We start from the raw sequence: 57,671 nt of genomic DNA, 5'->3' as shown, positions 1-57,671 counted from the left end.
GCGACAACAACATCGGCAAGGGCATCTACACCCACTTCCTCGATGACGAGGGCATGGTGCGAGCCGATCTGACCATCTTCCGCATGGCCGACCGCTGCCGCGTCGTTGATGGGGCCGATGCCGGCCCGCGCGACATGCACTACGTCCGGCGCGTCGCGGAGGACAAGGGCTTCGACGTCACCGTTACCGATGTCAGCGAGAAATACACCACCATCGGGATCTGGGGCCCCAATGCCCGCGAGAACCTGAAAAAGGCAGTGTCCGACCCGTCTGCGCTCGATCCGGAAAACTTCCCATTCGCCGCGCTGCGCGAAATCGAAATTGCCGGTAAGAAGGTGATGGCGCTGCGGCTCTCTTATGTTGGCGAGCAGGGCTGGGAGCTTCATATGAAGTATGAAGACGGCCTCGCGGTGTGGGACTCGCTGCGCGATCTTGGCATCATGGCCGTCGGCATCGAGACCTACGCCAACTCCCGCCGGATGGAAAAGTCGCTCCGCCTCCAGAACGCCGACTTGCTTACCCAGTATAACCTTTACGAAGGCGATCTTGCCCGTCCGAAGGTCAAGGAAGCCGATTTCCGCGGCAAGGCAAAGCATTTGGAATACCGGGCCCGCGATCATCAGCCGGCAATGCTCTGCACACTTGTCATGACCGAGAACACTGACATCACCGGTATCAAGCGCTATCCGGTCGGGATCCTGCCGGTTCTTGATCCCGAAACCGGCGAAACGCTGGTCGATGAGCTTGGCCGCCGGTCCTACACGACGTCCATTGCCTACGGCCCGACCATCGGCAAGAACATCGCGCTCGCCTATTTGCCTCATGAATATGCTCAGGTCGGCAGGAAATTGAATGTCGAGTACTTTGCCGAGACCTACCCGGTCGAAGTGGCAGGTGTCGGCTATGCCCCGCTCTACGATCCGGAGAACGCAAAACCGCGGAGCTAAGTTGCGCAAACTTGCGGTGCCGCTCCGGCCGTTAGCCGGGGCTGTGCATCTCCTGTCCCGGATCACGCCGGACTGGCGAGATAGGCTCCGCGCCCCGTCAGCCCGGACTTGATCCGGGCAATCCAAACCGTTCCGGATCCGCGAAGGGAGTGGTCTGGGGTGGATTACCGGACTGGGCCCGGCCATGAACTGGCAAGATAGGACACGACAAAACCCGCGTGGACATCCGCGCGGGTTCTGTTATGGCAGACACAACAAGAACCAACGCAGTGGCTGGCTGCGGAACAAGGCACCTGGATATGTCAAAATTTGAAGATCTTCTGGCCCGCAAAGGGGCGCTGCTCGCCGATGGCGCAACAGGAACCAACCTTTTCGACATGGGGCTTATCTCTGGTGATGCGCCCGAGCTCTGGAACACGGACGAGCCGGAGAAAATCAAGGCCCTTCACAAGTCCTTTGTCGACTCAGGGTCCGATATCATCCTGACCAACACGTTTGGCTGCAACCGGCACCGGTTGAAACTGCACGCGGCCGAGGGCCGGGTGAAGGAATTGAACATTGCCGGGGTACAGCTTGCAAAAGACGTGATTGCCGAGTCTGGCCGCGATGTTCTGATTGGCGGATCGATTGGCCCGACCGGTGAATTGTTTCAGCCCCTTGGCGCACTGTCCTATGAAGAGGGCGTTGAAGCCTTCAGGGAGCAGATTGAAGGTCTTGTTGAGGGCGGCGCCGATATTCTCTGGGTTGAAACAATGTCCGCTGTCGAAGAAATGAAGGCTGCGGCGGAAGCGGCTCAGGGCTTTGACTTGCCGCTTGTGATCACGGCGAGCTTTGACACGGCCGGCAAAACGATGATGGGCCTGAGCCCGAAAGGGCTTGGCGATCTGCAGGGCCAATTTGCCTGCACGCCCGCTGCGATCGGCTCAAATTGCGGTGTTGGCGCCTCCGATCTGCTGGCCGCAATCATGGAGATTACCGAGGCCTATCCGGAAGCTGTCGTGGTGGCAAAGGCAAATTGCGGCATTCCGCAGATCCAGGGCGATGAGGTCGTTTACACCGGAACGCCGGAATTGATGGCGGATTATGCGCGTCTGGCGCTCGATGCCGGGGCGCGGATCGTCGGCGGCTGCTGCGGGACGTCACCTACCCATTTGAAAGCCATGCGCTTGGCTATTGATGACTACAAAAAAGGTGTCCGCCCGACTTTGGATCAGGTTCTCTCCGAGATTGGACCCCTCGTGTCGCCGCCAAACAAGGAGGCAGATGCCGCGCGGGAAGCAGAAAATGCATCTGCTGGATCGGGCCGCCGCCGGGGACGCCGCCGCGGATAAGCGAAATCCGCGCCTAAACTTAGGTTCATACCAGCGTTTTTGCAGACATCGCGTGTCGAAAGCGGCTTGGATGCTTCTTGCGCCGCTCTCATCTGTCCTCTACGGCATGCGGGCAAGACTGTTTCGGTCCGCTGCCAATTTGATAGAGTGAACGGATGTTGTGATGCGCCTGCCTGGACTGATCCTGATTGTTCTTGCGACCCTAGTACCGGTTATCTGGTTCGCGCCACTGGCAGGAGAGCGGGACGCGGTTGCCCTGTTTAGCCAGTATTTGGGCGCATCCGCTCTCATCCTGATGGGAATAAATCAGTTCCTGGCAACCCGTGTTGCCGGGATTGAGACCATTTTCGGCAGCCTCGACCGCATTTACATCCTGCACAAATGGCTTGGGGTGGTGGCGTTGGTTGCAATGGGGCTGCACGACATCATTGATGCGGAAATGAACGGTCTGCGCGGTGGACCTTTGTCAGGGATTGCAGAAGACATCGGGGAAGTATCGCTCTACGGCCTGCTGATCCTGATACTGGCATCGGTGATCACCTTCATACCCTATCACCTATGGAAATGGAGCCATCGCCTGATCGGGGTATTTTTCCTGATGGGTGCGTTCCATTACTTCTTCATTGAGAAACCATTCTCCAATTTTGAGCCCCTCGGTCTCTATATCTCGGCGTTTTGTATCCTCGGAATTGTGTCTTATGTCTGGATGTCTTTGCTGCGGCCGATGACGCCCCGTGGCCATGTCTACGAAGTGGATCTTGTCCGCCGTGTGGGCGGTTTGACCGAACTTGTTTTGCTGCCCAAAGGACGCGGCATGAAACACAAGCCCGGTCAGTTTGCGTTCCTGTCGATTAATGACGGCGCGCTTGGTGAGGAACATCCTTTCACATTGAGCGGTGCCCCGGCGCAGGACCGGTCCCTCCGGTTTTCCATCAAGGATCTTGGAGACTATACGAAGCGGCTTCACAAGACTGTCGAGCCCGGGATGGAGGCGCTGGTCTGCGGCCCCTATGGACACTTTTCAATGCCCAAGGGCCGGGACCCGCAAATCTGGATCGGGGCGGGTGTTGGGATTACACCATTTCTGGCTTTCGCAGAAAGCCTTCGAACAGCGGACGCTGGACCGGTCAAACTCTACTATTGTGTGCGTGAGCAGGACGATGTTCCCTATGCGGTGGAGCTGGAAAATATCGCCGAGGCCGTCCCGAACCTGGAGTTGGTCATTGTGAACTCGGCCGAGGGGATTCGGCTTACTGCGGATCGAATTGCAGGCGACTTGGACGGAGATCTGTCGACCGCGCATGTCTTTTTCTGTGGGCCGGTGGCCATGCGCAAGGCGCTCAAAACAGACCTTGTGCTGAAGGGAATGCGGGCTTCGCGGTTTCACTTCGAGGAATTCGAAATGCGAACCGGAATTGGTCTACGCGTTTTGGCTGCCTGGTTGTGGGATCGCGGTGTCTACGAGTTGGAAAAACGGAACTCGGCCCTCCGGCAACCTGCCGAGTAGCGGCAGCAGATCGCGTTCATTGGCGGCGCATCAGTAAAAATGCTTGCATCGTGCTTGTTTTGACCTTTACGTAAAAGAAAGTCGGAAAAAGCGTGCAAGGGAGGGGATTTGATGCAGGCGGTTATGACACCGGAAGAGGTGACGAAGCTTCTCGATGCGGTCTTCCCGCAAATGCATGCGGGCGGCCGGGCCTATTCGATTGACGGCATTACCGACGGCCAGGCTGTCGTGCGCCTCACCGCGACGGACGTGCATTTGCGGCCCGGCGGCACGGTATCGGGCCCATCCATGATGACCCTGGCGGATTATGCCGCTTATGTCGTGATCCTCGCTCATATCGGCCCGGAAGCCCTGGCCGTAACCACTAATCTCAATATCAATTTTCTGCGCAAGCCCGGCCCCGGCGATCTGCTCGGCTCCTGCCGCCTCCTGAAACTGGGCAAACGGCTGGCAGTGGTCGAGTGCGGAATTGCCGGGGAGGGCGAGGACGACCTGGTTGCGCATGCGACGGCGACCTATTCCCTTCCACCGCGTTGAGGCAGAAGCTCTACCATTTTGATTGAATGTCGGAGGGTGCAGTGAGCGAATATCAACTGATAGATTTCACATGGCAGGAATATAAAACTATTCTTGAAATCTATGAGGGGTTTAATTCTCAATATCTGACTATAAAGGGCTGGTCTGTCACAGTGTGCCTGGCTGCCATTTTCGCAGCTTATTCGAAACCAGTCGCGCGCAATGGCCGGATCGCTTTGATAGTTGCTTCCTTGGGGGCGTTCTCATTCTTTCTCGCAGAAGTTTCCATACGTACCTTTCAAAAGGCCTATCTCTTCCATTTGAAAAGCCTTGAAGCCTTAATGGTTGAACGAGGCCATGGCGATTTGTTTCAAGCGATGACCGGATGGGAACTAGGCTATTTCGGGGAGATAAAGCGGGCAGAAAGCGCATGTTTTTCCCTGGATAATCCGTTATTCGGCTTACCATTGAAGTACGAAAGCTACATTTGTGCGGCAACCGATCTTCATGTGTTGCTTCCACATTTTCTGATCATAGGGTTAGGTTTGGTTCTTGCCTACAAGTGGCCGCCAACGGAGCTTCAAAACAGAAATCATAGGTGGCGCCCGCGGCAGTAACGGGCGGCGGTGCCGTTTTCGCGCCTAGGCGCTATGTTGCTCCGTTTCCTGCTTGAACATTCCCTCAAGCTCCTTGCCGTATTCGACAACGCGGCCACGGCCTTGGCGCTTGGCTGCATAAACGGCAAGGTCTGCGCGATGCAAGGCTGTTTTCTGGTCGTCACCGGAACCGGCAAGATAGGCGCCGACACTCAAGGACGGCACATAACTCTGCCCCGCGTGTGTGCAGGGCGTCTTTGCGCCCTCCATCACGCGGTTAAAGAGCGTGCGAAAATCATCTGATGAGATGTCCCGGCACAGGATAACGAACTCGTCGCCGCCATAGCGCGCCACCGTATCGCTTCCCTCGCGGATGCTTGCTTGGAGAATACCGGCAATGTGTTGCAGCAGCTTGTCGCCGCAGGCATGGCCATATTGGTCGTTTACCTGTTTGAAGTGATCCACGTCCACAAACAGGATCCCGAGACCGGATCTTTTGCGGCGGTCATCCGCAAACACTTGGTCGAGCATCTGGGTGACCGTGTTGCGGTTAAGGACGCCGGTCAACTGGTCATAGCGGGTCAGTTCCAGCATGCGCTTGTCGTTTTGCATCAATTGCTGGGTCCGGCGGACGAACGCGGTTATGGGAAGGAGAAGGACCAGAACGGTTCCAAAGACAAGATAAAGGCTCACCTGCTGAAAGGTGGTTTCGAGCGCCTCTTCAAAAGCGGACGCGTCAACATAAAGCTCGATTGTGCCGACTTTGTCACCTGCAGAGGTAATCGCGGGGATATAGGCCTCGATGTAGGTTTCGGGCGTAGCCGGGTCCGAGGTCACATATTCATCATTGTCATCATGATGCACGATGATCACAGGCATACCGGTTTCGAACGCCTGTATCGCCAGCGCGTTCGTATGTCCACTCACGTCTCCCGGCCGGTCCAGGCTGACATTTGAGAGGAAAGTCTGTTTGCCTGTCTCGTTAAAGAGTTCGAACCGGATGATGTTGACCAGCGCAAAGGAATCTTCCAGGCGGCTTATATCATCCATGTTGCCCTGACCGGTCTGGATCAGGTCAATGGCCGAAGGGGTCGTCTCAAGGAAGTTCTGAACCCAGGCCTTTGCGCGCGTTTCGGCGTTGCGCTTGATCGCCGCCTGCACTTGCCAATCGATCAGTGTATCAAGTGCAATCCAGACAATTCCGACAAGCGCAAGGGTCCCGGCTGCCGCGGACAGCACCGAGTAGCGATGCCGGTCGAAAAACTGTCTCCAACCCATGCGTTCTCCCTGAAATCCTTGAAAAAAATACGCACACCCGCTTAAGGGGGCGTTAAGCAGGCAGCCACCGGTTTGGCTTGCTGGGCGGCTTAGACTGGAATTCAGGACATCGGCGCTACAGAATTGCCCGGAAAATAGCGGTAATATGATACCGTTTTTTTAAGCGATTGAAAAATATAATGAATTAATGGCATGAGCTGAAAAACCGGTATTGACGTTCGTTTGCGTCCGACGTATAAGCTGCGCCGAACGAATTTGAGGTCCGTTCGCTGGCATCAAAAGCCGCGCGGGCCTTTTCTTTAACAGACCAATCATGGATCAAACTCATGAAGACCTTCTCTGCCAAGCCGGCTGAGGTCGAGAAAAAGTGGATCTTGATCGACGCAGAAGGCATGGTCGTCGGCCGTTTGGCTGCTTTCATCGCCAACCACCTGCGCGGCAAGCATCTGCCGACCTACACGCCTCACGTTGATACCGGTGACAATGTCGTCGTAATCAATGCCGACAAAGTCGTGTTCACCGGCCGCAAATACGACAACAAGAAATACTACTGGCACACCGGTCATCCGGGCGGCATCAAGGAGCGCACCGCGCGTGCGATCATGGAAGGCCGTTTCCCGGAGCGCGTCCTGCAAAAGGCCGTTCAGCGCATGATGCCGGGTGGTCCGCTGTCCAACAAGCAGCTGTCCAACCTGAAAGTCTACGCTGGTCCGACCCACCCGCATGAAGCTCAGTCCCCGGAACTGGTGGACGTAAAGGGCCTCAACGCAAAAAATGACGGCAAGAGGGCTTAACGATGGCTGAGCTGCAATCCCTAGAAGACCTGGGCGGCGCGGTCGACACCGCAGCCCCCGAAGCGCCGGTCCACGTTCAGAAGCTGGACGCACATGGCCGCGCATACGCAACTGGTAAACGGAAAGACGCAATTGCCCGCGTCTGGATCAAGCCGGGCACCGGCAAGATCACCGTCAACGGCAAGGACTTCACCGCGTATTTCGCGCGTCCGGTTCTGCAGATGATCCTGAGGCAGCCGCTGATGATCACCGAGCGTGACGGCCAGTTTGATATTGTCGCAACCGTTTCCGGTGGCGGTCTGTCCGGCCAGGCAGGTGCTGTGCGCCACGGCCTGTCCAAGGCTCTGACCCACTACGAGCCGGAGCTGCGCGGCGTTCTGAAGAAGAACGGTTTCATCACCCGCGACAGCCGTGTTGTTGAACGTAAGAAGTTCGGCCGCGCGAAAGCCCGCCGGTCCTTCCAGTTCTCCAAGCGTTAATCGCCGGACCGACTGGTTTCAAATTACAAAAACCCGCTGGGGCTCCCCAGCGGGTTTTTTGTTTTTGCCGGATGCTGTAGACAGAACGCCTTTCCGGCATCCTGAGTCTGTCGATTTGCGCCCGGCTGGGCAATCCAGGAAATCCCGGCCATCTGGTCTCAAAAGATGGCATTAACGCCGCACCCCGCGTGAAAGAAGTTTTTATGTCCCAAGCCAAGTTCGTAACCGGCAACCTGTTCCGTCATGTGACCGTCATGTCGCTGACGTCGTCGGTTGGGCTGATGGCGATTTTCGCGGTCGATTTTGTCGACATGATCTTCATTTCCATGCTGGGCAAGGAAGAGCTGGCGGCAGCTGTCGGATATGCAGGCGCCATTTTGTTTTTCACAACGTCCTTCAACATCGGTGTCGCCATTGCCGCCGGGGCGCTGGTCGCCCGTGGGCTGGGGGCTGGCGATAAGTCAGAGGCCCGGCAAAAAGCGTCGAACGCCCTTGCCTGGGGAACCGTGTTCTGCGGTGTCTTTGCCGTTGCTGTCTGGTCCGGGCTGGACACGTTGGTGGCGCTTATCGGTGCCAAAGGGGCCACCAAGGATCTTGCAGTCCATTACCTGGCAATCATTGTTCCAACCCTGCCGTTGCTGCTGATGGGCATGGCGGGCGGGGCGATCCTGCGCGCTCATGGGGATGCGCGCCGCGCCATGACCTGCACGATTGTGGCGGGCGTCGTAAATGCTGTCCTAGATCCGATTCTCATCTTTGGCCTGGATCTGGAGCTGACCGGCGCGGCACTTGCGAGTGCAGCCTCACGAGTGGCTTTGGCGGTGTTCGCGCTCTGGCCAATCTTCAAGTTTCACGGCGGGTTGAGCCTGCCGAAACTGCCGGACCTGACGGCGGACCTTCCACCAATTGCGGCAATCGCATTTCCCGCGATCCTGACCCAGCTTGCGACCCCGGTCGGCCAGGCATTCGTTACCCGGTCTATGGCCGAATATGGCGAGGAGGCGGTTGCCGGCATGGCGGTGGTCGCCCGCATGACACCGCTGGCCTTTGCGACGATCTTTGCCCTTTCCGGCGCCGTCGGCCCGATTGTGGGGCAGAATTACGGGGCAGGCGCCTATGGCCGGGTCCGCACCACCTTGCGCGATGCCTTGTTGTTTACCGCACTCGTGGTCACCTTTGCGGCTCTGGTTCTGTTTGTGTTGCGGGCGCCGATTGCGGCTTTGTTCAACGCCAGCGGTTTGTCCCTGACCCTGATCTATCTCTTTTGCGGTCCGTTGGCGCTCGCCTTCTTCTTCAATGGGATGCTCTTTGTCTCCAATGCGTTTTTCAACAATCTCGGCCGGCCGTTCTATTCGACCTGGATGAATTGGGGACGCCATACACTGGGCACAATCCCGTTCGTTATCCTGGGCGGATGGCTTTATGGCGCGCCGGGTGTCTTGATCGGGCAGGCAGCCGGGGGTGTCCTGTTTGGTATTGGTGCCGTCCTGCTGGTGCGCCTTGTCATCAAGGATGTCGAGACCGGCAAGGGGGAAGCTGCGGCCCCGGGCATATTCCAGCGCCAGGCCCGCCAGGTGATCCTGTTCTTCAACCGGCGGTAACCGAAATCCGGTGCTCTGCTGCCCGCGCATTGTTTGCGCTGCTATGACCTCGAATGCTGTTTTGGCAGGTTCATGCAGCAGAAGCCGCTGAACTACCGTGTCAACCAGCCCGTTTTTGGGGAACACCGGAGACATAAGTCTGTTTGATGGCGCGGTCGTCGCCCAAGGTCTGCAGTAGGAAAAGTTCTTCCGCAAGGCTTTGCGCCGTCTCCATCCGCAACGCCATTTCGGGCGTTGCCGCAGCATCGAGCACAATGACATCGGCATCGGTGCCTTCCTCAAGCGTCCCGATCCGGTCTTCAAGCCCGAGCGCTTCGGCGTTACCGCGTGTGGCCCAGTAGAAACTGGTCAGCGGGTGCATGCGTTGGCGCTGAAGCTGGAGGATCTTGTAGCCCTCATCCAGGGTCCGCAGCAGGGAGTAGCTCGTGCCGCCGCCCACATCGGTGGCGATCGCCGTCCTGACGCCGTGCGTCTCCAGCCGGGCCTTGTCATATAGCCCGCTGCCCAGAAACAGGTTGGATGTCGGACAGAAAACGGCAACAGACCCGGTTTCTTTCATGACCGCGAGCTCCCGGTCATTCATATGAATACAGTGTCCGAGCAACGTCTTTTTGCCAAGCAAGCCGAAGCTTTCATAAACCCCAAGATAGTCATCCGCGTCCGGATAGAGCTCTTTTGTGAAGGCGATCTCGTTGTGGTTTTCGTTGATATGCGTTTGCAGATGGCACTGTGGATGCTCCCGAAGCAATGCACCCGCCGCTTCCAACTGCGCAGGCGTCGACGTGATCGCAAACCGCGGCGTGATCACATAGTAGGCGCGGCCGGTTCCATGCCACTTGCCGATCAGGGCCTTGCTGTCGTCATAGGAAGATTGTGCCGTATCGCACAACGCATCCGGTGCGTTCCGGTCCATCATGGTCTTGCCGCCCAGCATTAGCATGTTCCGGCGGGCTGCTTCCTCGAAATAGGCATCGACCGAATTCGGATGGCTCGAACAATAGGCAACGGCTGTCGTTGTGCCGTGGGCGGTCAGCGCATCATAGAACCCCTTTGCGATGCGCGTGCCATGTGCCTTGTCTTCGAATTTTTGTTCCGCCGGGAAAGTGTAGTCGTTCAGCCAATCGAGCAGCTGATCGGCCCAGGACGCAATGACCTGGACTTGCGGAAAATGAATGTGGGTGTCGATCAGACCGGGCAGGATCAGATGAGGCCGGTGATCCTGAATAGGCGCGTCCGGTGCCAGGGCGGCGACATCTGAAAACCGGCCCCGCTTGAGGATACGGCCCTTTTCGATCAGCAAGGCCCCATCAGTCTCATACTGATAGGCTTGCGTGTCCTCTAAATGGTCCGGGGCTCGGTGAAAACTCAGCAGCCTGCCGCGCAGGATTGTTTTGGTGTTGTCTGCCACCGTCGGTCTTCCTGATAAAAAGGGGTGAGCGCAAATCAGCCCTTCGTTCTACCGTTCACGGCAAGAGCGAACAACGGGGTATTTTTGCCAAAATCGAAAAGGTGCTGAGGCCCCGCCGAAAGGGCTCCTCGGCTCAAACCGAGGTGCTCAACCCGGGAAGGCTGACAAGGGCCAAAAGGAGCATGCTTGCGGAAAGGGCGAACCCAGCGCGGATTTGGGTGGGCCGGTTCAACCAGGCAAGTGCGGAAAGTGCTGCGATCAGCAGGACGCTGACACCCGAGATTGGCAAAGGAATTCCGAAGACAGACGCTGTTTGCAGCGTGCTAAGGAAATGATCCAAATCCTGGTAAACAACGCCGATCATGGCTGCAGATGTGAAGAGGATCGCCAGCAGAATGTAGCCGGTGAAGACCCCATAGACAGGATCATCTGTCGTCCCGTGTGCCGACACCGACGTTTTGCCGGGCAGGGGAGTGACGTCGAACTGTGATGGACCGTGTCTTTGCATAGCGGCGCAACCATACAATCAGAGCGCTAACTTTCCGTGAAGACCGCTTTGGCCATGATACGGTTTTCACGGCGCCGGACCTCTTTGACCCTGACATGGCGTGTCTGAAGAGCTCTTGAGCCAGTCCGCTGAACAGGGTTAAGTGCAGCAAACAACCGAGATGGGGATTCTCAATGTCCGACTTGCCACGCCAGACCGACAATGCATTTCTCGGAGAAAAGCTGAAAAGTGGCTCGCATGAACCGACTTATGCAGGGGCCCTGTCGTTCATGCGCAGGCGTTACAGCCGGGATCTTGACGGTGTGGATCTGGCGGTCTGGGGCATTCCCTTCGACGCATCTGTTTCCAATCGGCCGGGTGCCCGGTTTGGACCACAAGGCGTCCGCCGGGCATCGGCGATTTTCGATGGCGATCCGCAATACCCGTTTCAAGCAGATCCGTTTGAAACCCTGGCCTGTGTGGATTACGGCGACTGCGTCTTCGATTATGGCCGGAACGCCGATATTCCAGGGCATATTGAAGCGCAGGCACGGACTATTCTGGACGCCGGCGCGCATCTTTTTTCAATCGGTGGGGATCACTTCGTCACCTATCCGCTTTTGAAGGCCCATGTCGCCAAACATGGGCCGCTCGCCCTGGTCCAGTTTGATGCGCATCAGGATACCTGGGACGACAAGGGCGACCGGATTGACCATGGCACATTTGTTGGCCGCGCCGTGCGGGAGGGATTGATAGATCCGGATAAGTCTATCCAGATCGGCATCCGCACACATGCGCCGGAGACATGCGGTCTGGAAATTCTCTATGGGGAAGAAGTTGAGTTGTTAGGCGTCAACGGTGTCGTTGAGCTGATCAAGGACCGGGTGGGCGATGCAAAGGCCTACATGACATTCGACATTGATTGCCTCGATCCTGCCTTTGCGCCTGGAACTGGTACGCCGGTTGCCGGAGGCCTGACCACCCGCGAGGCGATGATGATCCTGCGCCGGATTGGCGACCTTGACTTTGTCGGCGGCGATGTCGTGGAAGTAGCCCCCGCTTATGACCATGCGGACATCACGTCAATCGCCGGGGCAAGCGTTGCGATGACCTATATCTGCGCTCTGGCTGAAAAACGGGCAGGGTAGCCGGTTGAGGGCATTTGGATCTGACAAGCCGGTGCCTGCTCAAGCACCGCGCCCCAGCTCAAGCCGTTGATGGTTTTCCGGCGAGTTTGGGTGAGGCCTTGTTGTCATTGCCAGCCTCAGCATCCCAGAAGCTGTAAAGAGGATGCTGTGTCTTCATCGCGCGGTAGAGTGCACGCTGGGTCCGCATACATGCGATCTGGGCCGTGTAGGCAACGGCGAGGCCGGTAACCGACACGATCATGGAGGCGTAGAACGCACCGATAATCGCGGCAATAAGGCCGGAAAACGAGACGATGAACCCTATGGTGAGTTGGCGGTTCATCTCGGGAGGAACGGGGATCAGCAACCGGTTCAGCCATATCCGCTCACCATAGCCGATCTGTTTGGTTGCCAAAATGAACCGGGATCTTTTTGGAAGCAAGCGCGCCGCCGCCATCAGGAGTGCGATGCTGGCGCCCAAAACAAAGAGGGCAGCCCCGAGACCCGCAAGATGGCTGGCCCAAATCGCCGAGGTGAGTAACAAGGCGAGCGTAAACCGGAAGAAAACAGCCAACGGCCCAGACGGTTTCGCCCTCAATGCGGGCGAGACCAGTTGTAGATGCCTATGGCTGAGCGCGCCGTTCGGGCTTTCGCCGCTGGAGCGCGCGTATCTTGGCTGGGCAGTCAGCATGTACCGGTGAACCAATTGATCATAATCGAATTATACCCAAGGTCGCCCCGGCTTGGCAAATGCGATGACGCCGTCTCGTCAAAATCCGCCGCGGATTATTTGGGGACTGGATGGTTTGGTCAAATGGTCAGCTAAGGTCTGGAAGAGCCTGAGACGAGGCGCTCGGCAGACGCTGGGTCTATCAATATTCATGAATGTTTGATTAAAATTACCGGCTATGCTCTCGTGGGTGGTCTTCACTGTTTTTTAGACAGAAACTGGGACAAGAGACTATCCTCTGGGACGCTCTAGGCAAAAAGGATGTTCAGGAAAAAGCATGGCCGACAAGCCGCATAACAAGGACGCCAGGGAGGCGGAAGCGTTCCCCTCAATTGCAGAGGCTTTGTCCCGGCTTAAGGGTGGTTTGAGGCTGAGCGACGCAGAGAAACTGGAGCTGACCGGCGAATGGCTTCAAACCTTGGTCAATCAGGCTTCCGACTACATCTTCGTGAAGGACCGGGATTCCAAGTTTGTCATTGCGAATACAAAGGTCGCGTTTGATCTGGGCCGGAAGGATGTTGTCGAGCTTCAGGGTATGTCGGATCTGGACCTTCACCTGCCTGAAATCGGAGAGTCTCTCTTCGCCATTGAACAACAGATCATGGAAAGCAAATCGCCCATGATCGACTTCGAAGAATGCATCTTGCTGCCGACGCATGAGCGCAGATGGTTTTCTTCCTCCAAATATCCGATCTTCGATGATGCGGGGAACGTCGTCGGTTTGATAGGAATAGCGCGGGATATTACCCAGCGCAAACAAGCGGAGCTGCTGCAAAAAGGCCAGAATGAGGTCTTGCACCAGATTGTTGAGGGTATTTCGCTCACACAGGTGCTCGAGAAGCTTATCCTCACCATTGAAGATCAGCTGAACGGGATCAGCGGATCAGTGATGCTTGTCGACGAGACCGGAGAACATATGCTGTCCGGGGCGGCACCAAGTCTCCCAAAAAGCTACCTTGAGCAAGTTGACGGCATCGAAATCGGGCCTGAAGTCGGTTCCTGCGGAACGGCCATCTACTCGGGCAAGGTGGTCATTGTGGCCGATATTTTCGACAGTCCACTTTGGAGCCCTTATCTCGGCATCATGGAACAGTATGACATGCGGTCGTGCTGGTCGGTGCCTTTCTTCGGCAAGGATGGCAGGGTCCTCGGCACTTTCGGGTTCTACACCCAGAGCGTCAGGTCGCCAAGTGACGACGAGCTAAAGGTGGCGGTGGAAGCGGCCCAGTTGGCCTCAATCGCCGTTGAACGGGATCAGGCGGAAAATCGTATCCGGTATTTGGCGCATCATGATGCTTTGACCGGACTGCCGAACCGCCAGGAATTCAAAAACAAATTGGAACAGAAAGTCGCTGTCAGCCAGAAAACCGGCGAACCTGTCGCTGTGGTATTTGTCGATCTCGACAATTTCAAGATTGTTAATGACAGTTTTGGCCACGCGGTCGGCGACCAGGTGCTGACCATCGTCGCAGACCGGATCATGAAGGCGCATAACTACGCCCATGAGGCCGTCCGTTTTGGAGGCGATGAATTCGTCTTGATCGTCAGTGGCCAGTCCGCGCATGCTCCTGAACTCACGGAGTTCATGGACCATCTGCGCAGCGAAGTAACGAAAACGATCTCCATTGACGGCTTTTCTTTTCATGTCACGTGCAGCATCGGTGCGGCCATCTATCCAGAGGCGGCAGACGATGCGGCGGAACTCCTTCGTAATGCGGATTCGGCGATGTTTGCTGCGAAGGCCGCGGGCCGGGACCAGTGTGTCATTCATGAGGGCGCGGTCATAAGCGTTCCCGTGAACCGGCTTACGCTCGTGGAAGAGATGCGCAGGGCCGTCGACAATGGCGGTTTTTTTCTTGAGTACCAGCCGCAATATGATCTCCATAGCGGACGGATTGTCGGCGCCGAAGCGCTTCTGCGCTGGAACAACGAACGTCTTGGCCGGATGATGCCGGGTGACTTTATTGAGCTTGCCGAAGAGACCGGTGTTATTGTACCGATTGGCCGTTGGGTGCTGAACGAGGCGTGCCGGCAGAACAAGGTCTGGCAGGACGCCGGACTGTCGCCCATTACGGTTGGTGTCAACGTGTCCGCGCGCCAGTTCAGGGATGTTTCCCTGATTTCAGATGTGTGTGCAGCACTTGATTCCAGCAAGCTGCCTGCAAAGTTCCTGGAGCTTGAAGTTACGGAAAGCATGCTGATCCATAATGCGGCCCAGGCGGTCCAGCTGATGGGCGAATTCCGGCGGATCGGGGTGAAGCTTGCGATTGACGACTTCGGGACGGGCTATTCCAGTTTGATCGCGCTCAAGAGTTTTCCGCTAACGCGTCTTAAAATCGACAGAAGCTTTATCCGGGACCTCGATTATGATGAAAGTGACCGCTGTATCGCACGGGCAATCATCTCTCTTGGCCGCGAGCTCGGCTTGAATGTCGTCGCAGAGGGCGTTGAAACGGCAAAACAGCAGGCTTTCCTGATCAGCTGCCGCTGTGAGACCGTTCAGGGCTTCCACTTCGGCCGCCCGATGTCCGCGGACAAGTTCGGGAAACTCCTGGGTATGACCCTGACACCTCTGAATGCGCATTTTGCGTCATAGGCATAGCGTGCCGCCGGTCCGGGCCAGGTCGTTCCGTTCGCGGCTCCGGCACCGGACGTGATCGTTTTGATCTACTCTACACCTTCGTCATAACGTAGGAGCCCGGAGCGTCCTCAAGGATTTTCATCCGGTTTGCGCCTGGCTTGCGCGCTTTCACCTCCGCCCTGTCATTTTTGCGGATCCACGCGTCCCAGTAGGGCCACCAGGAGCCGGGATGTTCCTCGGAATTCTTGAGCCAGTTCTCCAGCGCGCCTTTGGGTTCCGCCCCGGTCCAGAACTGGTACTTGTTCTTTGCAGGTGGATTGACCACCCCGGCAATGTGGCCTGATCCGGAGAGTACATATTCAACCGGTCCGCCAAAGCAGCCGGAGCCCAGGAAAACGGACTTGGGCGGTGCGATGTGATCTTCCCGGGTCGCCAGATTGAAAATCGGGATTGTGACCTTCGACAGGTCGAGTGTTTCACCCCCGACAACCATCTCGCCTTTCGACAGCTTGTTGTCCAGGTAGCAGTTGCGCAGATAGAAGGAGTGGTTGGCTGCCGGCATCCGCGTGGAGTCAGAATTCCAGTAGAGAAGGTCGAAGGGGAAAGGCTCTTGGCCTTTCAGGTAGTTGTTGACTACATAGGACCAGATCAGGTCGTTGGACCGCAGCATGTTAAAGGCCGACGACATCTTGGATCCGTCCAGATAGCCGTGTTCCGCCATGCGCTTTTCAAGCAGCGAGATCTGGTCTTCATCGACAAACACCTTCAAATCGCCCGCGAATGTGAAATCGACCTGGGTGGTAAAGAAGGTCGCGCTCTTGATCCGCTCGTCGTTGGTCTGCGCCATGTAGGCGAGGGTGACCGCAAGCAGGGTTCCGCCGACGCAATAACCGATTGCGTTGACCTCTTCCTGCCGGGTCGCGCGCTTGATTACATCTAGCGTGTTGAGAATGCCTTCGCGCATGTAGTGCTCAAAGCTCTTTTGCGCCTGGCGTTCATCCGGATTCACCCAGGAAATCACAAAAACCGTGTGGCCCTGATCCACGGCCCATTTGATGTAGGATTTTTCGGGATTGAGATCGAGAATGTAGAATTTGTTGATCCAGGGCGGGACAACCAGCAGAGGCCGTTTCAAGACGGTCTCCGTTGTGGGCGTATACTGGATCACCTGACACACGTCGTTCTGCGCAATCACCTTGCCGGGCGTGTTGCCGAGATTTTCGCCAAGCTTGAATTTGCTGGGGTCCGTCTGGCGGATCTTCAATTCGCCCTTGCCGGACTTGAGATCCTCCACAAGGTGCTGCATCCCCTTGACCAGGTTTTCGCCGTTGCTTTCCATCGTGAGGCGCAGCAACTCTGGATTGGTCAGGACGAAATTCGAGGGGGAGACGGCGTTTGCGATTTGAGTCACATAAAACTCGGCCTTGTGCCGCGTATGTTCGTCCAATCCCTGGGCGTCGTGGACCATGTCCTCGGCCCATTTGCTCGTGATCAGATAGAGCTGCCGGATGAAGTCGAAGAATTGATTGTCTTCCCAGTCCGGGTCCTTGAAACGCTTGTCTGTGCTCGGTGTCTCAACGGCGGGTGCATGCGGCTCGCCCATCATTCTCTTCAGTGATGAGTTCCAAAGGTCGATGTACCCAAGTCCAGAGCCGTCCCTGAGCTTCGATGGCACGCTGCGGATCGGAGGCCCAATACTCGCCGACCTGCGCGAGTGTCTTGACGACACCGGTGAGCTCATCGGTAGAATCATGGGTGATTTTACCTTGCTCCCGCGGCTCGATATAGGCCGCCATTGCCTTCCCGGCCTGTTCCAGCGTTTTGGCAAGATTTTGTGCAAATGCTTCTGGATTGTTGATGATGTATTGCAACATGGGATGCTGGCGGTCATCAGCCATTGGCAAGGGTCCCCTCCGACGTCCGTTGTCCAGCCGTCCTTTAGTGTGCGGCCGGTACATGGTCTCAACATACTATCTTGTTCAATTTGCGATAGTATTTGGACCTATCAGCTATTTATGACACAACGATTTGGCCGCGTCGAATGGAATTGAGATGCGGATAAACCTCCAGGCAAGCATAGACAGATAGGCCCAAAGCATGGATCCTGCAGGAAATTATGGGGGGAAACCGTGGCGGCAGCTGCCATTCAGAAAACCATCGTTCCGCTTTTGCTTATGGCCAGTGCCGCAGGCTGCGCGGTCGGTCCCGGAACGCCTTTGGTCGATGCCATGAAGGCGGACCGGACGCCGGGATACACAAATGTCCAGCCGCCCAAGGGCTATGGCGTGCCAGCCTATCAGCTGGAATCCCACGGACTGATCAACCCGAAGGAACGGGCAGAGACGGCCGCATATCTGGAGCGCATCAGTCAGTACTGAGCGGATCCAGCACCAATAGCTAGGTATTTATAACACGAATAAAGCGTTTTTTTACAGCTTCTGGTTACTTTAAGGCGATTGAAGCTGGAATGGATTTCCCTATGACCCTTGATGCGCCGACGCTTTTTACCAGCGTGACGATCACCCAGATTGCTGGTGCGGCCATCATGTTATGTGCAGCACTGATCTGGCGCTATCATAGCAAGTCCAGCGTCTCGAGCCTCTTCACCTGGTCTGCCGGGTTGATTCTTCTGGGCAGCGGCGCGGTTCTTTTGGGCTTGCGCGGACAGGTCCCGGACGCCTACAGCCTCGTCTTGGCAAATACGCTGTTCATTGCCGGGGCGTTGATGCGTGCGTCGGCCATGCGGATGTTTTTCGGTCTGACGCCCTTTTGGGCTTTGATCGTGCTGCCTGCCTTGGGTTGGCTGGCCCTATGCCTTTTTTACCCGCCGTTCCTGTCCGATCTCGTCATGCGCGTGAACTATGTTCAATTCTGGGTCATCCTGAGCGGCCTCATGATCGCCCATGTCGGGTTTTTCCGGAACCGCGAGAAACTGGTGACCGGGCGAGCCCTTGGTGTCATCGCCGTTTTCGAGGCGAGCGGCTACATCTGGTATGTGGTCAACCATAATGTCGGACAATACGGCGAGTATCAAAAATCCTTTTCAGAACCCTTCATGGCAGCATCGCTCCTGATCGTTTTGACCGCGCTTGTGCTGATGATTGCTCTAGTGATTGCGGCTGTCGTGGAAAGGTCGCTGAACGGATTCAAGGAACAGGCTGACACTGATGCCTTAACAGGCCTTGCCAACAGGCGGGCATTTTATCGTGACGCAAGGGCATCCATCGCGGCGATGGACGATGACGGCCGGGCGACATACAGCATCATCATGCTGGATCTCGATTGCTTCAAGTCGGTCAATGACCGGTTTAGTCATGCCATGGGGGACAACGTCCTCCAGCTGTTTTCACGGGTAACGCGGAATACGATACCTGATGGGGCTGTGGCCGGACGGTTGGGCGGCGAGGAATTTGCCATCTTTATGCCCGGTGCAGACCGGGAGTTCGCTCATTTGACCGCGCAGCGCATTTGCCGGCAGTTTTCGACCCGCTGCCAGGAGGCCTCCAGTGGCCGGATGATCGTGTCCGCAAGTGCAGGTGTCGTCACAGCCCGCAAACCGCAGCCTTTTGAACGGGTGTTGGAGGCGGCGGACCGCGGCGTCTACAAAGCCAAACGCAAGGGGCGGGCCCAGATCGTTGTGATGGATCTAACCAAATCCGGTGCCCTGAAATGGCTTGCGGATGAAGACCTCTTCTCGACGCTGAAACGCAAGGCCGCTTGAACCAAGTACGGTTCCCGGCTCTTTTCATGAAGACAGACAAGCCGCGTACGTCCAGCGGGAGAGGTTTGCTCACCTTATCGACGTGATCCGGAGTCTCGCGGGTAGAATTGTTTCCGCAATTGCTGAGACACCATTGTTTTCCGGACCCAGTGGCTGGTTCATCGCCCTCACGTTTCGCTTTAAATTGATTTAGGTCCGGGATGTGGATATCGGTTCTCCATTTTGGCGCAAATTTAGGTGGCTAGACGTATTAAAGACGGGTGCGCAATTCGTTTGCCCCTGCTAAAAGGGCCCGGAAAACGCGCCGCGCCTGGCAGTTTCCCATATCTAGACGCATTACAAGGATCCTTTCCCATGGAGGAATTCCACAAAATCAAGCGGCTGCCGCCGTATGTGTTTGAGCAGGTCAACCGGCTGAAGGCGAAGGCGCGGGCGAATGGCGCGGACATTATTGATTTGGGCATGGGGAATCCTGATCTGCCGACACCGCAGCACATTGTCGACAAGCTGACTGAGGTGGTCCAAGACCCCAGAACGCACCGGTACTCTGCGTCAAAGGGTATACAAGGGCTCAGGAAGGCGCAGGCCGCATATTAGGACGCCGGTTCGGGGTCAAGCTCGACCCCGATACACAGGTCATCGCGACCCTTGGCTCCAAGGAAGGCTTTGCCAACATGGCTCAGGCGATTTCGGCGCCTGGCGACGTCATTTTGAGCCCAAATCCGAGCTATCCCATTCACACCTTTGGGTTCTTGATGGCAGGTGCCTCGATCCGGAACATTCCCGCCGAACCCGGACCGCAGTTCTTCGATGCGCTAGAACGGGCCGTGATCCACTCCGTGCCACGTCCGATCGCCATCATCTTGTGTTATCCGGCCAATCCCACGGCCTATTGCGCGGATCTTGATTTCTACAAGGACGTTGTCGCGTTTGCGCGCAAACACAACATCTTCATTCTGTCTGATCTTGCGTATTCTGAGATCTATTTCGGCTCAACGCCGCCGCCATCGGTTCTTCAAGTTCCCGGTGCGATGGATGTGACTGTCGAGTTCACATCGCTTTCCAAGACGTTCTCCATGCCGGGATGGCGCATGGGTTTTGCGGTTGGCAATGAACGGTTGGTTGCGGCCCTGTCGCGCGTCAAATCCTATCTGGATTACGGGGCCTTCACGCCGATCCAGGTTGCGGCAACGGCCGCCTTGAACGGTCCGTCAGATTGCATTGACCAGACCCGCGCGGTCTACAAGAAACGGCGGGATGTCGTTGTCGACAGCTTTGGCCGGGCAGGGTGGACTGTTCCGGCACCGGAAGCGAGCATGTTCTGCTGGGCTCCGATCCCGGACCGGTTCAAGGGCATTGGCAGCCTGGAATATTCGAAACTTCTTCTGGAACATGCCGAGGTTGCGGTCGCGCCGGGGATCGGTTTCGGCGAACATGGCGACGAATATGTGCGCATAGGACTGGTGGAAAACGAACAAAGGCTGCGCCAAGCGGCCAGAAACATTCGCCGTTTCCTTGAAAGTGCGGACCAAAAGCTGCACAACGTGGTCCCGCTCTCGACGACCAGATAACAAACTGGATGACTTCCCGCATGGTTGAAGCCTTGAAAATCGGCGTAGCCGGCCTCGGTACGGTCGGCGCATCTCTTGTGCAGCTGTTGAAAAAACACCAATCGCAAATCGCGCTCAAGACAGGCAAGACAGTTGAAGTCCGTGCCGTCAGTGCGCGGGACCGGTCCAAGGACCGCGGCTTCGACACATCTTCCTTTGAATGGTTTGATGATCCTGTCGAAATGGCGAAAAAAGCTGATATCGACATTTTCGTTGAGCTGATCGGCGGCGATAACGGCCCGGCTGAAGCAAGTGTGCGGACCGCCTTGCAGAGGGGACTGCATGTTGTCACCGCGAACAAGGCCCTGCTGGCCAAACACGGCGTGGATCTTGCTGTTTTGGCCGAAACCAATCAGGTCAGCCTGAATTATGAAGCAGCGGTTGCCGGTGGCATTCCGATTGTTAAGGCGCTGCGGGAGTCGATGGCCGGCAATGAAATCAGCCGCGTCTACGGGATCTTGAACGGCACCTGCAATTACATTCTCACCCGGATGGAAACCGATGGATTGAGCTTTGAGGATTGCCTGGCCGATGCTCAGCGTCTGGGATACGCGGAGGCCGACCCGACATTTGATATTGAGGGCAATGATACGGCCCACAAACTGGCCATCCTGACCAGTCTGGCCTTTGGTAACAAGATCTCAAGCGATGATATCTATCTGGAAGGGATCACATCGATCACGACGGCGGATATCAAGGCCGCCGATGAGCTTGGTTACCGCATCAAGCTTCTCGGTGTCGCTCAAAGAACAGATACCGGAATTGAGCAGCGCGTCCATCCGACCATGGTGCCCAAAGCATCGGCAATTGCCCGGATCGACGGCGTTCTGAATGCTGTCGCCGTCGACGGCGACTTTGTCGGTGAAGTTATCCTGGTCGGGCCGGGTGCGGGCGGCAATGCGACCGCATCATCGGTTGTTGCGGACATTGCAGATATCGCGCGCGGCGATGCCGGGCCTGCGCTCGGAATGCCAGCGGCCGTATTGGCGGACTATAAGCGGGCGCGGATGCGGCTTCACGAAGGCGGCTACTACATCCGCCTGTCTGTTCTGGACCGTCCAGGAGCGTTCGCGGAGATTGCCCGGTCCATGGGCGAAGCCGAGATTTCGCTGGAATCCATTGTCCAGAAGCGGAATCCGTCAAAAGGCACGGAAACACCGGGCGGACCGGACCAGCCTCAACCTGTCATCTTGATCACGTATGAAACGACCGAAGTTGCGATCAAGCAGGCGCTCGAGACGATCATGTCCAAAGGGGTCGTGGCCGAGCCGCCGAAGATGATACGCATTGAGAAATTGAAGTAAAAAATATCCACCCTGGCGTCTTGGGGGAAAGAGTGGAGATGTTGATGTCTGATACCGAAAACCAGCCGGCAAGCGGTTTGGACCGGATTTTGACCCTGGAGTTGGCCCGTGTTGCCGAACGCGCCGCGGTCTCGGCTGCGCGCCTGCGCGGTCACGGCGACGAAATGGCAGCGGATCAGGCGGCTGTGGACGCCATGCGCCGGGAACTCAACCGTTTGCCAATCGACGGAACCGTGGTGATCGGTGAAGGCGAGCGCGATGAAGCGCCAATGCTCTATATCGGCGAGAATGTCGGGACCAAGCAGGGCCCGAAAGTCGACATTGCCCTGGATCCGCTGGAAGGCACCACAATCTGCGCCAAGAACCTGCCGAATTCCCTTGCCGTCATCGCGCTGGCCCCAGAAGGGGATCTTCTCAACGCGCCGGACAGCTACATGGACAAGATCGCGATTGGTCCGGGTTACAAGGAAGGGACCATCGATCTGGACGCACCGATTGCCGACAACATTGCAGCGGTCGCGAAGGAAAAAGGCGTCAAGGTCAATGAAGTCACGGCCTGTGTTCTTGACCGGCCGCGCCACGCCCGCCTGATCGAGGAAATCCGCGCGACAGGCGCTGCGATCCGTTTGATCGGGGACGGCGATGTCGCCGGGATCATTCACACGACCGACCCGGATGAAACCGGGATTGATATCTATGCCGGTATCGGAGGGGCGCCGGAGGGAGTCTTGGCTGCGGCAGCGCTGCGCTGTATCGGCGGCCAGATGGAGACCCGTCTTGTGATCACGCGCGACGAACAGGTTGAGCGGGCCCATCGCATGGGGATCGAAGACGTCAAAAAGAAATACACACTCGAGGAAATGGCCGGTCCGGATGTGCTGTTTGCCGCAACCGGTGTGACCGATGGCAATTTCCTGCAAGGTGTCCGGTTCGGGCGCACAAACATCACAACCCACACGGTTGTCATGCGCTCATCCACCGGAACTGTCCGCTATATCAAGGCACAGCACACGGATCTGGAAAAATTCCATCTCGACTAAGACGGTAAGGAATGCTCTTGGAGCCTGAGGACCCGGACCAGGGGCGGCTCGTTCTTAGCGTTGCCCGGTCCGCGAATGACAACGCCTGGCGGGAGCGCCTGAGCGCCGCGCAGACACGCGCTGCGCTGGCGATTGCGCAACAGCTCGGCATTCCGGATGTTTTAGCCCGCGTGATGGCCGCACGGGGCGTAACCCCTGACCAAGCCGAAGCCTTTCTCGATCCGTCCTTGAAGGGCTTGATGCCCGATCCGTCCTCACTCGTGGACATGGATGCAGCTGTTTCGCGTGTTGCCGATGCGGTCCAGACCGGAAAGCAGATTGCGATCTTCGGCGACTATGACGTCGACGGGGCGACGTCTTCCGCTGTTTTGGCAAGATACCTGCAAGCCTTGGGGCTTAGCCCGGCTGTGCATATTCCAGACAGGATTATCGAGGGCTATGGCCCGAATGGCCCGGCGATTGAAGCTTTGCGCCAGGGCGGTGCGGAGCTTCTGATTACGCTGGATTGCGGCAGCACATCCTTTGAAGCCTTTGAAACCGCACGCAAGCTCGCCCTTGATGTCGTGGTGATCGATCACCATCAGGTTGGCGAAACCCTTCCGGATGTTCAGGCCCTGGTCAATCCGAACCGGCAGGATGACTTGTCGGGCCAGGGGCATCTGGCTGCGGTGGGGGTTACCTTCTTGTTTCTCGTGGGGCTCAATAGGGAATTGAGGTCGCGCGGGGCATTTGAGGGCAGGGCGCAGCCGGATCTTATGGCACTGCTTGATCTCGTCGCCCTTGGGACGGTCTGTGACGTCGTTCCGCTGCAAGGCTTGAACCGGGCCTATGTGTCGCGCGGCCTTGCGGTTATGCATCAGCGCCGGAATTTCGGACTGACCGCCTTGTCGGACGCCGCCCGCGTTTCGGGAAAGCCGGTTCCCTATCATCTCGGGTTCCTGCTGGGGCCGCGGATCAATGCGGGCGGACGTATCGGAGATGCAGCCCTCGGTGCCCGGTTGCTCATGACGCAGGATCCTCAGGAAGCGCGGATGCTGGCCGAACGGCTGGATCAGCTCAATTCTGAACGCCAAGCCATGGAAGCGGTCATGCTGGAACAGGCCGGTGCCGAAGCGGCGATGGCAATCAAGGACCGGGATCCGGCGGTTCTTTTGACAGGATCTGAGGACTGGCATCCGGGGATTGTCGGGCTGATCGCGTCCCGTTTGAAGGAAAACCACCGTCGGCCAGCCTTTGCTGTCGCCTTCGATCCCATGGGCAAGGGAACCGGATCCGGGCGCTCGATTGCCGGGGTCGATTTGGGCAAGGCGGTGCGGCAGGCTGTCGACTTGGGTCTTTTAGAAAAAGGCGGCGGCCACGCCATGGCAGCCGGGCTGACGGTCATGCGGGACAAGCTGGACGCACTGGAAAGGTACTTCAACGAGACCTTGAAGGATGATGTTGAGGCGGCAACAGCGCATCGGGATCTGAAGATCGATGCGGCCTTAACGGCAACCGGCGCTACACTGGACCTCATGGATCAGCTGGAAAAGGCAGGGCCATACGGCGCAGGCCAGCCCGAACCTGTCTTTGCCTTTCCCGCGCACCGTATCTCCTTTGCAGATGTCGTTGGCAAAGGGCATGTCCGGGCAACAATTGCAGCGGGCGATGGATCGGCCCTCAAAGCGATTTGTTTCAAAGCTGAAGACAAGCCGGTTGGCAAGATGCTGCTGGAGGGGCGGGGCCGCACACTGCATGTGGCCGGATCGCTCTCGATTGACACCTGGCAAGGCACGCCCAAGGTGCAGCTGCGCATTCTCGACATTGCCGACCCCCAGAAGCAGGGCCAAATGCACCGCCCATTCGGGCATTAACTCTCCGCTAACGCTGTTCGCCTAGCGTCTCCTCACGAAGAATCGTGAAGGAACCGGCATGTCCGCTCAGAATGAGCTAACGCCCTATTTTGCTGAGATCGAGCTCCGCACGGACCGTGCCCTTAAAGGCATCCGTGAAATCCGCCGCTCACCGAAATTCCATTCGTTTCCAAAAGAGCCGAACACCTTTGCCATCCGAACCGGCGGTGTAATCGCTTTTGTCTTCTTTCTTGCTTTGTTTCTTGGATGAGTAGGCAATAACGCCCTGCAGAGACCTTGATTGCGGCTAACGCTTGCTCTTACTTGAGCATCGCCAGTCAATCAGGTTCGTCTATTCATGCAAGATTATCCAATCGCACTCTGGTCGTTTCATCTCGGCCGGGCGCCCGTCTCGGTGGGAGCCCTCGCGTCAGACATTGAAACCCGTCTCAAGCAGGCCGCTGACGATGGAACGAAGCTCCTCATTCTGCCTGAATATGTCTGCGAGACCTGTCTGGCGTTCAAGCCAGAAGATCTAAGGCCGGATCAGGAAATGGCGTTCTTGGCCGATACCGGCGAGGCGCTCTGGCCACTGCTCAGAGCCTTGCCGCAAAGATACGGTGTGTCCTTGCTGGCAGGCACCTGGCCCGTCCGCACACCGTTCGGGTTCACGAACACGGCTGTGCTGTTTACCGCAGATGGGCGGGAGATCCGGCAGGACAAGCTGTGCCTGACGCCTTTCGAGCAGGATCCTGATGTCTGGCATTTGATCCCCGGGACGGAGCTGAACATTTTTGAGCTTGATGGGCTCAAGATGGCGATCCTGATCTGTCTGGATATCGAAATGCCCGCCCTGAGCTGCGTTCTGGCACGGCATGAAATCGATCTGATTCTTGTGCCGTCCATGACCGAAATGCTCTCCGGGTACAGCCGTGTCTTTGGATGTGCAAAAGCCCGGGCCGTGGAGTTGATGTGCGCGGTCGCGGTGTGCGGAGTTGTGGGGACATCCAAGGGCACCACACAGAACGATACAAATATCTCGGGTGCTGCGCTTTACCTGCCGTGCGAAGAAGCGTTCGGCTACACGGGCATTGGTGCGGAGCGGGCACCAACTGATGGTCAAGATGGTCAGGAGCCGGATCTGACAGTGCGGGTGCCGGTCCAGCAAATGAGAGACCTGCGTTCCGGGAAGGCCGAGGTCTGGCCGGGCGCATGGTCCGCAGATCATGTGTCGGTGCGTGGTCCGTCCAATTGATACACATCTATGCGGCAAAGTGTGCGCACAATGTGCGCTTTTTGCTGGACTTGACCCAGCGATAGGCATATACGCGTACCAACTTCGAAAAGGTTTGATTCATGGCGATGGCCAGTGCCATAAAGGCGTTTGACGCCTCGCTGCGGGAATTTGCCGGTTTGTTTATAAAACCGGCGCGCCTGCAGATCGCTGCGCTATGTTTTCGTCCCGGTGAAGACGAGCCGGAGGTCCTGCTTGTTTCATCGCGCGATACCGGGCGCTGGATCTTGCCGAAAGGTTGGCCCGAGAAAGGTCAGCCGGCCTTTGAAACGGCGTTGACCGAAGCCAGGGAAGAGGCAGGTGTCTTAGGCACGGCAACCCCAAAGGCCCTTGGGTCCTTCCGGTCTTTCAAGGGGCTTTCAAGTGGATTGAGACTCCGGACAAATGTCCTAGTGTTCAAGGTTCGCTTCGATGAACAATTGCAGGAGTTCAAGGAGGCGGGACAACGCAAATGCGTCTGGCTCCCCTTGTCTCAGGCCGCTGCCATGGCGGATGAACCGGCACTGGGACGGTTTCTGCTGCGGTACAGGTCAGATCTGATCTGACATCTCCACAAACTGCTGGGTCATGACGTCACGGCCGCGCCGTGCGGACCGGTCCGGTTGTCACGAAAACAAATACGGCATCTGGTTGAATGGCGATTGCCATCCACCGCTAGGGAAGTGCGAAAGGCTAAGTGCTGATAAACAACGATTTGACCTCAAAGGGTCTGGACAAGGATCTCGACCGGGTCGGATATCTCAGTGATGCTGCAGATGCCATGAGCCGGCGCTTCTTCGCGCCCGGTGTGGCCGTGCTGTTTCTGGCGCTCTGCGCAATTGTTGCCGCGTTCCATATCAGCTCTTCGAATGTTTCCTCGACCTTTCTTGTGGTGACCGCCGCCATCATCGGCGGTTACATGGCGATGAACATCGGTGCCAATGATGTTGCCAACAATGTTGGCCCGGCGGTAGGCGCACGGGTTATGAGCCTGACCACCGCAATTTTGATTGCGGCCGTTTGCGAAAGCGCGGGCGCGCTTATTGCGGGCAGCAACGTTGTTTCGACCATATCCGGCGATATCCTGTCCCCGTCAGATGTACCGGATCCAGCAATGTTCACGAAAGCGATGCTAACCGCCATGGTGGGAGCCGCGCTCTGGATCAACTTCTCGACTTGGATCGGTGCACCTGTTTCAACAACGCACTCGATTGTCGGCGGTGTGGTCGGAGCCGGTATCGCGGCCAGCAGTTTCAACGCAATTGATTGGACAACGGTTTCGGCAATCGCTCTGTCCTGGATGCTGTCGCCATTAATCGCTGGCATGATAGGTGCCGTTCTGATTGCCTTCGTGAACAGCAAGATACTTTATGCATCCGACCAAATTGCCGGTGCCCGTGTGTGGCTTCCGATCCTGCTTGGTCTTCTGGCCGGAGTGTTTTCCGCATTCTTGATGACCAAGGGTGTGAATCGCTTCGCTGTCCTGCCGGTCTGGCTCGTGGGCGTAGCGGCTTGCACGGCCTTTTTGCTCGTCTGGCACGGTTACCGGACAGTCGTAGACCGGCAAGTGTCCGGTCTGGAAACAGACAAGTTGCCGCTGCGCGCGCTTTTCTCGATCCCTCTCATTTGCACATCGGCGCTCCTGTCGTTCGCCCATGGCGCAAATGACGTTGCCAATGCCATTGGCCCGCTTGCCGCCATTGTCCAAAATCAGGCAAACGGCGTTCTTAACGACGCAATTTGGCAGGCCTACGGCCTCTATCCGGAGGTTCCGGTTTGGGTCAGCATGGTTGGGGCTTTCGGTATTTCCGCTGGGCTGTTGCTGTTTGGGCGGCGGCTCATCCGGGTTGTCGGCAAGCAGATTACCAAGCTCAATCCCATCCGCGCCTTTTGTGTGACCCTTGCAACGGCCGGTACGGTTTTGGCGGCATCCGCCATTGGATATCCGGTCTCCTCGACACACACAGCCGTTGGCGCGATCTTCGGCGTTGGGCTTTTCCGTGAATGGTACCGCAGCCGGTACAGTCCTGAAGACGGGGCCATGAAAAGGCGGTCGAAGCGTCTGAGCCGGGAGGAACGTCGGCATCGCTTGCTCGTGCGCCGGTCCAATCTGGTCATGATCATCGCCGCTTGGGCCATCACTTTGCCCGCGTCAGCGACTTTAAGCGCCGTTCTGTTTCATTTTCTCAGTTATGTGATCGGCCTATAACACTGCGCGGCCGGAACACACCTGTCATCCGGTCAGGTGAGCCGTGTGATCCAGAGTGAGTTCCGCCCAAACAGGAAGATGATCCGATGCGATCCGCGCAGTCCGGGACTTGTGGACACCGGCCCGTTTTACGAGAAATTCCGGACTTGTGATGATCCGGTCGAGACTGCCCACCGGCATGGGACTGGGGAAACTCCGGCCGGGCGTGGTCACTTCGTAGCGGTCTTCCAGCATTTTGAGGCTTTTTGCCGAGTCCCGCCATTCGTTCAAATCGCCGATGAGGATCGTTGGAAGATAGTCAACGTGTTCGTGCAACTGGTGCATGAGCGAGGCAATCTGCTTTTTCCGGAAGTGGCCAACCAGGCTGAGATGCATGGCTGTAACGCGGATTTTTACACCGCCCACATCCAGATCGACGGCGACTGCGCCTCTCGGTTCGAGCGTCGGAAGTTCGATCCGACGGTGAGCCAGAATTGAAAACGACTTGCGCACCAATATGGCGTTCCCATGCCACCCGAGACTGTTCGGATTGGTCGCAAAGGGGACGGGCTGGTAATCCGTGGCGGAAACGAGGCTTTCGCGGTCCAATGTGCTGTTCCGGGGCCCAAAGCGCTTGTCGGCTTCTTGCAGCGCCAGCACGTCACATTCCAGTTCGCGGATCACGGACAAGGTCCGTTCCGGACGCCGCCTTGCGTCGACACCGATAGACTTTTGAATGTTGTACGACCCGATTTTCAGCATGAAGGTCTCATACCAGCGTTCCGGACCCCCGTCATCGTCTTCCGAAAGCTCCTATCTAGCACTCTCAAATCAAGAGCAATTTCTCCCGCTCAGACAGAACCGGCGCGTTTCTGTCTGAGTGGGAATTTGCTCTAAGCCACTTTGTATTGATCCACTTTTTGAGTGGCGCGTTTTAGGGCCGACAAACAAGCCGGATCGAGACTGCTGCCGGTGTCACTTTCCAGAATTCCAAGCGCCTTTGCGAGCGGCATAGGGCCGCGGTACGGGCGCTCCGCCGTCAATGCATCGAATATGTCCGCCATCGTGACAATGCGCGTTTCCATGGGAAGGCGGCTTGCGGTCAAACCGTCCGGGTAACCGCGGCCGTCCAGCTTCTCGTGATGACCCCGGCCAATGGATGCGAGATCACTGAATGCATCGATCCGGCATAAAATTTCATGCGAGTAGACAGGGTGCAGGCGCACCGAATCCCATTCGTCTTCGTCCAGTTTGCCCGGCTTGTCGAGGATGGAGTTACTCACACCGAGTTTTCCAATGTCGTGCAAAAGAGCGGCTCTGCGGAGAAGTTGCCGGTCATAATCGGAGTAGCCGATCTCTTCGGCAATCATGTCGGTGTAGAGCATCACACGTTCACTGTGACCGGCCGTGAACGGGCTCTTGGAATCGATCACAGACGCAAACCCATGTGCAATGTCGTCTAGCAGCGCATCATCTGCAAAACGAACATTTTGCGCAGGTTCCAGACCATAGACGATGGTCTCCAGATTGTCGGAGTGAAGCGTGGTCCAGAAATCGGGAGATGCGGTAACGGTTTTAGCGGCAGCCACAAGATCAGGGTCAAACCACGAGCCTGACCGGTTTTGCAACTCGGATAATGCCGCTTCTTTGCCCGAGTTGATCTGAAACACATCCAGGACCTGCGCCATCAGCGCGATTTGGGAAAAGACCGGGATTTTGCTGCCTTGGAGCCTGTCCGGACGGCCGGAACCATCCCAATGTTCGTCCAGGCTATAGATCCCTTTGACGACTGGATCGGGAAAATGCATCTGGCTCGCGATGTCAGCCCCGCGCTGGCATCGCGTTTCGATCATCTCGTCGACGATGTCTCCGCCGTTTTGAAAGATATTGACGATGGCCCGGACGCGTTCAGCAAAACCATGCTTCAAGCCGGTATGGGACAAAACGAACCGCAGCGCTGCCGGGAGGCTGTCATTGATTGTCTTGTAGTCCCGTTTGAACGCGAGATCGTCGGTCAGATAGAGTTCGCAGATCCTGGCGGCATTGCTGGAACAGCCGAGATCCTTCAACAGAAGTGTGTAGTAGAGATCGCCCAGCTCTGTGTCGGAGAGGCCTGTTTGGCGGCCAATATGGATCCCGATCCAACAACACCGCACGCAATGGCCGCGCGGCTGTCCTTCTGTGATATCGAGCGCATGACTGAGAGCACCGAGCAGTTCGGCGAGCCGCAAGTCCTGTCCTATGCCTGCCACCAAAAGAAAACCCCGCAGTTCTTCGAACCGCGAGGATCTCTCAAGTTTGTTAAGATGAGGTTTGATTGCCGGATAACTCACACTCGAGATTGGAATCCAGCATCTCCTTCACCCGGCAGACGCTTTAGGCCGCTTCCAGCTCCTGCGCGGATTGCATCAGCAAGCCGCTCACGTAATCCATGAAAGAGACCCAGGCCTCGATGACGAATGTGTCATCGCCGGTGCGCCAGACCAATACCGGAGCCTTGTGGAAGATCGTCCTCGTAACGGTTCCAACCGGAAAGGCATCGAGCGAGAAATCGATGAAAATACCGGTCCGCAGGAGCCATTCGGCCTTTTCGCCGCTTACGATGATTGCCTCAGAGCGGTCCGAGACATCGACAAGGGAATGCGGTTGACCGGACAGCTTTGCCTCAATGGCATCGAAGACAGCGCTCAGCTCTTCTTCTGGGGCAAGGAGGGTCCACTCGTCCGGGCCCATCCAAAGCGCCGCGCGTTTATCGGAAACACTTGAGCCAAGCGGGGTGACGGGAAGGGCCGCCCCGAACGCGTCCCCGGCATCTTTCACCGATTGATTACGTAGCCGCAGCGACAAGCGCGTCAGCGGCGCGGCCTTCAGGATCGAGACCGAGGGTTGGGACAGAAGCGGGTTTTCACCGGCATCCGGAGTGATCAAGTCGCTGGCCAAAAGATCAGACATTGAGCCGCGCTCCTTCTTTGTCATAGAAGACCGGTGATGTTACCTCGACCTCGATGCTCCCATCAGGCATGGGCACATAGAGGGTCTTGCCTTCAAGCGCCTGTCCGTTTTTCACGATGGCCAGGGCAATGTTCCGGTCCAGGGCAGGGCTGTAGTAGGATGAGGTGACGTGACCCTCCGCAGGCGTCCCGGTTTTGGGCGCGCCTCTTGAAGTGATCTGGGCGCCTTCCTCGAGTTTGACCTTCGGATCCTTGGTCAGCAGCCCGACCAGCTGCTTGCGCCCTTCGGCAACAAGATCTGGACGTTCAAGGCCGCGTTTGCCAACGAAGTCGTGCTTTTTCTTGCCAATGGCCCAACTCATGCCGGCGTCATGCGGCGTGACCGTCCCATCGGTATCCTGACCGACAATGATGAAGCCTTTTTCAGCCCGCAACACGTGCATGGTTTCCGTGCCGTATGGGACACCGTTGTGCTTCTCGATTTCCTTGGCGAGCGTTTCCCACATCATCTTGCCGTGGCGCTTGGGCACGTTGATTTCAAAGCCGAGTTCCCCTGTGAAAGAGATGCGGAACAGACGGCATGGCACACCGGCAAAGGTGCACTCGCGCACGCTCATATGCGGCAACTTTTCGGCCGATAGGTCAATACCCTCAATGAAAGGAGCAATGACCTCACGGGCTTTGGGGCCCTGGACCGCGGCAACCGCGTATTGTTCCGTCGTTGAGGTGATCCACACATCAAGATCCGGCCATTCGGTCTGCAGATAGTCTTCCATGGTGGCGAAGACATTCGGCGCCCCACCGGTCGTCGTCGTGATATGGAACCGGTCTTCGGCCAACCGGCCCATGACACCGTCATCCACGATGAAGCCAGCATCGTTCAGCAGCAGGCCATACCGGCACCGGCCCGGGGCCAGTTTCTTCCAGGGGTTGGTATACATCCGCTCCAGGAATTCAGCCGCATCCGGCCCGACCACTTCGATCTTGCCAAGGGTCGATGCGTCGAACAGGCCGACTGTCTCACGGACCATCTTGCATTCCCGGGCAACGGCCGCGTGCATGTCTTCGCCGGATTTGGGGAAGTACCATGTCCGCTTCCACTGGCCGACATCCTCAAAAACGCCGCCATTTTCAACCGCCCACTCATGCGATGGCGTTTTACGGACGGGATCAAAGAAGTCGCCGCGGGACACCCCTGCGAACAAGCCGAAACTTGTCGGCGTGTAGGGCAGGCGGAATGTCGTCAAGCCGACCTGTGTTACTGGGCGTTCCAGGGCGCCGGAGGCGATCTGCAAGGCGTTCATGTTCGATAAGCGTCCCTGGTCGGTTGCCATGCCCGTCGTTGTGTAGCGCTTGATGTGCTCGATCGATTGCATGCCCTCGCGCACGGCCAGTTTCACGTCTTTCGCGGTCACATCGTTTTGGTAGTCGACGAAGGCCTTGACGCGCGCCGGGTTCCGGTCATGCGGGATGGCGCCGAGCGTTCCACCACTGCCAGCTTCGCCGCCGGATGCGACCGCGCGGGTCACAGCGGCGGATTTCCCGGTTGCCGCCTTGGCAGCTTGTTCACCGGCTGCATAGCCATCTTCCAGGGTCGCTTGAAGACCATAAAGACCCTTCGCGCCGCCCACAGACCGTTCCTTTTGGACCGAAACACCCGGAACGTAAGCGCCTTTGTCCTGATCCCACACGACCTTGCCGCGGGATTGTGAGTAAAGGCTGACGGTCGGGGTCCATCCGCCGGACATCAAGAGCGCATCACAGTCGATTTGGCCGCCCGAGGCAACCTGACCGGATGTCATCAGGCGCCCGATCAACGCGGCCTTGATGCGCTTGCGCCCGAGCGTACCGGTCACGACACAGCCAGCTTCAACTCGGATGCCCCGTGCCTTTGCGATGGAAACAAGACTTTCCGGCGGTGTTTCGCGCATATCACAGATCGCAGCCACTTCAACGCCATGATCATTCAGATCAAAAGCGGCCTGCCAGGCGCTGTCGCAAGCGGTCGCAACGACGACCTTGTGGCCAACCTTGACGCCATACCGGTTGAGATAGGTCCGGCCGGCATCGGCCAGAAGAATGCCCGGCCGGTCGTTTTCCGGAAAGACCATCGGCCGTTCGATTGCGCCCGATGCAATGACCACCTCTTTCGCCCGCACCTGCCACAGCCGCTCGCGCGGAAGCTTCGGATCGGGATCGGACATGTGTTCCGTGACGCGTTCGGCCAGCGCAATGTAGTTATGCGCAAAATACCCGAAGGCGGTTGTGCGGTTTAACAGCGTGACATTGTCCATCGCGCTGAGCTTGGCGATGGTCCCGGAGACCCAATCCCCGGCTGCCTTGCCGTCAATTGTTGCATTTGCCTCGGACAGAAGCGAACCGCCGAACTGGGCCTGTTCGTCGCACAAGATAACTTTGGCACCCGTTTCCGCCGCCGCCAAAGCCGCTGCAAGACCAGCTGGGCCGGATCCGGCGATCAGAACATCGCAGTGTTCATAGATATTGCCGTAGCTATCATGATCGGGATTTTTCGGGGGTCTTCCAAGGCCTGCAGCAGCTCTGATGATCGGCTCGTAGACCCGGTCCCAGAAAGACTTCGGCCACATGAAAGTCTTGTAGTAGAACCCGGCCGGGAACAACGGTGACAGGAGGTCGTTGACCGCGCCTACGTCGAAACTCAGAGACGGAAACCGGTTTTGCGAGATGGCTTCCAGGCCCTGGTAGAGCTCGACCTGGGTAGCGCGCAGGTTGGGGGTCTGGTCGCCTTTGCGGTAGATGCCGACCAGCGCATTCGGCTCTTCCGAACCGGCGGTCACGATGCCTCTTGGGCGGTGATACTTGAAAGACCGTCCGACGAGGTGCACACCATTGGCAAGCAATGCCGAGGCGAGGGTGTCGCCTTTGTGACCTTGCATTTGTTCGCCATCGAACATGAAGGTCAGCTGGTCGCCGCGGTCAATCCGGCCGCCTTTTTCTGTGCGGAATGGCTGGCTCATTTGCCGGCCTCCTTTGCCAATGTGTCAAGATCCGGCATGGGTTCGCCAGCCTTGTAAAACGCCAGAAAGTCGTCGCTGACCGTGTGGCGGACAGCATTGAAGAACCGCCCGCAGCCGTGAATGTGGCGCCAGCGTTCGGCGTAAACACCTTTGGTGTTGTCGCGAAGATAAAGATATTCCACCCAGTCTTCGTCACTGACAGTGTCTGGATCTGCGGGCCGCGCAATATGCGCCTGTCCGCGGCAGGAAAACTCGGTTTCCGGGCGTTCGACCTGGCAGTAAGGGCAGTAGACCAACAACATGTTTAAACTCTTCCTTAGTGTGCCACGGCGGCAGCAGCCGCTTCGTCGATCAGGCGGCCGGTCTTAAACCGGTCAATCGTGAAGGGCGCATTGATCCGGTGCGGTTCGTCCTTGGCGATGGTGTGCGCGAAGACATGGCCCGAGCCGGGGGTCGCCTTGAAGCCGCCGGTGCCCCATCCGCAGTTTACATAGAGGCCCTGAACGGGTGTCTTCGACAAGATCGGCGACCGGTCGGGCGTGACGTCTACGATACCGCCCCAGTTCCGCAGCATGCGCATGCGCCGGAAGTGCGGGAAGAGTTCACAAATCGCATCAATCGTGTGGTTGGTGATATGGATGCCGCCAACCTGACTGTACGAAATGAACTGGTCGGTTCCAGCGCCAATCACGAGCTCGCCCTTGTCGGACTGCGAAATGTAGGCGTGGATCGTGTTGGACATGACCACACATGGGAAGGCCGGCTTGACCGGTTCGGACACCAGTGCCTGAAGCGGGTAGGATTCCAGCGGCATGCGCACGCCCGCCATATCCATGACCGTTGTCGTATTGCCGGCGGCCACGACACCCACTTTTTTGGCCTTGATGAAGCCCTTTGCGGTATCGACGCCCTCGACGGCACCGTCAGCGCCGCGCCGTATTCCGGTTACCAAACAATTCTGGATGATATCGACGCCCATATCATCGGCGCCGCGGGCGTAACCCCAGGCAACGGCATCGTGGCGGGCGGTGCCGCCGACCCGTTGCAGGGCAGCGCCCATCACCGGGTAGCGGATATCCTTCTTAATATTAAGGGGCGGGCAGTAGTCCTTGGCCTGCTCGGGCGTCAACCACTCGTTCTGAACACCGGCAAGACGGTTGGCGTGAATATGGCGCTGAGCGACTTGAACATCATGGACCGTGTGCGCAAGCATCATGACCCCGCGCGCGGAGTACATCACGTTGTAGTTCAGCTCTTGGCTGAGCCCCTGCCACAGACCGATGGCATGATTGTACAGCGCAGCGCTTTCTTCCCAAAGATAGTTGGAGCGCACAATGGTCGTGTTTCGGCCCGTGTTGCCGCCGCCAAGCCAGCCCTTTTCCAGAACGGCCACATTGCGGATGCCGTGCTCTTTGGCCAGGTAATAAGCCGTGGCAAGACCATGGCCACCGGCCCCGATGATGACCACGTCATACTCAGCCTTCGGTTCTGGCGCCCGCCACTGGCGGCCCCAGTTCTTGTGCGCGGAAAAGGCGTTTTTGGCCAATTCCAGGAAGGAATATCGCTTCATAAGTGAGCGGCTCCGCACGGTTCGAGGCGATTTGTTGTCACTTCAGAAATGACACGCCTGTTTCTTGTTTCGAAAAGCTGGATGCGGACGTATTTCGCCCCCAATCCCTCGGGCGGCATATTCGCGCCTGCACCCAAACTTTCATATCAGGTTTCAGTCGCCCGATAGCTTGATTGCGACATAGGTGTCGGGTCTCTCCCGGCTGATACAGATCGTATTGCGGATCGGTGCCGAAAAACCAACAATTTCAATCAGGCGCCGGGGTAAAAGCGATCTGGAATTTTTAAGTCTAGTTCCGCAATCCCGACAGTGAATGCCGCATCGGTTCTTGCATTCGCCGTCATGAAGGGTAACTCTCCCCCGCAACATTATTGAGGGAGACCGACCATGGAAGTTCGTGCTGCAGTCGCTATTGGCGCCGGGAAGCCGCTCGAGGTAACCACTGTCAATCTGGAAGGCCCGCGCGCTTTTGAGGTTCTGGTTGAAGTAAAGGCGACAGGCATCTGTCATACAGATGAATTCACTTTGTCAGGTGCGGATCCTGAAGGCCTGTTTCCGGCCATCCTCGGTCACGAGGGCGCCGGTGTCGTGGTGGAAGTCGGCAAGGGCGTTACCAGCCTGAAGCCGGGTGATCACGTCATTCCGCTCTACACGCCGGAGTGCCGGACTTGCGAATACTGTCTCAATCCGAAAACCAATCTCTGCCAGGCGATTCGCTCCACGCAGGGACAGGGGCTGATGCCGGACGGGTCTTCGCGCTTTACTACGCTCGATGGCGACCCGATCCTGCATTACATGGGTACGTCGACCTTTGCCAATTATACGGTGGTGCCCGAAATCGCCCTGGCGAAGATCAATCCGGACGCGCCGTTCGATAAGGTTTGCTACATCGGTTGCGGTGTGACCACAGGGATCGGTGCGGTCATTAATACCGCGAAGGTCGAGATCGGTTCGCGCGCGATCGTCTTCGGTCTTGGGGGCATCGGCCTCAACGTGATCCAGGGGCTCCGCCTTGCCGGCGCCGACCAGATCGTCGGCGTTGATCTCAATCCGGCGAAAAAGGAAATGGCCGAGCGCTTCGGAATGACCGATTTCGTGAACCCATCCGAAGTCGAGGAAGACCTGGTTCCCTATCTTGTAAATCTCACCAAGGGCGGTGCGGATTACACCTTCGATGCGACCGGTAATGTGAATGTCATGCGGACCGCTCTAGAGTCAGCGCACAAAGGGTGGGGCGAATCCATCATCATCGGTGTTGCTGCAGCAGGTGCGGAAATCGCAACGCGCCCATTCCAGCTGGTCACCGGCCGCGTCTGGAAAGGCACGGCATTTGGCGGCGCTCGGGGGCGGACCGATGTTCCGCAAATCGTCGATTGGTACATGGACGGCAAAATCGAAATCGATCCGATGATCACCCACACCATGCCGCTTGAGGACATCAACAAGGGTTTCGATCTGATGCACTCTGGCGAGTCGATCCGCTCAGTTGTGCTCTATTAAGCCTGTGTCGGATTCGGTTATCAGATCTGCCCGCGAAGAAGACCTAGAAGGCATATGGGCCATGCTTGAGCCCGTCTTCGCGGCTGGCGAAACCTACACGGTCGATCCTGATATCGACCGTGCCGGTGCGCTTTCCTATTGGACGGGCGGCAAGAAGGTCTTTGTCGTTGAACGCAACGGTGAGCTTCTGGGCACCTACTATATCGTCCGAAACCAGAAAGGCGGCGGCTCCCACGTCTGCAATTGCGGGTTCGTCACGGCCGCTGCCGCACAAGGGTTGGGCGTTGCCAGAATGATGCTGGAGCATTCGCTTGAAACGGCAAAGGCCGATGGGTTTCGAGCGATGCAGTTCAACTTTGTCGTCGCATCGAACAAACGTGCCGTGGAAATCTGGCAACGCTACGGATTTGACATTGTCGGACGTTTGCCAGAGGCCTTTCATCATCCGCGCGACGGGTATGTCGACGCGCTTGTCATGTACCGGAAGCTTTGACGGTCCCGATCAGAGCCTCTTTTGGAGTTTCCATGAAAACCCTTTCTGAAAACAAGTGTTTTGGTGGTGTTCAGGGCGTTTACAGCCACGACAGCCGTGTGACCGGCACCGAGATGACGTTTGCGGTGTTCATGCCGCCCCAGGCGGAAGATGGGCCTGTTCCGTGCCTTTGGTATCTCTCCGGCCTGACCTGCACCCATGAAAACGCCATGACAAAGGCTGGCCTTCAGGCACATGCTGCCGAGTTCGGGCTGGCCGTTGTCTTTCCTGACACCAGTCCGCGCGGGGAAAGTGTCGCAAATGACGAGGCCTACGATCTGGGGCAAGGGGCGGGCTTTTACGTGAACGCGACCGAATGCCCATGGGCGCCGCACTTCCAGATGGAAAGTTACATTGCCGGGGAATTGCGCGATCTTATCTCCGAACAGTTTGCCGTTTCCGTTTACCACGGGATTACTGGGCACTCCATGGGCGGGCACGGTGCGCTTACGCTGGCGATGAAGTATCCTGGCCAGTATCAGTCCGTTTCTGCGTTCGCCCCGATTGGACACCCCGCAGCCTCAGAGTGGGGGCGCAAGCAATTCGAGGCTTATCTTGGGAAAGACGAAACCGCGTGGGCAGGCCACGATGCGGCGCTGCTCCTGAAAGAAAAGGGCTGGGCCGGAGATATCCTGATTGATCAAGGAGCAGACGACCAGTTTCTTGAATTGTTGCGCGCAGATGCGCTTTCAGCCGCGCTTGTTGAAACCAAAACAAGTCACGCTTACCGTCTCCATCACGGTTACGATCATTCCTATTATTTCGTATCGACCTTTGCCCGCGATCATGTTTCCTGGCATGCGGAAAGGCTGATTGGTTAGGCACTGGTGCCCGAGCCGCCTGCTTGGGCAGAACTAGGACCCTCAGATTGTTCCGTGTTAGTCTGATGAAGCTGATGGGCATATTCCGACTGCTCGAAATCCGTAGGAAGTCTTAGCTCCTGCAACATGTACCATTCGTCGAAATGCTTCAGTACAACCGGCTCGAAAACCTGATTTAGCGCTTCAATGGTTTCGCTTATTCCATAGGCGCTTGCCCCGGGCTGGCGCAGTATTGGCGGGCAAATGACCTGCTTGAAATTTGCGGGGCCCCGTCGGATTAGATATGTCGGGACCAAGGTTCCTTTGCATGCGTTGGCAATCTTGATCGCCACAACGGCGTTCCCACAATTAGGCACAGGCCTTCCGAACAAAGGAAGATGGACTTGTTTGTTCCGGACTTCATCAATGAAAATTGTCATGGAGTAGCATCCGGACGCCATGAGTTTACGCATGCGGAACGCACTTAGCTGGCCGGGCGGGAACAGATACTGGTTCCGCCGTTTGCGGATCGAATAGACAATCCGGTTTGTGAACCTGTTCGGTTCTGGTTGAAAAGGGCCAATGCTTGGACCGTCCAGTCCCTTATGGATCGCAACGAAAAGCGCTTCCCAAGTGGCCAAATGCATAGACGTGAAGATCAAAGGGCCGCCGAGTTTCTTTGCTCTTTCAATGTTGTCCCGGCCTTCAACGCAAATATGCCCTTCGTCCCATAGCCGGTTTACGACGCTGAATTCCGAACGGGTCCGGCCGCTGTTTCGCCACCAGTTGGAAAGCGCTCTTTCGCGGGCCTCCGTGCTTTGCCAGCGTCCAGGTGTGAGGGCCGCAAAGTTCCGCGATATGCGTCTTGGAAAAACCATATTGCGGTAGGAATGGCGGGCCAATGGCACTAGTAATGGCCCGATATTCGAAACAACCCGGCTCGGGAACAGCCGCATAAGAGAAAATAGCGCGGAATTGAAGAGGCCGTCCTTGGTATGCCGTATCCAATGCAAATGCGCATCTTGTCTGCGCTGCGCATCAGAAGACCAAAGATCAAGGATAGGAGGGGCTGGCGGCTCTTCTGGCAGCGTTTCGCGAAAAGGAATATCGTCCAGTTTGAGGGGCCGTTTCATGGATGGCGTGCGTGAACATTCATTGGCAACTCATCGCCCGGCCTCAGCGTCAGCCGGGCGACCGGCTGGACATCCGTCCCGTCTTTCAATGTCAGATCGAAGCTTTGGGCAAGCATGGCGAGACTTAAAATGGATTCCGTCATCCCGAACTGAAGCCCTGCGCAAATGCGCGGACCGATGCTGAAGGGAACATAGCCGTATTTGTTCGGTTTTTTTGCCTTCGGGTTGATGAAGCGTTCGGGGCGGAACGCATCCGGCGCATGCCACAGTTTCGGGCTGCGGTGCATCAACCAGGGAACGACCAGCACAAGCGAACCCCTCGGCACCGGTTTTCCGCTGATCGAAGTGTCGACCATTGCCTCGCGCGCCAGGATAGGGACGGGCGGGTACAGTCTCAGCGTTTCTTCGATAACTGCCTTCGTGTAAGGAAGATTCGGCACATCTGAAAACGCCGGGGTTCGGCCTTGAAGAACCGTATCGAGTTCCTTTTGCAGTTTGGCGCGGACCCGGTCACTTTGTGACAACAGATACCAGGCCCAGGCGAGCGTATTGGCGGTGGTTTCGTGCCCGGCCATGAAAATGACGGCCGCCTCGTTGCGAATCGCTGCCCGGCTGAGCGGTTTGCCGTCTTCGTCCCGGGCCTCCAGCAGGCCTCCGATAACGGAGTCCTCGCCGCTTTCCTTTTGCTGCGCGTAGCTATCGATGATTTCGTCGAGAACGGTCAGGATCCGTTTGATCGAACTTCGGACGGACCGGCGGCGGTAACGCGGCAACCAGTCCGGCAGTCCGAAAAGCGAAATGATTTCAACCTGATCGATGTGCTTTTGATAGTCCGCAAACCCTTGGACAACCTCACTGGCATAGTCTTTTCCAAGCGTCCGGCCGAAGATGGTGCGGCAAATGATTTCTGCGGTCAGGTGTCCCATTTCAGCCAGGACATTGACCTCTGAGCCGTCCGGCAATCCCGCCCAGTCGGCCCGCTTCTCCTCTATGGTCTCGATCATAATCGGAGCAAAGCCGGGCACGCGTGAGCCGTGAATGATTGGCGCGACAACCTTTCGGCGCTTGGTCCACGTGTCGCTGTCGCTCACAAACAGCCCATCGCCAAGGAGCGGTTCGAGCGAATGCCGCATTTGCGGGCTTTTCCGCTGAAGTTCCTTATGGCGGGTTTGAAAGGCTTCGCGCACGACATCCGGCCGGTTCACGACAAAAAGTTCTCGGTTGATGACTTTTTTGCTGCGCAGGCGGCTTTGGAAATCCGACTCGGTCCAGATTGCCAGGAAGTTCTTTTTTGCCAGCCCGATCAATTTCCATACCGGGGGCAGCGTTTCGAACCGGTGCGGATAGGGAGGCACGAAGTCCTGGGGCGCGCCATTGGTCTCAGGCGCAGGTTTCACGGTCTCAGCGGTCACACAACGATCCAAATAACTGCAAAAAAAACGTCCGGCTGACCTTTTAGTCACCTGAGGTGGGGTCGTAAAGCGCAGAGGACGACAATCACCCAGCCGGCAATAATCGTCATTCCGCCAATGGGAGCAGCTCCCGGGAACAGGCGTGTTCCGCCGAAGACGCGCATTGCCAGATCGCCGCAGAATAAGGCCAGCCCGGCAAAGAGCATGACGGCCGCGAGCACGAGAAGCCTTGTGGCAAGAACACGCACCCACAGCCCAATGGCGAGGAATACGGGGGCGTGAAACACAAGCATTTGGGCCGCTGTTTCGAGACGGCCCGACGGATCCGCATGGGCGGCGGCGGCAAGGCCTGCGACACCCATAGCACCTGCGATGCCACCGGCTGCAAGTGCCAAGCGGGATTGGGGGAAAAGCTGGTTCAAAATTGCTATTTGTCCACGGTTAGGCGGGGGAGGCCAGGCTGCGGTATCCCTCAGCCTGTGCTCTCAAGATGGCAGAAACCTAAGCGGACAACCCGCGTTTTTCCAAAAGGGCGTCGATCTTTGGCGGTCGTCCGCGGAAGGCCACATAGGTCTCTTCCGGATCGGGCCTCCCGCCTGCTGAGTAGATATGTTTGAGCAGCTTTGCAGCCGTTTCCTTGTCAAAGATATCGCCTTTTTCCTCAAAGGCGCCAAAGGCATCGGCATCCATCACTTCGGACCACATGTAGCTGTAATAGCCGGCCGAATAGCCATCGCCGGAGAAGATGTGCTGGAAATGCGGGATCCGGTGCCGGAGTGTAATGGCGCTTGGCATGCCGAGCTTTTCCAGCTCTTGCTTTTCGAAGCTCCCGGTATCCAGGGTGTCCGGATCGTCCAGAAGGTGCAGTTCAAGATCGATAAGGGCCGATGAGGTGTATTCGACGGTCTGAAAGCCCTGATTAAAGTTTGAGGCGGAAAGGACCTTGTCCAATAGGGACCGCGGGATTGGCTCACCGGTTTTGTAGTGAACCGCGTATTTGGACAGGATTTCCGGTTCGGACAGCCAGTGCTCATAGAGCTGTGACGGCAGTTCAACAAAGTCCCGCGGGACACTTGTTCCGGAGATCATCGGATAGGTGACATCCGAAAGCAGCCCGTGGAGCGCGTGCCCGAACTCGTGGAAAAGCGTCCGCGCATCGTCAAAGGTTAGGAGCGCAGCCTCGCCCGGGGCACCCTTTGAAAAGTTCATGACATTCACGATGATCGGGGTCACATTGCCGTCCAGCTTGTGCTGTGAGCGGAACGCACTCATCCACGCGCCTGAGCGCTTGGACGGCCTGGCAAAATAGTCTCCGAGAAATAGGCCTGCGTGCTCACCATTCGCGGCCAAAACCTCCCAAACCCGGACATCCCTGTGGTAGACCGGGACATCGGACAGTTCCTTGAAGGTCACACCGAAAAGGCGGGTTGCCGTATCGAACGCAGCGGTGATCATATTCTCCAGCGGGAAGTAAGGCTTTAACTCCGTTTCATCCAGATCATGCTCCGCTTTGCGGACCTTCTCCGAATAGTAGCGCCAGTCCCAGGCTTCGATCGGGTGGTTTTCACCGAGTTGGACGGCCATATCCGCCAGTTTTTGCCGTTCCTCTTCAGCGCGTTCGAGGCCTGGCGTCCAGACCCGTGTCAGCAGATCACGCACATTTGCCGGTGTCTTTGCCATCGTGTCGTCAAGCTTGAACGCTGCAAAACTGTCAAAGCCAAGCAACTTGGCTTTTTCCTTGCGCAAAACCAGTGTTTCTTTCAGGACGTCGTTATTGTCCGTGTCTCCGCCGGTTTCGCCGCGCGACGTCCAGCCTTTGAAAGCTTCCTCACGCAGGCGACGGTTGGTTGAAAACTGCAGGAAAGGTTCGATTGACGATCTGGAAAGCGTGATCACATGTTTGCCGTCAAGGCCGCGCTCCTTGGCGGCTTCGGAGGCCGCAGCGAGAAGAAAATCGGGCAAGCCGGCGCGGTCTTCCTCGGTTTCAAGCACCAGCTGGAAGTCGGCTTCATCCTTCAGGACATTCTGTGAAAAGGATGTGCCAAGGGTCGCGAGGCGCTGAGAGATCTCGGCCATCCGCGTCTTCCCGGCATCATCGAGTCCGGCTCCGGCCCGTTGAAACATTTTCCAATACCGTTCCAGCACCTTCAGGTCTTCCACCGAAAGGTCCAAAGTGTCCCGCTGCTCCCACAGTGTTGCGATGCGTTGGAAGAGATCCGGATTGAGAAGCGTTTCGGACGCGTGCCTCGCAATTTTGGGAGCGATCTTGCGTTCGATTTCCTGTAGCTCCGGATTGGTGTGGGCGCCGGACAAATTAAAGAATGTTCCTGCCACCTTTGTAAGCCGCTTGCCCGACTTTTCCAAAGCGATGATCGTATTTGTGAAGGTCGGCGCCGTTGTGTCCTGCGCGATCCCGTCGATCTCGGATCTGGCTTCCGACATTGCCGCGTCAAACGCTTCCTCGAAATGGGATGGTGCAATGTCGTCAAAAGGCGGCAAATCGAAAGGGGTTGTCCAGTCTGTAAGCAATGGGTTTTGAGACATTCTGTATCCTGCTGAGACGCAAAAGAGATGTTGGTAACATATGGGCCCGTTTGATCTTCGAGCCAAGGCAGGGTCTGCATTTGCAGCTGTTTCTAATGTTGATTTTAGGGGATGCATTTCCTCCAGCTCCCCAAAGCTGATTGCCAGCGTAGCGTCACTGTGCGGATTGCCGTGCGCCACTCAGGTCTTCGGCAAAGCCGAAAAAGAACCGGCGGTCCATTCCGATATTCTTGCACCAAAGGCCGTTTTCGGCGATGGCGTCGGACACATGAACAACGCGCCGCGTCAAAGTGATTCCCTGCGCGTTGCTGAAACAGGGCTCTGTTTCGGATAGGTCATAGTCCGCCCGTTTGCTGTCGGAAATGGGTGTTCCGACGATCACGGCAACAGATGTGCCGCCAAGCTCGGGAAATTCATAAATCTGCGGCTTTCCATCAGCCCGTTGAAACGCACAAGGTGTGCCGACGCGCAGTGACACATCTTGTGTTTCGCCAAATGCCCGCAGGACACAGGTGCCGCCGGATTGGACGAGTGTGACCGATTTGCCCATGATCGTTGCGGTTTCGAGTTCACTGCCCGTGTCCCAGGGCACGCAGGCGCTTGAGAGCGCTAAGGCAATAAGAGCTGCTGCTACTCGAGTTCCCAAAACCATACTTCCACCCCGCGCGCGAACCAATCCAGTTGACCGCCTTTCATGCTGCGGCCATTCCAAACATCGATATGGTCGCCGGCGCCCCATCCGTCCTTAATGAAGACAATCCCTTTCTTATTGTCAAAGTCACTGGCGGAGGCGCGTTGATGAACGGACCGGGTGCCAAAGGTCCGGGGCCGGGCTGCAATCCACTCTGCAAGTTCCTCAGCGCGCAAGATATGCTTCGGGTCGTGCCTGAGGCCCGGATAGCATTTGGCCCCGGTGAAAGTTGTCAAACTGACACCGGCGCCGCTCAGGGCAACGCCCATCCGAATGGCGCATTGGTTCGAGAAGTGGCGGGTGTCGCAAGGACTGCGGGGGTATGGATGGTGATCCCAGAGGTCTTGAAACCGGATGCTTGGCATTCCTTTCATCTCCCTGATGCGCAAATTCAATCAGGGGTAATCCTATCACCAAACTGCACCAGGATTCGACAGGGCGCTTACACTAAAGGCGTCCGGAAGTGCGCGCCGCTCTCTGTTAGGCGGGCTGCTGCTGGGTCGCGCAATGAATGCCGCCCCCGGTTTCGCCGAGCGCGTCCACATTCAAGCTGACGACCTCCCGGTCCGGATAAAGGTCCTTCAGCGTCTGGATAGTCTCTTGATTGGTGTCCATATCGCCAAACTCCGCGCAGATCACGGCACCGTTGCAGACATAGTAGTTGGCATATGAGCTGACAAACTCTTCGTCATCTATCCGCGGGTATTCGGGTGAGGGGACCTCGACAATCTCAAGACGCCGCCCGCGCGCATCTCGAGCCGTTTTCAGGATATCCAAGGTGACCCGCGCTGAATTGGAAAACACGTCATCATCGTCCGGGTAGGGGGCCTGGAACAGGACTGTGCCCGGTTCGGTGAAACGGGCAAGCGCATCAATATGATCATCAGTGATATCCTGACCCGCGACGCCCGGCGCCCAGATCATTTTTTCGGCGCCATACGCCCGCAGCAGCCGCGCCTCGATTTCTGACCGGCCGAGAGTGTTACGATTTGGATTGACCCAACTGCTTTCGTGCGCAAGAAGCGTCCCGTCTCCATCCCATTCGACGCCTCCGGGCTCTCCCACTATGCCGCTATCGAAAACCGGCAAATCAAGCCGTTCTGCGACCCGCGCGGCGACCAAACGGTCATTCGGGTTCGCCATCCGGTCTCCCCAGCCATTGAAGTTGAGATTGACGACGGCCTGGCCGCCGCGATCGTTCCGGGCAAAAAGCGGTCCGGAGTCCCGGCACCACAAATCGTCGGTGGGAACGTCCCAGATCTCAACATCGTTTGAGACAAATTGCCGGGCTGCGCCGATATGTTGCTTTCCCATCAAAAGGACAACAGGTTCAAAAGCGGCGATTGTGTTGGCGATGCGGGCAATTGTATCTTGCAGATAGTCGACAAAATCCGCGTCATCATGGGCGGGCCCCAGAACCGGCCACTGCATGAAAGTGCGCAGATGCGGTATGTCTTCAGCCGGCACACGGAAGCCCTCCGGCAGCGGATTGGGTTGCGCCATGGCAGAGCCTCCGATCATGTCCCAGCGGGCCGCTATAATTCCAGCGGCTAACGCGGCACTGGACTTCAGGAACCGGCGGCGCGGCCGGTTCATGGTTTGCTACCACATGGTTTTGGCGGCCCGTTCCGGCCATTCGCGATCATAGGCAGCAGCATCGAAGCCATCTTTGATTTCCTTCATGATCCCGCCCGGTGTCGGCAAGTCATTCAAGCCGGACTGGTCGTCCGCGTCCCACAAATCTGCGCGCATAATGGCCCGGGCACATTGAAAATACACGGATTGGATGGTGATGATAATCACCGATCTTGGCTTTTGGTTATCGATCGCGAAAGAATTCAGAAGATCATCTTCCGCGGAAATCACGGCTGTTCCGTTAATCCGCAGAACATTCGTCCAGCCAGTAATCATGAACATGAGTGAGACGCGCGGGTCGCGGATGATGTTGCGGAGAGAATCGATCCGGTTGTTGCCGCGCCTGTCCGGCATGAGCAGCGTGCGCTCGTCCTGAACTCTCACAACGGGCCCAGCATCACCGCGGGGCGAACAATCAAGCCCTTCCGGGCCGGCAGTCGAAAGCGTGCAGAACTTCGCGGTCTCGATGATCTTGCGGTAACCGTGGTTGAGATGGTCGATCTCTTTGATCATCGCTGCTTCCTGCGGCAGCCCATAAAGAGCCTGCAGGTCTTCCAAAGACTTAATAAGTGTCATGATCCGCCTGATGTTTTCGTGAAGCTCGATGGACGCGGCGCAACTTTAGGATGCGCCAATGCAAGGGTCAAACGGCGGATGAGCCCTTCAAGGCCGCCTCATTGGTTCCAGGGGCTCAGTCTTTGGTCTAAGTTTCTGAAAGTCTTGCTCTTTATAACCTTTACGTAAACGGAATAGTGCGGCGCAATATAAATTACGATAAGTATATGTATTTTATGATTAAATAAAATATTGCGACGCAGCATATTTGTGCTGATTTCTTCAAAAAGTATGCTGTCTACTTCATAAGTATAATAAAGCCGGAATGCAGGCGCGCCGATAGTCGTATTGCCGTTTCTTCCCCTCATTTTTTACAGTCTGCCCAGCTTGCAGTTCTGGCCTGAGGAATCGGTGCGCCGATCGGGGAACAGCCGGTCTGCTTGCGGCTGTACAGCTGTTCCGGGTGCACCGAGGTGGTGTGCCCTGCCTTTCTGGGAGGAAAGTATGAGCTTAATTCGCAAACCCCTAAATCGTCGTTCCATTCTGCGCGCTGGCGCCCTCGGCGGCACGGCTCTTGCCATGCCGACGATCCTAACCAGCCGCGCTTGGGCGCAAGGTTACCTGAACGAGCCGACCGGCTCGACGGTGACCCTTGGCTTCAACGTGCCGCAATCCGGCCCGTACGCAGATGAAGGGGCCGATGAACTGCGCGCCTACGAGCTTGCTGTCGAGCACCTGAATGGTGAAGGCGATGGCGGGATGATGAACACCTTTTCATCCAAGGCGCTGAAGGGATCCGGTATTCTCGGCAAGAAAGTCGAGTATGTAACCGGTGATACGCAGACGAAATCGGACGCCGCCCGCGCATCCGCAAAGTCCATGATCGAAAAAGACGGCGCCGTCATGATCACCGGCGGCTCGTCCTCCGGCGTGGCCGTCGCCGTGCAGGCGCTCTGCCAGGAAGCCGGCGTCATCTTCATGGCGGGTCTTACCCACTCAAACGACACCACCGGTAAAGACCGCCGTGCCAACGGGTTCCGTCACTTCTTCAACTCCTACATGTCCGGCGCAGCACTTGCTCCGGTGTTGAAGAACGCCTACGGCGCAGACCGCAAGGCCTATCACCTGACTGCGGACTACAACTGGGGTTACACCACAGAGCAGGCGGTGAAGGAATCCACCGAGGCAATGGGTTGGGAAACGGTCGAGACCGTCAAGACGCCGCTCGCAGCGACGGACTTCTCCGCTTACATCACGCCTGTGCTTCAGTCAGATGCCGACGTTCTGGTGCTCAACCACTACGGCGGCAACATGGTGAACTCACTCACCAACGCGGTTCAATTTGGCCTGCGCGACAAGGTCGTAAACGGCAAGAACTTCGAAATTATCGTTCCGCTTTACTCGCGTTTGATGGCGAAGGGTGCCGGTGAGAACGTTAAGGGCATCTTTGGGTCCACCAACTGGCACTGGTCGCTTCAGGACGAAGGCTCCAAGGCATTCGTTCAGTCGTTCGGTCAGAAGTACGGCTTCCCGCCGAGCCAGGCTGCCCACACTTGCTACGTTCAGGCGCTGCTTTACGCTGATGCGTGTGAGCGGGCTGGAACCTTCAATCCGTGCGGCGTTGTCGAGGCGCTCGAAGGCTTCGAGTTCGACGGCTTGGGTAACGGCAAGACCTTGTACCGCGCTGAAGACCACCAGTGCTTCAAGGATGTTCTGGTCGTGAAAGGGAAAGAGAACCCGACTTCGGAGTTCGACCTTCTCGAAATCGTGGAAGTGACCCCGGTTGAGCAGGTCACCTACGCTCCGGATCATCCGCAGTTTGCGGGCGGTGCCCTCGGCACCTGCAACTCCGGCGCATAACCCAAACATATTTAGCAGGCAGGGCGGTTTTCTGCCCTGCCTGATCCTTAAAACTATGCGCGGTTGGGGGCAGTTGCCACGCGCGCTTTGATCCGAGCGAAGAGCGATGGACGCGATACTTCTTCAAATTCTGAATGGTCTGGACAAGGGATCGGCCTATGCGCTGATCGCACTCGGGCTGACCCTCATCTTCGGCACACTAGGCGTGGTGAACTTCGCGCATGGCGCCTTGTTCATGATCGGCGCCTTTTGTGCGGTTACCCTGAGCCGCCTGCTGTCATTGTCCTACACGACAATTGACCCGGAACGGACCGACTTTCTTGGAAATCCGCTAAAGGTGGAAACGCCTTACGTGGAAGCCTGGTTTGGACCGGAAACAGGAGCTGCCATCATCGACTGGTCCGTCCCGCTTGGGATCCTGTTCTCGATCCCGATCATGGCGTTTATCGGCCTCGCCATGGAACGCGGTCTGATCAAGTATTTCTACAAGCGCCCGCATGCGGATCAGATCCTTGTTACCTTCGGCCTCGCTATCGTACTCCAGGAAATCATTAAATACTTTTTTGGTGCAAACCCGATCCCGACGCCGGCGCCGGATGTGTTCGCAGGCAGCTTCGATTTCGGAGCCATGATCGGAATGGACCCGAACGTGATCATCTATCCGTACTGGCGGATCGTGTACTTCCTGTTCGCGGCGGTCATTATTGGAGGCGTCTTCGCCTTCCTGCAATACACCACGTTCGGAATGGTGGTGCGGGCCGGCATGGCCGACAGACAGACGGTCGGGCTTCTTGGCATCAATATCGACAAGCGTTTCACGGTGATGTTTGCCTTAGCAGCAGTCGTTGCCGGGCTGGCTGGGGTCATGTATGCACCGATTAATTCACCGAACTACCATATGGGCATGGACTTCCTTGTCCTGAGTTTCGTCGTGGTTGTTGTCGGCGGTATGGGGTCGCTTCCGGGTGCCGTCCTAGCCGGTTTTGTTCTCGGGATCCTTGAGAGCTTCGCCTCGATGGCGCAGGTGGTTTCCCTGCTGCCGGGCATCAATCAGATCATCATTTACCTCGTTGCCATTGTAATCCTGCTGACCCGTCCGCGTGGATTGATGGGGCGCAAAGGCGTCATGGAGAGCTAAGCGATGTTGGGTTTAGATAAAAAAGATACGTCCCTTTTCCTGCTGGTTCTTCTATTGGTGGTGTTGGCCCCCTTCCTGTTGAACCCGTTTCCGGAAAACTCCGAACTTGCGCAGTTCAATGCCGGTTATCCGGACCTTATGCAGCGTTTCCTGATCTTCGGGATCTTTGCAATTGGCTTCAACATCCTCTTCGGCCTGACGGGTTATCTCAGCTTTGGCCACGCCGCCTTTTTGGGAGTGGGCTCCTACGCCGGCGTCTGGATGATGAAGCTGCTGACCATGAATGTGCTTCCGGCCATCATCATTTCCGTGATTTTCGCTGGTCTGTTCTCTCTATTGGTCGGCTACATCTCGCTAAGGCGATCGGGTATTTACTTCTCGATCCTGACCCTCGCTTTCGCCCAGATGTCTTTCTCCCTTGCTTACTCGGTTCTGACACCGATCACTAACGGTGAGACCGGATTGCAGCTTGCGTTGGATGATCCGCGGATCCTCGGTGTAAGCCAGGTCGACGGCAGCATTCCGTTGGCGCATTTCTTTGGCGTAAACATGCGTGACAGTTTTGAGTTGTCGTTGGGCGGGTGGCTCTTCACCTTCAACGCGGGCTACTACCTGTGCGCTGTGGTTATGATGATAGCGTTCTATATCGCGGTCAGGATATTCCGTTCGCCATTCGGGATGATGTTGCGAGCTGTCAAGTCCAACCAGCAGCGGATGAACTTCACGGGTTTGAACTCACGGCCTTACACTCTCGCAGCCTTCGTTATCTCAGGCATGTATGCTGGGCTCGCAGGCGGTCTGATGGTTGCCATGGATCCGCTGGCCGGAGCTGAGCGCATGCAATGGACGGCCTCTGGTGAAGTGGTCCTGATGACGATCTTAGGTGGCGCGGGTACGTTGATTGGTCCGGTCTTAGGCGCTGGATTTATCAAGTACTGTGAAAACATCTTCTCCAAGATCAACGACAACATTCTCTATGAGTGGTTCTCCGCTCTGCCAGAGGCTGTGTCCGATATCCTGGTCTTCGTCATCCATCCGTTTATCGGCAAGGGCTGGCACCTGACCCTTGGGATCATGTTCATGCTGATCGTTATCTTCCTGCCAGGTGGCATCATGGAAGGCTTCCAGCGGATCGGCAAACTGTTCTCGCGCAAGAAGAAAAAGGAGGCTGATGCCTCCGGCGCAACCCCGGCACCGGCCGAGTAAGGAACACGCGACATGGAAATCTTACGCGTAGAAGGTGTGAACAAGTCGTTTGGCGGCCTGAAAGCACTCAACAATGTGAACTTTAAGGTCAACGAGGGGACCGTTCACGCCATCATCGGACCAAACGGTGCCGGTAAGTCGACCTTCCTGAACTGCATGATCGGGCGCCTTGCGCCCGATACGGGAACCGTGATGTTCGGCGATATTTCTCTGACGGGAATGAAGCCGCACGAAATCAACCAGGTGGGTGTCTCCCGCGTTTTTCAGACACCGGAGATATTCGGCGAGCTCACGCTCCTTGAAAACATTATGATCCCGGCCTTGGCAAAGCGGGATGGAGACTTTGCTCTTCATGCCTTTGCCCGGGTGGATCAGGACGCCGAGATCCGCGACAAGGCGATGCATATGCTCGAGGATGTCGGTTTGGCCGAAAAGCGGGACATCATTGCAAGTTCGCTCTCGCGCGGTGACAAGCGGCGCCTGGAGCTGGCCATGTGCCTGTCCCAGGACCCGAAGCTTCTGCTCCTGGATGAGCCGACCGCCGGTATGTCCCGTGCCGACACAAACAATACCATCGATCTCCTGAAACGCATCGGTGACCGTGGCATCACCAAGGTCGTTATCGAACACGACATGCACGTGGTGTTCTCGCTGGCCGAAAAGGTGACCGTTCTTGCTCAGGGAACGATCATCGCGGAAGGCAAGCCGGAAGATATCAAGGGCGATCCGCGTGTTCAGGAAGCCTATCTGGGAGGAGCGCACCTGTGAGCATTCTCGAAAACCAATTTGAGGGCAAGTCCGCGCCGGGCATTCAGCCGCGCAAGGCGCGGGGCGCGGCCCCTGCGTTCTTCTCCGCCTGGGATCTGCATGCCTATTACGGCGAAAGCTACATCGTTCAGGGCGTAAGCTTCGACATCCGCGAGGGCGAAATTCTGGCCCTTCTGGGCCGGAATGGTGCCGGCAAGACCTCAACGTTGAGAACGATCGCGCGGATGGACGATCCAGCCCTGACCCATGGCGAGATCTGGCTCGATCACAAGCCCTTGCACGAAATGAAGAGCTATGAGGCGTCCCGCCTCGGCGTTGGGCTGGTGCCGGAAGACCGGCGGATTATCCAAGGTCTGACAGTTCAAGAAAATCTTGAACTCTCCCAGATTGCCGAGCCGAAGGGCTGGTCGATCGAACGGATCTATGAACACTTTCCGCGGCTTGCGGAACGCCGCAATCAGGAAGGCACAACCATGTCCGGCGGCGAACAGCAGATGCTGGCTGTCGCCAGGGCGCTGGCGCGGGACATCAAGCTACTGCTCTTGGACGAGCCCTATGAAGGGCTTGCACCGGTCATTGTGCAGGAGATCGAGCGGATCCTGGAAGGCGTCAAGGATCTTGGCATCACCACTGTGATCGTGGAGCAGAATGCAATTGCCGCGCTGCACCTTGCTGACCGTGCCGTGATCCTCGATATGGGCGAAGTCGTTTTCGACGGCTCGGCCCAGGAAGTTCTCGACAACGCCGAGCTGCGCCAGGAATACCTCGCGATCTGACCGCTATTTACGCGTTGCCCGACATCAAGCCAGGCCGGAAACGGTCTGGCTTTTTTCATGTGTTGAATTTTCCCGACAAAACCATGGTGTGTCCACGGGTCCTGTGGTCTTGTAGCAGCGTAACATCCCACCGATAGACCTGACGATTGCCAAACATGCTGCTGCTGAGTGAAGACCAGACCCGCGATGCCCTTCCTTTCCCCGAACTCATCGACAGTTTGAGGGCCATATTTCAAAGCGGCTGCGTTATGCCGACCCGGCATCACCATGATGTCGAAATACCTGGTGAAGAGGACGGAACCATGCTCTTGATGCCCGCATGGGTGCCAGGTGGCTTTTCCGGTGTGAAGGTCGCGAATGTCGTACCGGGCAATTCGGACCGCAATCTTCCAGCCGTGTCTGCCCAGTATTTGCTGTCGGATGCGCGCACGGGGAAGATGCTTGCGCTGATCGATGGCGGCGAGTTGACTGCGCGCCGGACAGCCGCCGCTTCGGCCCTTGCGGCATCCTACCTTGCGCGGCCGGATGCGGAGCATCTGCTTGTCGTTGGGACGGGCCGGTTGGCCATCAACCTCGTTGGGGCACACATGGCGGTCAGACCGATCAAACAGGTCACCATCTGGGGGCGGTCGAAAGAAAAATCGGCAAACCTGGCAAGGGAAATCGGCTCGTCCTATCCGGTCAAGGTCACTGTTGCCGGGAAACTCGGCGAAGCGCTTGAAAATGCGGACATCGTGAGCGCAGCCACCTTGTCATCGGAGCCTCTGATCCGGGGGGCGGACCTGAGAGCCGGTACCCATGTCGATCTGGTCGGGGCATTCAAGCCGTCCATGCGCGAAAGTGATGACGAGGTAATCAAGCGCGCAGAACTTTATGTCGACACACGCGATGGGTGCCTCGTCGAAGGCGGCGATATTGTACAACCCATGAAAGCCGGTTTGATTACGGAAGCGGACATCAAGGCGGATCTTTACGAACTTTGCCGGTCAGACCATCCAGGTCGCCAATCCAGCGAGGCGATCACTGTTTTCAAGTCTGTTGGAGCCGCTTTGGAAGACCTTGCGGGCGCCATGCTGGCCTATCGCAATGGCGGTCATTGACGATCAGCTGACGGTGTTGGGATCCATTTTTAAGAAGACCCCACGCCGCTTATCCAAGTTCGAAAGTGGTAATGCCGAACATCTGGTCGAGCGGCAGTTCGGGTGCAAGGCCGCGATACATGCGGAATGTCTCGAACTCCGGCGACAATTCGTATTGCTCCGCCAAAAGCAGCGCGGCTGCATTGGGCTCGGGTGTATCGAGGATGATAGGGTCGCCTTTGACCTGACCGGCCAGTGCTTGAAACAATATGTCGGCGATTTCGGGCGTGTCTGCGAATAGCGGGCCGATCTTGTATCCCTCAAGGCACTTTCTCAGAACGCCGTAACCCCGGAACTCACCATCGTCGACAAAGGCAAATCCGCGCCTTGTTTCCAGCATGGGCGCGCACCACTGTCTCAGAAATTGGGTGCGGCCAGCGGGGAAAAAGCGGCGGTCATAATCAACGACTGATGGGAAAATGCCGTGTCCAAGCGGGGCGATGCGCGGATCCATCGGTGTGTCCCACTGGGATATCCCGGCATTCCGGATGTTCCGGTAGACAGACCGGAATCCATGCTCAGCGTAACTGGCCGTCTGTTCAAGAACGGCATCAAGCCCGATCAGGCGGTTACCGAGATAGCCCATGGCATGATCCCAGATCACATGGCCAAACCCTTGTTGCCGGAACTCGGGTTTGCAGATGTAAAGGCCGATGAAGCCGAAGCTGTCTTCATATTTCACCGCTGAGATGACGTTGATCAGCTTGCCGTCGATTTCACCGCAGAAAAACCCCTTGGAGTCGGCCGCAAAAAACGCGGCGCCGTCCTCCAGCCCAGGGTTCCAGCCTTCCTCGCCAGCCATATCCATTGGAACTTTCATCTCGTGCTGTTCCAGTGGGCGGATTTTGAGTTTGCTGGTCATGAGGACTCCGGTTCACACACGGCGAGTATGTTACAGGCGCCCAGCGCCCGGGAAGGGACACGTCCGGCGCTTTAACACCTTCAAAAAGTACATCTCTCTGCCGTTCATTCGACGTCGAACGATTGGCAGGTGGTGGCCTAACGTAATTTGACTCGGCCCGCATGAAAAGCACCCAGGACTCAGTCTTGAATGCCCGATTGGTCGTCCATGCCGGGTGTTTCCAACGGAAGGATGGGGATACGTCTTGCACGCCACGGGTAAGTGTGCATCACTTAACGTAAAGGAATGTGGGGAGCCCGGGGCGCTGGTAAAATGTTCACGGTGTGCGCGCTGTCACATCCGGTGCGGTGAGAAGGTGCGATAGTGGGCCGGACGACAAGAGCGCTGAGGATAGTATGAAAAACGCGTATTCTTCTCCGGAACGCAGTCCGGGCCGCAACCCGGTGACCGGTATCAAATACAAACCCCGCATGCCCGCGTTGAAGACCGCCATCTTTTCATTGCCCTTGGTATTCATGATCGGGCACGGAGCCGCCGAGGCATCTGTTGAAAATGGCCGCAGGGTTGCGCTTGTCATCGGCAACGAGGCCTACCGCTACGTTGAACCGCTTGAAAATCCTCTGAATGATACGGCTGCCATCACGAAGACGCTTCGCGATGCAGATTTCGATGTGACCATCGGGACGGACTTGACCAAAAAAGAACTCGAATTGGTCGTGCGGAAGTTTTTGCGGGAACTGAACGACGGAGACACGGCGCTCTTTTACTATTCCGGTCATGCGCTTCAGGTGGGCGATTCCAATTTCTTGCTTCCGGTCGATGCCAAACTTGCCTCGCAATATGATCTGGAATTTGAAAGCCTGAAGGTCTCGCATCTCCTCGATTACATGAAGGCAGCTTCCAGTTTGCAAATCGTCATGCTGGATGCCTGCCGGGACAATCCGTTCGAGATCGCAAGTCTATATTGGGGCGAAGAAGAGTACAGCCTTGGCAAAACCCGCGGATTGCGGCGTATTCCGAACAAGTTGGGGGCCTTCATCTCCTATGCCACCCGCCCTGGCGAAGTGGCTTATGACGGGGCAGGGCCCATGAGCCCGTTTACAACCTCTGTTGTGGCTAACGCTCTCAACCCGGCACTGGAAATCAAGGATCTGATGACGCGGGTCCGGGAAGACGTGGTCGAAAAGACGGGCGGCCGGCAGATCCCTTATGAAGATTCTACCCTTGTCACTGATTTTTACTTCGTCCCGCCCAAACCGGCCCCGGTTGTCACCGCGCACCACCGGATCGGCATTTTGGCAAGTGATAGCGCCACTCCCTTGGGAATACCCGAACCTGTCCAGCCTGAAGGGGGTGACGTAACCGCCCTGATAACGCTCGCGCCGGAGCGCGGAAAACTGGTTCTCATCGATGGAACGGAGGTCACCGAAGGCGTTCAGGTGGCTGCCGCCGACCTGGCCGGTTTGGCTTATGTCCCAGGCAGCGCGGGTGGTGCAGGGGTTGAACTTATCGGATATGAGGTGACGGATACCTGGGGTGGAACGGCGTCTGCCATTGCATCGGTCACTATTTCGGAGGCGGATACGCCTTCAGACGAGCCGGTTCCCGCGCCGCAAGAGAGCGGCCCAGCGCTCCTTGCCGAACTGAAAACCTGGTTGAAGGACACAGTGCAAACGGGCGCCAAGGCCGCACCCGTTGGTGTTGGTCCGATCCCGCTCTATGCGGAGGCCCCTGTTCAAGGCGTCGGTCCGAGCGCTTCGTGGTTGAAAGTCGTTTCCGTTGATCCGCAATTGCAGCTTGCCTCCGATGACCGGCTGCTGCAGGCCGGTGACCGGCTGCCGGCATCTGCGTTGAACAGCTTGACCGTTCGGCCGCAAATAGGAAGCAATGACAGTGTCCGCCAGTTCGAACTTGAAATTCCTGAAACGGCCGATGCACCCGCAATGACCGTTGCTCAACGGGTTCGCCCGGAAGTGACTGCGTGTGACGATCTGGCGGCTCAACCTTTCGACCTGCAGGCCGTCGCCGAAGGCCGGCTTGCAAACGAACTGGACGCACCAGCCGTTATTACGGCTTGCTCCGAGGCCATGGAAACCTATCCGGAGGTTGGCCGGTTTGTGTTTCAGCGCGGCCGGGGATCGTTCGCGGCTGGAGACCTTGCCCAGGCAGCAAAGGACTTTGAGCGCGCCTACCAGATGGGACATGTAAGGGCCGGACAGGTTCTTGGCAGAATGCATTATCTTGGTGCGGGGATCGACCGGGATCAGGAACGGGCGGTTTCGCTTTATGAACAGGCGGCTGAACGCGGCGATGCCTATGCGCTGCATTCGCTTGGCCTTGCCCAGATCAAGGGCGAGGGCACTGTTCAGGACGAACAGGCCGGACTTGAAAAACTCCTGCAAGCCGTCGAGGCCGGACATACATTTGCGTTCAATGCGATCGGTGGTTTCTACCTGCGCGGCCAGCATGTCGATGAGGATATCAGCCGGGCTGTCTACTACTTTAACCGGTCCGCCGCCCGGGATGATGTTTACGGCTACCTCAACCTCGGCACCCTCTACCGGGACGGGAAGGGCGTTCCGGAAGACATGGCTGCGGCCTTGGGTTGGTTTAAAAAAGCCCACGAGGGCGGGCATCCTGCCGCCGGAACCGCAATTGGCTTGATGTATTTTAACGGCCAGGGCGTCGAAAAGAGCGAGGCCGAAGCCACCAGATGGTTCCGCGAAAGCGCGGAACGGGGCGACCCATGGGGGGCTTTCAACACCGCCTTCATGCTTGGGCGGCAATCGGGAGATGCAGCGGCCCAGGAGCGGGTCAAGATGCTGGCCCTGGCTGTCGCGGTTGATCCGGCTTCATCCGCCGCCCAGAAGGCAACAGACGGTCTTGCCAGTGCGGACCGGCGGGCAAAGGCCCGGGCTCTCCAACAGACATTGACGGATCTTGGCTTCGATCCTGGCCCGGTGGACGGCCAGCCCGGGCGCAAGACCCGCGCCGCCCTTGCGGCGTTCTTTGAAGCAAGCGGCCGGTCTGCGGTGACAGGGGATCCTGCTTTGGTTGAATTGGTCAAGTATGAGTGGGAACAGGACCGTCCGCGCTACGATCTCTTTTAACGGGCCGAAGGAGAATGACATGACAGTGCAAAAACTCATTCTGGCTGGAGTCGGAACAGCGCTCCTGGCGTTGACCGGCTGCCAGACACAGCAGCAATCGGCAGCGCCGGCAGCTGCGACACCCGCGGCGGCCAGCCCGCAAG

The 57,671-nt window shown here is 57.2% G+C and carries 48 protein-coding genes and 2 pseudogenes (1 of these 50 running past the window's edge); 30 read left to right on the top strand and 20 right to left on the bottom strand.

Annotated features, from left to right (window positions below):
* The 5 genes from E1180_RS21575 to E1180_RS21555 form a co-directional block, all read left to right on the top strand.
* On the top strand, positions 1-947 hold the end of the coding sequence (locus tag E1180_RS21575; protein ID WP_155194737.1) for a GcvT family protein. 1,615 nt of this gene lie to the left of the window's left edge; 947 of the gene's 2,562 nt are visible here — the last part of the coding sequence; its start codon lies off the left edge, out of view; its stop codon occupies positions 945-947.
* 299 nt (positions 948-1,246) lie between these two features.
* Positions 1,247-2,278: a betaine--homocysteine S-methyltransferase gene (gene bmt / locus E1180_RS21570; protein WP_155194735.1), complete on the top strand. Its 1,032-nt coding sequence runs from the start codon at positions 1,247-1,249 to the stop codon at positions 2,276-2,278.
* A gap of 163 nt (positions 2,279-2,441) precedes the next feature.
* Complete coding sequence (locus tag E1180_RS21565) at positions 2,442-3,785, top strand: ferredoxin reductase family protein (RefSeq protein WP_155194733.1); 1,344 nt, start codon at positions 2,442-2,444, stop codon at positions 3,783-3,785.
* A 111-nt stretch (positions 3,786-3,896) separates the two neighbouring features.
* Positions 3,897-4,322, top strand: coding sequence for a PaaI family thioesterase (locus E1180_RS21560; protein WP_155194731.1), 426 nt, complete (start codon positions 3,897-3,899; stop codon positions 4,320-4,322).
* Between the two features lie 41 nt (positions 4,323-4,363).
* Entirely contained in the window at positions 4,364-4,918 is a 555-nt protein-coding gene (locus tag E1180_RS21555) for a hypothetical protein (RefSeq protein WP_155194729.1), read from the top strand.
* A gap of 24 nt (positions 4,919-4,942) precedes the next feature.
* Here E1180_RS21555 and E1180_RS21550 read toward each other — a convergent pair whose 3' ends face one another.
* Positions 4,943-6,175 carry a GGDEF domain-containing protein gene (locus E1180_RS21550; protein ID WP_155194727.1) on the bottom strand — a complete coding sequence of 411 codons (1,233 nt, stop codon included), beginning with the start codon at positions 6,173-6,175 and terminating at the stop codon, positions 4,943-4,945.
* Positions 6,176-6,501: 326 nt separating this feature from the next.
* On the opposite strand from E1180_RS21550, the gene rplM reads away from it, so the two are divergent.
* The 3 genes from rplM (at position 6,502) to E1180_RS21535 (ending at position 9,049) form a co-directional block, all read left to right on the top strand.
* Complete coding sequence (gene rplM, locus E1180_RS21545; protein WP_155194725.1) at positions 6,502-6,969, top strand: 50S ribosomal protein L13; 468 nt, start codon at positions 6,502-6,504, stop codon at positions 6,967-6,969.
* 2 nt (positions 6,970-6,971) lie between these two features.
* The gene (rpsI, locus tag E1180_RS21540; protein ID WP_155194723.1) at positions 6,972-7,448 is read left to right on the top strand and encodes a 30S ribosomal protein S9; all 477 of its coding nucleotides are present in this window, start codon (positions 6,972-6,974) and stop codon (positions 7,446-7,448) included.
* A 203-nt stretch (positions 7,449-7,651) separates the two neighbouring features.
* Positions 7,652-9,049 (top strand): MATE family efflux transporter, encoded by a 1,398-nt coding sequence (locus E1180_RS21535; protein WP_155194721.1) that lies wholly within the window; start codon positions 7,652-7,654, stop codon positions 9,047-9,049.
* A gap of 100 nt (positions 9,050-9,149) precedes the next feature.
* Here E1180_RS21535 and guaD read toward each other — a convergent pair whose 3' ends face one another.
* On the bottom strand, positions 9,150-10,457 hold the full coding sequence (guaD, locus tag E1180_RS21530; RefSeq protein WP_283404445.1) for a guanine deaminase: 1,308 nt from the start codon (positions 10,455-10,457) through the stop codon (positions 9,150-9,152).
* 133 nt (positions 10,458-10,590) lie between these two features.
* Positions 10,591-10,965 carry a hypothetical protein gene (locus E1180_RS21525; RefSeq protein ID WP_155194717.1) on the bottom strand — a complete coding sequence of 125 codons (375 nt, stop codon included), beginning with the start codon at positions 10,963-10,965 and terminating at the stop codon, positions 10,591-10,593.
* Positions 10,966-11,138: 173 nt separating this feature from the next.
* Between E1180_RS21525 and speB the strand changes: the two genes are divergently transcribed.
* Positions 11,139-12,092: an agmatinase gene (gene speB / locus E1180_RS21520; protein WP_155194715.1), complete on the top strand. Its 954-nt coding sequence runs from the start codon at positions 11,139-11,141 to the stop codon at positions 12,090-12,092.
* A gap of 58 nt (positions 12,093-12,150) precedes the next feature.
* On the opposite strand, the gene E1180_RS21515 is transcribed toward speB, so the two are convergent.
* Positions 12,151-12,762 carry a DUF6653 family protein gene (locus tag E1180_RS21515; RefSeq protein ID WP_155194714.1) on the bottom strand — a complete coding sequence of 204 codons (612 nt, stop codon included), beginning with the start codon at positions 12,760-12,762 and terminating at the stop codon, positions 12,151-12,153.
* A gap of 316 nt (positions 12,763-13,078) precedes the next feature.
* Between E1180_RS21515 and E1180_RS21510 the strand changes: the two genes are divergently transcribed.
* The gene (locus E1180_RS21510) at positions 13,079-15,397 is read left to right on the top strand and encodes a sensor domain-containing protein (RefSeq protein ID WP_155194712.1); all 2,319 of its coding nucleotides are present in this window, start codon (positions 13,079-13,081) and stop codon (positions 15,395-15,397) included.
* A gap of 76 nt (positions 15,398-15,473) precedes the next feature.
* Here E1180_RS21510 and E1180_RS21505 read toward each other — a convergent pair.
* Positions 15,474-17,280, bottom strand: a pseudogene (locus tag E1180_RS21505) (PHA/PHB synthase family protein).
* 231 nt (positions 17,281-17,511) lie between these two features.
* Between E1180_RS21505 and E1180_RS21500 the strand changes: the two are divergent.
* The 10 genes and pseudogenes from E1180_RS21500 to E1180_RS21455 all read left to right on the top strand — a co-directional run bounded on the left by E1180_RS21500 (position 17,512) and on the right by E1180_RS21455 (position 28,371).
* On the top strand, positions 17,512-17,760 hold the full coding sequence (locus E1180_RS21500) for a hypothetical protein (RefSeq protein WP_155194710.1): 249 nt from the start codon (positions 17,512-17,514) through the stop codon (positions 17,758-17,760).
* 101 nt (positions 17,761-17,861) lie between these two features.
* Positions 17,862-19,103, top strand: coding sequence for a GGDEF domain-containing protein (locus tag E1180_RS21495; protein WP_196220675.1), 1,242 nt, complete (start codon positions 17,862-17,864; stop codon positions 19,101-19,103).
* A 354-nt stretch (positions 19,104-19,457) separates the two neighbouring features.
* Positions 19,458-20,674: pseudogene (locus E1180_RS21490) on the top strand (LL-diaminopimelate aminotransferase).
* 20 nt (positions 20,675-20,694) lie between these two features.
* Positions 20,695-22,017 (top strand): homoserine dehydrogenase, encoded by a 1,323-nt coding sequence (locus tag E1180_RS21485; RefSeq protein WP_155194706.1) that lies wholly within the window; start codon positions 20,695-20,697, stop codon positions 22,015-22,017.
* 44 nt (positions 22,018-22,061) lie between these two features.
* Complete coding sequence (glpX, locus tag E1180_RS21480) at positions 22,062-23,057, top strand: class II fructose-bisphosphatase (RefSeq protein WP_196220674.1); 996 nt, start codon at positions 22,062-22,064, stop codon at positions 23,055-23,057.
* Positions 23,058-23,068: 11 nt separating this feature from the next.
* Positions 23,069-24,910: a single-stranded-DNA-specific exonuclease RecJ gene (recJ, locus tag E1180_RS21475; protein ID WP_155194702.1), complete on the top strand. Its 1,842-nt coding sequence runs from the start codon at positions 23,069-23,071 to the stop codon at positions 24,908-24,910.
* A gap of 58 nt (positions 24,911-24,968) precedes the next feature.
* The gene (locus tag E1180_RS21470) at positions 24,969-25,160 is read left to right on the top strand and encodes a hypothetical protein (RefSeq protein WP_155194700.1); all 192 of its coding nucleotides are present in this window, start codon (positions 24,969-24,971) and stop codon (positions 25,158-25,160) included.
* Between the two features lie 87 nt (positions 25,161-25,247).
* The gene (locus tag E1180_RS21465) at positions 25,248-26,144 is read left to right on the top strand and encodes a nitrilase-related carbon-nitrogen hydrolase (RefSeq protein ID WP_155194698.1); all 897 of its coding nucleotides are present in this window, start codon (positions 25,248-25,250) and stop codon (positions 26,142-26,144) included.
* A 101-nt stretch (positions 26,145-26,245) separates the two neighbouring features.
* Positions 26,246-26,728 carry an NUDIX hydrolase gene (locus E1180_RS21460; RefSeq protein ID WP_155194696.1) on the top strand — a complete coding sequence of 161 codons (483 nt, stop codon included), beginning with the start codon at positions 26,246-26,248 and terminating at the stop codon, positions 26,726-26,728.
* A 131-nt stretch (positions 26,729-26,859) separates the two neighbouring features.
* Positions 26,860-28,371, top strand: a complete 1,512-nt coding sequence (locus E1180_RS21455) for an inorganic phosphate transporter (protein ID WP_283404441.1) — start codon at positions 26,860-26,862, stop codon at positions 28,369-28,371.
* Between the two features lie 24 nt (positions 28,372-28,395).
* Here the strand turns inward: E1180_RS21455 and E1180_RS21450 are convergent, their stop codons facing one another.
* The 6 genes from E1180_RS21450 to E1180_RS21425 all read right to left on the bottom strand — a co-directional run bounded on the left by E1180_RS21450 (position 28,396) and on the right by E1180_RS21425 (position 35,867).
* Complete coding sequence (locus E1180_RS21450) at positions 28,396-29,112, bottom strand: endonuclease/exonuclease/phosphatase family protein (RefSeq protein ID WP_155194694.1); 717 nt, start codon at positions 29,110-29,112, stop codon at positions 28,396-28,398.
* A 131-nt stretch (positions 29,113-29,243) separates the two neighbouring features.
* Entirely contained in the window at positions 29,244-30,581 is a 1,338-nt protein-coding gene (locus E1180_RS21445; protein WP_280115269.1) for an HD-GYP domain-containing protein, read from the bottom strand.
* Positions 30,582-30,726: 145 nt separating this feature from the next.
* Positions 30,727-31,302, bottom strand: coding sequence for a sarcosine oxidase subunit gamma (locus E1180_RS21440; protein ID WP_155194692.1), 576 nt, complete (start codon positions 31,300-31,302; stop codon positions 30,727-30,729).
* Positions 31,295-34,297 carry a sarcosine oxidase subunit alpha family protein gene (locus tag E1180_RS21435; protein ID WP_155194690.1) on the bottom strand — a complete coding sequence of 1,001 codons (3,003 nt, stop codon included), beginning with the start codon at positions 34,295-34,297 and terminating at the stop codon, positions 31,295-31,297. Before E1180_RS21435 ends, E1180_RS21440 begins: the two co-directional genes overlap by 8 nt.
* Positions 34,294-34,599, bottom strand: coding sequence for a sarcosine oxidase subunit delta (locus E1180_RS21430; RefSeq protein ID WP_155194688.1), 306 nt, complete (start codon positions 34,597-34,599; stop codon positions 34,294-34,296). Before E1180_RS21430 ends, E1180_RS21435 begins: the two co-directional genes overlap by 4 nt.
* Before the next feature lie 14 nt (positions 34,600-34,613).
* Positions 34,614-35,867 carry a sarcosine oxidase subunit beta family protein gene (locus E1180_RS21425; RefSeq protein WP_155194686.1) on the bottom strand — a complete coding sequence of 418 codons (1,254 nt, stop codon included), beginning with the start codon at positions 35,865-35,867 and terminating at the stop codon, positions 34,614-34,616.
* Between the two features lie 387 nt (positions 35,868-36,254).
* Here E1180_RS21425 and E1180_RS21420 point away from each other — a divergent pair, with 387 nt between their 5' ends.
* The 3 genes from E1180_RS21420 to fghA are packed head-to-tail and all read left to right on the top strand — an operon-like array spanning position 36,255 to position 38,720.
* A complete protein-coding gene (locus E1180_RS21420) occupies positions 36,255-37,367 on the top strand; it encodes an S-(hydroxymethyl)glutathione dehydrogenase/class III alcohol dehydrogenase (protein ID WP_155194684.1) in 1,113 nt (370 codons plus the stop codon).
* Positions 37,368-37,371: 4 nt separating this feature from the next.
* On the top strand, positions 37,372-37,860 hold the full coding sequence (locus E1180_RS21415) for a GNAT family N-acetyltransferase (RefSeq protein WP_283404440.1): 489 nt from the start codon (positions 37,372-37,374) through the stop codon (positions 37,858-37,860).
* Between the two features lie 32 nt (positions 37,861-37,892).
* Positions 37,893-38,720, top strand: a complete 828-nt coding sequence (fghA, locus tag E1180_RS21410) for an S-formylglutathione hydrolase (RefSeq protein ID WP_155194681.1) — start codon at positions 37,893-37,895, stop codon at positions 38,718-38,720.
* Here the strand turns inward: fghA and E1180_RS21405 are convergent.
* From E1180_RS21405 to E1180_RS21370, 8 genes are all read right to left on the bottom strand, one after another.
* On the bottom strand, positions 38,717-39,832 hold the full coding sequence (locus tag E1180_RS21405) for a lysophospholipid acyltransferase family protein (protein ID WP_155194679.1): 1,116 nt from the start codon (positions 39,830-39,832) through the stop codon (positions 38,717-38,719). The two genes, fghA and E1180_RS21405, sit on opposite strands and share 4 nt — an antisense overlap.
* Positions 39,829-41,244: a cytochrome P450 gene (locus E1180_RS21400; RefSeq protein ID WP_208997293.1), complete on the bottom strand. Its 1,416-nt coding sequence runs from the start codon at positions 41,242-41,244 to the stop codon at positions 39,829-39,831. Before E1180_RS21400 ends, E1180_RS21405 begins: the two co-directional genes overlap by 4 nt.
* Before the next feature lie 47 nt (positions 41,245-41,291).
* A complete protein-coding gene (locus E1180_RS21395; RefSeq protein ID WP_244314135.1) occupies positions 41,292-41,666 on the bottom strand; it encodes a DUF423 domain-containing protein in 375 nt (124 codons plus the stop codon).
* 79 nt (positions 41,667-41,745) lie between these two features.
* Positions 41,746-43,788, bottom strand: coding sequence for a M3 family metallopeptidase (locus E1180_RS21390; RefSeq protein WP_155194676.1), 2,043 nt, complete (start codon positions 43,786-43,788; stop codon positions 41,746-41,748).
* 154 nt (positions 43,789-43,942) lie between these two features.
* Positions 43,943-44,434, bottom strand: coding sequence for a hypothetical protein (locus E1180_RS21385; protein ID WP_155194674.1), 492 nt, complete (start codon positions 44,432-44,434; stop codon positions 43,943-43,945).
* Positions 44,419-44,844, bottom strand: coding sequence for a type VI secretion system amidase effector protein Tae4 (locus E1180_RS21380; protein ID WP_155194672.1), 426 nt, complete (start codon positions 44,842-44,844; stop codon positions 44,419-44,421). Before E1180_RS21380 ends, E1180_RS21385 begins: the two co-directional genes overlap by 16 nt.
* Positions 44,845-44,959: 115 nt before the next feature.
* Positions 44,960-46,075 carry an agmatine deiminase family protein gene (locus E1180_RS21375; protein WP_155194670.1) on the bottom strand — a complete coding sequence of 372 codons (1,116 nt, stop codon included), beginning with the start codon at positions 46,073-46,075 and terminating at the stop codon, positions 44,960-44,962.
* A gap of 6 nt (positions 46,076-46,081) precedes the next feature.
* A complete protein-coding gene (locus E1180_RS21370; RefSeq protein WP_155194668.1) occupies positions 46,082-46,690 on the bottom strand; it encodes a pyridoxamine 5'-phosphate oxidase family protein in 609 nt (202 codons plus the stop codon).
* 483 nt (positions 46,691-47,173) lie between these two features.
* Between E1180_RS21370 and E1180_RS21365 the strand changes: the two genes are divergently transcribed.
* From E1180_RS21365 to lhpI, 6 genes are all read left to right on the top strand, one after another.
* Positions 47,174-48,529, top strand: a complete 1,356-nt coding sequence (locus E1180_RS21365; protein ID WP_155194666.1) for a substrate-binding protein — start codon at positions 47,174-47,176, stop codon at positions 48,527-48,529.
* A gap of 106 nt (positions 48,530-48,635) precedes the next feature.
* Entirely contained in the window at positions 48,636-49,667 is a 1,032-nt protein-coding gene (locus E1180_RS21360; RefSeq protein ID WP_155194664.1) for a branched-chain amino acid ABC transporter permease, read from the top strand.
* Between the two features lie 3 nt (positions 49,668-49,670).
* Positions 49,671-50,873: a branched-chain amino acid ABC transporter permease gene (locus E1180_RS21355; RefSeq protein ID WP_155194662.1), complete on the top strand. Its 1,203-nt coding sequence runs from the start codon at positions 49,671-49,673 to the stop codon at positions 50,871-50,873.
* A 12-nt stretch (positions 50,874-50,885) separates the two neighbouring features.
* Positions 50,886-51,641 (top strand): ABC transporter ATP-binding protein, encoded by a 756-nt coding sequence (locus E1180_RS21350; RefSeq protein ID WP_155194660.1) that lies wholly within the window; start codon positions 50,886-50,888, stop codon positions 51,639-51,641.
* Positions 51,638-52,417: an ABC transporter ATP-binding protein gene (locus tag E1180_RS21345; protein WP_283404439.1), complete on the top strand. Its 780-nt coding sequence runs from the start codon at positions 51,638-51,640 to the stop codon at positions 52,415-52,417. Before E1180_RS21350 ends, E1180_RS21345 begins: the two co-directional genes overlap by 4 nt.
* Positions 52,418-52,572: 155 nt before the next feature.
* Positions 52,573-53,517, top strand: coding sequence for a bifunctional Delta(1)-pyrroline-2-carboxylate/Delta(1)-piperideine-2-carboxylate reductase (gene lhpI, locus E1180_RS21340; RefSeq protein WP_155194658.1), 945 nt, complete (start codon positions 52,573-52,575; stop codon positions 53,515-53,517).
* A 49-nt stretch (positions 53,518-53,566) separates the two neighbouring features.
* Here the strand turns inward: lhpI and E1180_RS21335 are convergent, their stop codons facing one another.
* Positions 53,567-54,418: a GNAT family N-acetyltransferase gene (locus tag E1180_RS21335; protein WP_155194656.1), complete on the bottom strand. Its 852-nt coding sequence runs from the start codon at positions 54,416-54,418 to the stop codon at positions 53,567-53,569.
* A 395-nt stretch (positions 54,419-54,813) separates the two neighbouring features.
* Between E1180_RS21335 and E1180_RS21330 the strand changes: the two genes are divergently transcribed.
* A complete protein-coding gene (locus E1180_RS21330) occupies positions 54,814-57,528 on the top strand; it encodes a caspase family protein (protein ID WP_155194654.1) in 2,715 nt (904 codons plus the stop codon).
* The last annotated feature ends 143 nt before the right edge of the window (positions 57,529-57,671 follow it).

It is taken from the genome of Roseibium denhamense, from assembly GCF_009711415.1.
Lineage (GTDB): Bacteria > Pseudomonadota > Alphaproteobacteria > Rhizobiales > Stappiaceae > Roseibium > Roseibium denhamense.
Note: the sequence above shows the minus strand (reverse complement) of the source record. Positions and strands in the feature narration are given on the sequence as shown.

Bases quoted from the DNA above. Each gene is read 5' to 3' on its own strand.
- bmt (WP_155194735.1), top strand. From the start codon at position 1,247: ATGTCAAAATTTGAAGATCTTCTGGCCCGCAAAGGGGCGCTGCTCGCC.
- E1180_RS21565 (WP_155194733.1), top strand. From the start codon at position 2,442: ATGCGCCTGCCTGGACTGATCCTGATTGTTCTTGCGACCCTAGTACCG.
- E1180_RS21560 (WP_155194731.1), top strand. From the start codon at position 3,897: ATGCAGGCGGTTATGACACCGGAAGAGGTGACGAAGCTTCTCGATGCG.
- E1180_RS21550 (WP_155194727.1), bottom strand. From the start codon at position 6,175: ATGGGTTGGAGACAGTTTTTCGACCGGCATCGCTACTCGGTGCTGTCC.
- rplM (WP_155194725.1), top strand. From the start codon at position 6,502: ATGAAGACCTTCTCTGCCAAGCCGGCTGAGGTCGAGAAAAAGTGGATC.
- rpsI (WP_155194723.1), top strand. From the start codon at position 6,972: ATGGCTGAGCTGCAATCCCTAGAAGACCTGGGCGGCGCGGTCGACACC.
- E1180_RS21535 (WP_155194721.1), top strand. From the start codon at position 7,652: ATGTCCCAAGCCAAGTTCGTAACCGGCAACCTGTTCCGTCATGTGACC.
- E1180_RS21525 (WP_155194717.1), bottom strand. From the start codon at position 10,965: ATGCAAAGACACGGTCCATCACAGTTCGACGTCACTCCCCTGCCCGGC.
- speB (WP_155194715.1), top strand. From the start codon at position 11,139: ATGTCCGACTTGCCACGCCAGACCGACAATGCATTTCTCGGAGAAAAG.
- E1180_RS21515 (WP_155194714.1), bottom strand. From the start codon at position 12,762: ATGCTGACTGCCCAGCCAAGATACGCGCGCTCCAGCGGCGAAAGCCCG.
- E1180_RS21510 (WP_155194712.1), top strand. From the start codon at position 13,079: ATGGCCGACAAGCCGCATAACAAGGACGCCAGGGAGGCGGAAGCGTTC.
- E1180_RS21495 (WP_196220675.1), top strand. From the start codon at position 17,862: ATGACCCTTGATGCGCCGACGCTTTTTACCAGCGTGACGATCACCCAG.
- E1180_RS21485 (WP_155194706.1), top strand. From the start codon at position 20,695: ATGGTTGAAGCCTTGAAAATCGGCGTAGCCGGCCTCGGTACGGTCGGC.
- glpX (WP_196220674.1), top strand. From the start codon at position 22,062: ATGTCTGATACCGAAAACCAGCCGGCAAGCGGTTTGGACCGGATTTTG.
- recJ (WP_155194702.1), top strand. From the start codon at position 23,069: ATGCTCTTGGAGCCTGAGGACCCGGACCAGGGGCGGCTCGTTCTTAGC.
- E1180_RS21470 (WP_155194700.1), top strand. From the start codon at position 24,969: ATGTCCGCTCAGAATGAGCTAACGCCCTATTTTGCTGAGATCGAGCTC.
- E1180_RS21465 (WP_155194698.1), top strand. From the start codon at position 25,248: ATGCAAGATTATCCAATCGCACTCTGGTCGTTTCATCTCGGCCGGGCG.
- E1180_RS21460 (WP_155194696.1), top strand. From the start codon at position 26,246: ATGGCGATGGCCAGTGCCATAAAGGCGTTTGACGCCTCGCTGCGGGAA.
- E1180_RS21450 (WP_155194694.1), bottom strand. From the start codon at position 29,112: ATGCTGAAAATCGGGTCGTACAACATTCAAAAGTCTATCGGTGTCGAC.
- E1180_RS21440 (WP_155194692.1), bottom strand. From the start codon at position 31,302: ATGTCTGATCTTTTGGCCAGCGACTTGATCACTCCGGATGCCGGTGAA.
- E1180_RS21435 (WP_155194690.1), bottom strand. From the start codon at position 34,297: ATGAGCCAGCCATTCCGCACAGAAAAAGGCGGCCGGATTGACCGCGGC.
- E1180_RS21430 (WP_155194688.1), bottom strand. From the start codon at position 34,599: ATGTTGTTGGTCTACTGCCCTTACTGCCAGGTCGAACGCCCGGAAACC.
- E1180_RS21425 (WP_155194686.1), bottom strand. From the start codon at position 35,867: ATGAAGCGATATTCCTTCCTGGAATTGGCCAAAAACGCCTTTTCCGCG.
- E1180_RS21420 (WP_155194684.1), top strand. From the start codon at position 36,255: ATGGAAGTTCGTGCTGCAGTCGCTATTGGCGCCGGGAAGCCGCTCGAG.
- fghA (WP_155194681.1), top strand. From the start codon at position 37,893: ATGAAAACCCTTTCTGAAAACAAGTGTTTTGGTGGTGTTCAGGGCGTT.
- E1180_RS21405 (WP_155194679.1), bottom strand. From the start codon at position 39,832: ATGAAACGGCCCCTCAAACTGGACGATATTCCTTTTCGCGAAACGCTG.
- E1180_RS21390 (WP_155194676.1), bottom strand. From the start codon at position 43,788: ATGTCTCAAAACCCATTGCTTACAGACTGGACAACCCCTTTCGATTTG.
- E1180_RS21380 (WP_155194672.1), bottom strand. From the start codon at position 44,844: ATGCCAAGCATCCGGTTTCAAGACCTCTGGGATCACCATCCATACCCC.
- E1180_RS21375 (WP_155194670.1), bottom strand. From the start codon at position 46,075: ATGAACCGGCCGCGCCGCCGGTTCCTGAAGTCCAGTGCCGCGTTAGCC.
- E1180_RS21370 (WP_155194668.1), bottom strand. From the start codon at position 46,690: ATGACACTTATTAAGTCTTTGGAAGACCTGCAGGCTCTTTATGGGCTG.
- E1180_RS21365 (WP_155194666.1), top strand. From the start codon at position 47,174: ATGAGCTTAATTCGCAAACCCCTAAATCGTCGTTCCATTCTGCGCGCT.
- E1180_RS21360 (WP_155194664.1), top strand. From the start codon at position 48,636: ATGGACGCGATACTTCTTCAAATTCTGAATGGTCTGGACAAGGGATCG.
- E1180_RS21355 (WP_155194662.1), top strand. From the start codon at position 49,671: ATGTTGGGTTTAGATAAAAAAGATACGTCCCTTTTCCTGCTGGTTCTT.
- E1180_RS21350 (WP_155194660.1), top strand. From the start codon at position 50,886: ATGGAAATCTTACGCGTAGAAGGTGTGAACAAGTCGTTTGGCGGCCTG.
- lhpI (WP_155194658.1), top strand. From the start codon at position 52,573: ATGCTGCTGCTGAGTGAAGACCAGACCCGCGATGCCCTTCCTTTCCCC.
- E1180_RS21335 (WP_155194656.1), bottom strand. From the start codon at position 54,418: ATGACCAGCAAACTCAAAATCCGCCCACTGGAACAGCACGAGATGAAA.
- E1180_RS21330 (WP_155194654.1), top strand. From the start codon at position 54,814: ATGAAAAACGCGTATTCTTCTCCGGAACGCAGTCCGGGCCGCAACCCG.